The following is a 57671-nucleotide window of genomic DNA, read 5'->3' as shown; positions in this document are numbered from 1 at the left end:
CCGCTGATTAAGGGTTCCGGCGCGACGGTTCAGGAGTCGCAGTCGGTGAAGGTGCAGTATACCGGCTGGCTGCTGGATGGGAAGCAGTTCGATTCGTCGTGGGATAAGGGCACACCGATCGACTTCTCGTTGAGCAGTGTGATTAAGGGATGGACGCAGGGCTTGGCTGGGCAGACGGTTGGCTCGCAAGTGCTGCTCGTCGTGCCGCCGGACCTCGGATACGGTGACAAGGCGACCGGTTCGATCCCGGCAAACTCGACGCTTGTGTTTGTGGTCGATATTCTCGCGGCGTACTGATCACCACGGGGGTTGCCTCTGGGGTGTGTAACGCCTTGAAAACGAGCGTAAGTGCGCGCATTCGGCACAGGTGCGCGCAGTTACGCTCGTTTTTTGTGTAAAAATCAAGCGTAAGTGCGCGCGGGACTCGATATTGCGCGCACTTACGCTTGATTTGTGCAGGATATTGCTGCTGAGACCCGCTTGCTCGACTCCCCCTGACAGGACGTTGCCGTGAAAAAAGACTGCCTCCCCAACTAGAACAGGCGCAGGGAGTCATCTTCGGCGCCGCGCATTTCGTCGTAGTCGAGAATCAGGCAGGTGAAGCCGCGATCTTGCGCAAGGACGCGCGCTTGCGGTGTGATCGTTTGCGCGGCAAAAATCCCACGCACTGGCGCGAGTAACGGATCACGATTGAGCAGCTCACAGTATCGTGTCAACTGTTCGACACCATCGATACCGCCGTGCCGTTTGATCTCGATCGCCACGTGCGTACCGTCCGCGTCGATCGCCATAATATCGACCGGTCCGATCGCAGTCGGATATTCGCGACGCACGAGCTTCGCACCCTCACCGATGCGGGTAATCTGTTGCGCAAGGTAACGCTGCAGATGATCCTCGACGCCATCCTTAATCAGTCCCGGGTCCTCGCCGAGATCGTACGTTTCGTCTGAGTAGATGCGGTACAACGCGACTTCGAGAATATCGCTCGACTTGTCAGCCGCGACGCGCAACAGTTTGATCGGCGTGAGCTCAGACGGGTCCTTGCCGACGACGGATACGTGCACGTCATCGGTTGCATCGACGCTCGATACGGTTGTGTCAGCATGCGACGAATCAGCCGTGTCACCTACCGTATCGTTAGACGTCACCGCTGAACTTTCCGTTGCAGTCAGGGCGGCTGTATCCGGCACGATCTCCTTGATCGTGCACGGTGCCGCCATCCAGTTGAGCGGCTTATATGAGCCGAGTTCAGAAAAAATCAACAGACTATTATCAGCCTTGATGAGCAGAACGCGCCGCGCGGGCGGCAACGAGGCCGTCAGACGGCCGGAATACTCAGCAGAACAGTCAGCAACGATAATGCGCACGGCGCACCACTGTAGCATACGGCGTCACACGCGCCCGCGGGCATCGCGCTCACCCAGCAATCCTGCGTGGCAGAAAACGCTCACTGACACACCCCTCAGCAAGCAAAAACCGCCACGCCAACCCCCGCGTGGCAGAAAACACTCACTGACCACACCCTCAGCAAGCAAAAACCGCCACGCACTAAATGTGAGTGGCAGAAAACGCTCGCTGAGGGGTACCTAAGCGAGCAAAAACCGCCACGCCAACCCCTGAGTGGCGGAAAACGCTCGCTGAGGCGGGTCTCAGCGAGCGTTTTCTGCCACGCGGGTCGAGGCCACCATCGGAATCGGGCCGTCGTTACGCAATACAAAAACAGCCTCCCTCGCATCACGCGAGGAAGGCTGTCAAAGTGCGTGCACACCGAGCGAACGACTACTCGGCGTCTGCATCAGTGTCCACACCGGCGGTGCGAACCACGTTACGGGCACGTTCGACCGCAACCGTGAGCTTGTTCGAGTCGAAGGAGATGAATCCGTCAGCGACCTCGAACACATGGCGTTCCCCAGCCGGGTCAACAACCGTCAGCGAACCGCCTTTAATAACGGTTAGCACCGGCTCGTGATCGGCCAGAATACCCATCTCGCCCTCAGAGGCCGGGATAGTTACGGAACGCGCTTCACCGTGCCACACGGGGTGGTCGGCGGCGACGATATTCACCTGCATCAAGGTCTTTGAGGACTCAGCCATTACTCACCCAGCTCCTTCTGCATATCGTGCCACTTCTTCTCGAGATCGTCGATGCCGCCGATGCCGGAGAACGCCTGCTCCGGAACGTCGTCGTACACGCCATCGCAGATGCGCGTGAAGGCTTCGATGGTCTCGTCGGCCGGCACGTACGAACCCGGGCGACCGGTGAACTTTTCAGCCACATAGAAGTTCTGGCCGAGGAACTGCTCGATACGACGGGCGCGGTTGACGGTGGTCTTATCCTCTTCGGAAAGCTCGTCGATACCGATCAGGGCGATGATGTCCTGCAGTTCCTTGTTACGCTGCAGAATCGCCTTGACACGGTTGGCGCACTCGTAGTGAGCCTGACCGACGTAACGCGGATCGAGGATTCGCGACGTCGAGCTCAGCGGGTCCACAGCCGGGTAAATACCCTTAGACGCAATGTCACGAGACAGCTCGGTGGTTGCATCCAAGTGGGCGAAGGTCGTAGCCGGAGCCGGGTCGGTGTAATCATCGGCCGGCACGTAAATGGCCTGCAGCGAGGTGATCGAGTGACCACGCGTCGAGGTGATACGCTCCTGAAGCGCACCCATCTCGTCGGCGAGGTTCGGCTGGTAACCCACGGCGGAAGGCATACGGCCCAGCAGCGTGGACACCTCAGAACCGGCCTGCGTGAAGCGGAAGATGTTGTCGATGAACAGCAGCACGTCCTGATTCTGCACGTCACGGAAGTACTCAGCCATCGTCAGTGCGGTCAGCGGAACACGCAGACGGGTACCCGGCTGCTCATCCATCTGGCCGAAGACCAGTGCGGTCTTCTCAAGCACGCCAGCCTCGCCCATTTCGCCGATCAGATCGTTACCCTCACGGGTACGCTCGCCAACGCCAGCGAACACGGACACACCACCGTGGTTCTGAGCCACGCGCTGAATCATTTCCTGAATCAACACGGTCTTGCCGACGCCAGCGCCACCAAACAGACCGATCTTGCCGCCCTGCACGTACGGGGTCAACAGATCGATGACCTTAATACCGGTTTCAAACATCTGAGTCTTGGACTCAAGCTGATCGAATGCCGGCGGCTTGCGGTGGATAGGCCAACGCTCGGTGACCTTAATCGTCTCGTCAGCCTTCTTGTTGAGCACGTGACCAGTCACGTCGAAGACATGGCCAAGGGTCACGTCGCCAACCGGCACGGAAATCGGGCCGCCGGTATCGGTGACGACCGCGCCACGAACCAGACCATCGGTCGGCTTGAGCGCGACGCAACGCACGGTAGAATCGCCGAGGTGCTGCTCGACTTCCATCGTGATCGTGTGAGCGGTCTCGCCTTCCTCATGCTCGCCGGTGTTGGTCAGACGCACGGTCAGTGCATTGTAAATGTCAGGCAGGTGGCCCACCGGGAATTCGACGTCGATAACCGAACCCTGGATACGCGTGACGCGACCATTGATCGGCTCTGCGGCCGTCTCGGCAGGTGCTGTGGTCTGAAGATTCTCAGCCATATTCCTACTCTTCCTTGTTGTTCAGCGCGTCGGCGCTGCCGATGATTTCGGTAAGTTCCTGGGTAATCGATGCCTGACGCGAAGCGTTGAGCTTACGAGTCAGATCATCGATCAGGTTACGGGCGTTGTCCGTGGCCGTATGCATGGCGTTCTGTCGGCTTGCAGTCTCGGATGCGGCCGCCTCGAGCAGGCACTCGTGAATACGCGACTGGATGTACTTCGGCAGCACGGCATCCAGCACTTCCTCGAGGCTCGGCTCGAAGGAGTACAGCGGCGTGGCCTTGTTGTCATCACTCGGCGTATCGAAGCCCGGCTTAGCAGCCTCATGTTCCGGCTCGATAACCTCGACCGGCAGCATGCGCAGCACGCGCACTTTCTGCACGACCATGTTGATGAACTCGGTGTAGACGATGTAGAGTTCGGAGACCCCACCTTCAGCAGCCGGCTTCATGTAAGCGTTCATGAGGGCCGAGGAGATCGTCTCAGCGATTTCGACGCCAGGCTTGTCGGTGTCACCCTCCCACGTATCGGCGATGGCGCGATTGCGGTACTTGTAGTACGTCACGCCGCGACGACCGTATACGTATAGTTCCGGCTGCTTGCCGTCCGCTTCGAGACGGTTGAGCAGATCTTCCGTTTCACGGATGATCGACGACGTGTACGCGCCGGCCATACCACGATCCGCCGTGAGGGAGAGGACGGCGACCCTAAGATTGTCGTCCTCGTCCTTCTTCACGATCGGATGCGTGATATGTGAATGGGCCACCACAGCCTGTACGGCATCGAAAATCGCATCGGCATAAGGCTTCGCGTTCAAGGCCACGGTGCGTGCCTTGGCGATGTGCGAAGACGCGATCATCTCCTGGGCGTTGAAGATCTTCTCCAACGACCCAGTGGAGGCGATCCTGCTCTTCAATGCGAGTTGCGATCCCATGCGCTACTTCTTTTCTCCAGCCATCGGGTGCTTGTTCGGATCGTGTTCCGGCTTTTCAGCGTTGGACACGATCTTCTCCTGCTCGATCGGGGTCGGGTTCTTCGGGGCCTTCTTCTTCTCGACCAGAGGCTTACCGGCCTTGGTCACGTAGGTCGAACGGAACTCGTCCACAGCCTTATCGAGGGCAGCCTCAGTATCAGCAGTGAAGTTCTCGGTGTCACGGATGGTGGTGAGGATGTCGGTGTTGTGATCGAGCCAGTCGAGCAGTGCATGCTCGAACGGCAGCACGTCACCCAGCGGCAGATCATCCATCTTGCCGTGAGTGCCGGCCCACACCGAAACGACTTCCTGTTCCATCGAGTACGGCGAGAACTGCGGCTGCTTCAAGAGCTCGGTCAGGTGAGAACCACGGTTGAGCTGAGCCTTGGATGCAGCGTCCAGATCAGACGCGAACATCGCGAAGGATTCCAGCGAACGGTACTGTGCCAGCGAGATCTTCAGCGTACCGGAGACCTTCTTGAGTGCCTTGGTCTGCGCCGCGCCACCGACTCGGGAGACGGAAATACCGACGTCCACAGCCGGACGCTGGTTTGCGTTGAACAGATCGGACTGCAGGAAGATCTGACCGTCGGTGATCGAAATCACGTTGGTCGGAATGTAGGCGGACACATCGTTCGCCTTGGTCTCGACGATCGGCAGACCGGTCATCGAGCCGCCGCCGAGGTCATCGGAAACCTTGGCGCAACGTTCAAGCAGACGAGAGTGCAGGTAGAACACATCGCCCGGGTACGCTTCACGCCCTGGCGGACGACGCAGCAGCAGCGAGATCGAACGGTAGGCTTCAGCCTGCTTCGACAGATCGTCGAAGACGATGAGAACGTGCTTGCCGTGGTACATCCAGTGCTGTCCGATAGCGGAACCGGTGTACGGAGCAATGTACTTGAAACCTGCGGAATCAGATGCCGGGGAGGCGACGATGGTCGTGTACTCCATCGCGCCAGCTTCTTCAAGGCTCTGACGCACGGATGCGATAGTCGAGCCCTTCTGGCCGATAGCGACGTAGATACAGCGCACCTGCTTCTTCGGATCGCCGGATTCCCAGTTCTTCTTTTGGTTGATGATCGTGTCGATCGCGATAGCCGTCTTGCCGGTCTGGCGGTCGCCGATGATGAGCTGACGCTGACCGCGGCCGATCGGCGTCATAGCGTCGATAGCCTTAAGACCAGTAGACATAGGCTCGTCAACCGGGTGACGATGCATCACGTCGGGGGCCTGAGCTTCGAGGATACGACGACCCTCGATGCCCTGAATCTCACCCAGACCGTCGATCGGGTTGCCCAGCGGGTCCACGGTGCGGCCGAGGTAGCCGTCGCCAACAGGCACGGAGAGCACTTCGCCGGTGCGACGGACCTCCTGGCCTTCCTCGATACCTGCGAAGTCGCCGAGGATAACCACGCCGATCTCACGGGCGTCAAGGTTAAACGCCAGGCCGAGCGTGCCATCCTCAAAGGTCAGCAGCTCATTGGCCATGCAACCAGGCAGTCCCGTCACGTGCGCAATGCCGTCGCCGGCCGTGGCCACGTAGCCCACCTCTTGAGTGGGCGTGTCCGACGGCTTGTACGACTCGACGAACTCATCGAGCGCCTTGCGTATCGTGGTGGGATCAATGGTAAGTTCTGCCATGATCACTCCTTGTTGTTATTGGTAAATCTGTAGGATCTCACGCCGTCCGCTCGCGTGTGTTCGTTTCGCTGCGGGCAGCGCGGATGTGTTCGCGTCAGGCGCTAGCCTGCACGGTGCGGTTCAAGTGCTGAAGCTGGGCGACCACCGTGTTATCGGTAACTTCGTCGCCAATCTGAATGCGCATGCCGCCGATCACGGAAGGATCGACAACCGAATTGATGTGCACCGGATGGCCGACGCGCTTGGTGTAGATGTCCTTAAGTTTGCTGACTTGCTCGCTCTTGAGCGGTGTTGCGGTGGTCACAGTGACCATCGATTCGCCCATGTGACGCGAGAACTTGTTGATCAGCCACTGGATCGTCTGCAGATAACGACGGTTGCGCAGGTTGCAGGTCGCGTGTTCAGCGAGGCGCTTGGTGACCTTGTTGAGATCAGAAGTACCGATCAAACTGTTGAGCAGCTTGGTACGAGCCTCAGCTGGCGCACTGTCATCAGACAGTTCGGAGCGCAGGACTGGCATACCGAGCAGTGCAGAATGCAGTTCAGCGAGTTCAATCGAAATCTGCAGCGTCGTGCCAGTAGCGTCCGCGTAGTACATCATGCCGTCAACGCCGAAATCTTCCACGGCGTTAGCGATATCGGACACGCGGCTCCAGCGACGACCAACCAGATCAGTCATGATCTCAAGCGTCATCGGATGCGCCTGATCGCCGATCAGGGTCTTGAGAACGGCGACCTTGTCCGCAACCGGACGCGACGGATCAGTCAGCGCACGTTCCAGCTGAACGTTGCGATCGAGGACGTTGGTGAGCGAAAACAGTTCGTTACCGATACGCCATGCGTCCTGCCCGGCTTCGCGCAGCTTAGGCGCCAGCGAGTCACGGGAGACTCGGTCAGCGATACGCGATGCTTCTCCTCGCATTGGTCACCTCCTTTTCCTTGACTTCCTTGACGTTTGCGTTGTAGTCACTTCTCGACAGTCACTTCTTGTCAGCGTCCATCTGGTCGAGCATGGTGTCGATCATGTTCGACTGCACGTCCGCGTCCTCCAGCTTGGAGCCGAGAATCTTGCCAGCGAGAGCTGCGGCGAGCGTGCCGACTTCGCCCTTAAGGCTGACCATAGCCTGACGATGCTGCGACTCAATAGAGCGCTGCGCGTTAGCCGTGATCTGTGCCGCGTCGGATTCGGCGCGAGAGCGAGCGTCTGCGATGATATGCGAGGCTTCTGCACGAGCGTCGTCGCGGATCTTGGAGGCTTCGATACGAGCGTTGCTCAGCTGGGCTTCATACTTGGCCTTAGCTTCGTCCGCTTCTTTCTTGGCCTGCTGGGCCTTTTCGATATTGCCTTCAATCTTTGCCGCGCGCTCGTCGAAGATCGCATTGAACTTCGGCATGAAGAACTTGTAGAAGAACAGCGCAACGATGACAAGGATGATCAGGGACCACACGATGTCATACACTTCGGGGATAAACAGCTGGATGCCGTCTGCCGCCAATGTCATCATGAAGCCCTCCTTTCACTGTTGTTCATGGGATTGCACGGTATATCGTGATATCGTGCGCGATGTCAATCGTTACTTTGCGTTACTAGAGGATCAGGGCCGCAACGAAGCCGATCAGAGCCAGAACCTCGACCAGAGCCAGACCAATGAACATGATCGTCTGGATCTTGCCGGACATCTCAGGCTGACGAGCGGTGGATTCCATTGCCTTACCGAAGAGGATGCCCAGACCAATGCCAGGGCCCAGAGTACCGATGCCGTAGCCGATCACGGACAGGTTGCCAGCGACCTCAGCGAGGGTGATGATATCCATTGTTTTTCCTTTCTAACGTACGTGGTGACGTTATAAATCTTTAATTTGCGCGGTTTTGCGTGAACGTTATTTACGCTATTTACCGTTATCTACCGTTATCTATGCAATCCGCCGCGCATTTCTCCCGTGATTACTCCTCGGGGAAGCTCAGGTTGATGTACACAGTCGACAGAATCGCAAACACATAGGCTTGCAGGAACGCGACGAACGCCTCGAAGCAAGTCATCGCGAAACCGCCTGCGAACCACAGCGCACCGACCGGGATACCTTGCAGCTTGTTAACTGCGTCAACCATCCAGTACTGTGCGAACGCAAGGCAAGTGGCAACCATAAGGTGGCCGGAAACCATGTTCGCGAAGAGTCGAATGGTCAGCGAAGCCGGACGGATGATGAGCAGCTCAAGCAGGTTGATCGGCGCGAGCAGAATGTACACAGGCCACGGCACGCCCGGCGTAAACAGCTCGTGACGCAGGTAGTGGCCGATGCCCTGCGAGCGAGCAGCTGCGATCCAGTACTGGACCATCGTCCACAATGCGAACACCAGCGGCATGACGACGGTCGCGGTGGCGGCCATGTTCATGCCCGGAATGATGCCGCACAGGTTGAAGACGAAAATCGTGAAGAACAGCGTGGTAATCATTGGGACATACCGCTTGCCGCGGGTTTCACCCATGATGTCGTAGACGATCTTGTCGCGCACGAAATCGAGGCCGTATTCGACCACGCCCTGCCAGCGGCCGGGAATCAGCTTCGCATGGCTTGCAGTGATGCCGAGCACGATCAACAGGACCGCAGTGGCGACAATACGAATAAGAATGATGCGATTAATTGCGAACGGAGTTCCTTGGAACAGGATCTCCTGAGGAAGGAAGTCGTTAACCGACGGAAGGTTTGCGCCCGTCTCGGCGGCCAACAGCAGACCCGTGCCGAATGCACCGACCATAATCACGCCTCCTGCTTCTTGTTTCCGGTGTCAGTTTAGCCCACCGGGTGGGGCGAATGTGACGTGCCGGTTACTTCCGTCTCCCCGGTTCAGGGTCTGCGCGGCGTGGCTAGGAGTCGACGCTGTGCATTCGACTCCGAATGGCTGGAAGTGATTATTAGACCGCGTTCGGACAAATTCGAAAACGCTTGCAAAACCGCCATATTCTCGGCGTTTCTCGGTTTATGGGTATATGGACAATCCGTTAGCAAATGTCATGTTAACGCGATCATTACCATTCACAATGTGATCTTTCGCATATCCACGTCGTGACCGTTATCCTGTCCACTTTGTGGACACGTAGCGATTGGTGATCGGTGGTGGCTCCCTGTCAGGGGAGCCGAGATAAATCACTCCGCGCGGTTTGCTGGCTCGTCAGCCGACGATCACGCCATAACCATCGTGCATAAACGGTACGAAACCGTCCTTGCGCGGCGAACCGGGCTCGTGACGAATCGAACGGTCCGTACCAAGCCGCTTTTCACGACGCAACTGCGGCACTTCAGTCAGATCGTACGGCGTCGTCTGATACACCCAGTTCAACCAGTTTCGCCACAACAGGTTACCGTGTGCACGCCAACTAAACAGCGGCTCGAGATTCGGGTCATCGTGGGGGAAGTAATTCTTCGGGAACGGCACATTCGTCAGTCCCTTCGCCATGTCGCGTTCATACTCTTCCGCAAGCGTGTACTTGCCGTACTCCCAATGACCGAGCGCGAACACTTCCGAAAAATCGCGCGTTGCGATAAGTCCCGGACCAGATTGTGGTCCCCACGTAAGCACTTGCAGATCATGGTTCGCCGCAATATCATCCTCGTTCACGCCGGCAAGTCGCGAGTGCGGCTGCAACGCGATTTCGTCAAATCCGTTCGTCAAGAAACAGTACTCATCCTGCAAATACTGCGGGAATACGCCGAAAATCTTCTCCGGATAGTCAACCTTGCGCACGCCGTAACGGTAGTTGAGCGCACCCATCGCACCCCAGCACAAGTACATCGTTGAAAACACGTGCGTTGACGCCCAGTCAAGAATCTCACGGAACTCGTTCCAATAATCGACTTCCTCAAACGGCAAGTGCTCAACCGGCGCGCCCGTGACCACGAAACCGTCGTAATAGTTGTCCACGAACGCGTCCAACGTCTCGTAAAACTTGAGCAGATGATCGGCAGAAACGTGAGTAGCCTCGTGCGTCGAGGTCTTCATGAAATCAATCTCAACCTGCAACGGCGATTTCGAGATGAGTCGCAGCAGCTGTGTTTCCGTCTCAATCTTCTTTGGCATGAGATTTAAGATCACCAGTTTGAGCGGACGCACGCGTTGACGCTCCGCTTCGGACTTCTCGAGCGCGAAAATGCGCTCTGAATCGAGGATGGCTCGGGCCGGCAGGCCACTGGGGATCTTGATAGGCATGTCTACTATTATGGCAACAAGGCGACGACGGGATGCCTAGTGGGTTATAGCAATCCGTTATGTCGTGCTATTGATGGGTTTTGGAATGCACACATAGGAGCGCGACACGCCGATTTGACATAGCGGCGTTCGACGGTATCTTAGATAGAGCTGTCTTACAGACAAGCCGACGCGGGGTGGAGCAGCTCGGTAGCTCGCTGGGCTCATAACCCAGAGGTCCATGGTTCAAATCCATGCCCCGCTACTGGTCAAAGGCTAGGAATCACAAGGTTCCTAGCCTTTTTCGTTTTCCGGCTGTCCTGTCCTTGTAATGCCACTCAGTTCTCAGCTCCCGCGCGTGCCGCGTGGCGGAAAACGCTCGCTGAGGGCACCGTCAGCGAGCGTTTTCTGCCACTCCAACTAACGCGTGGCGGTTTTTGCTCGCTGACAGCCCCCTCAGCGAGCGTTTTCCGCCACGCACTATACGGAATGGCGGTTTTTACTCACTAGCGAACACTCAGCGAGAGAAAACCGCCACGCACAATTGCGCGATATCATGCCACAACATCCCGAGAGATAAAGATACGCCCATCAAATCCTGAATGTTAACGATGCACACATCCGCCAATCACAATTCGCAAACTGAGAGGCAGATTTCAAAACTTACACGAGTCTATATGCAAAGTGAGAGGCAGCCACACCTGCATACACACGGAAAACACGCCCCCGAAACCCCTCATATTAGGCGTAACAGCAAAGACAACTGCCTCTCACTTTACAAATAGACCCATGCAACCATAAAAAACTGCCTCTCAGTTTGCACTTAGCCTGTACTCAACACCACATTCCCATCTCGCATATGCAGCATTGCCTTTAGCCCTGTTAAACCAACTTTGACATATGCTCGCAGACTATCCCTCAGTCATCTTCGCCGACAGCTGGTTCTGCAATTAAGGACGCACTTCGCGCGCGTATTACTGACTCACCTGTCGGCGAGCGCGTTGCCTACAAACAGCTCTGCTGTTTGCTTAACGGCAACGTCCCGACAAGGGGAACCAAGGAAAGAATCAATATCAATTCTGATTCAACAGCACATTACCCTTCGATGCTGAGGAACGTGGGCATATATAACGGTGATCTCGATAAAGGGAGCCAACAAGCAAGCCAAGAACGACGTCACGAGGATCACATATACTACGGATTGCGTAGCGCTACGCTAACCGTAGCGACACCGGCAACAAACGGCGACTGCCAAGTTACCCGCCGTTGCATAAGCCCCACAGCTATTGCAACAGCAGTTGCACGCACAGCCACGCGCGTTATACAGCGCCAGCAATGAAACCGCTACACGGTCCAGCGCAGCGCAGACACGCACGACCGCACGTGGTCAGCTGCATACCTACCGCATGGCGGGTTGTATAGCCAATACGACTGCCAGCGCAGCCGCGTGACCGCATAACCCGCAGTCATGCAACCACTGCACAACTGCACGCACTCACCTGTAGCCACACGCGCGACCGTACAGCCCAGCCGCACGACTACCGCGCGCACCGCCACAAGCCAACCTACCCAACCACCACCCACCCAACAACCCAAAGGACGCCATGAGCAATGTGCTGAAGATCCTGCGCCGCGACGCACTGCGCCTGCTGCGCGTACCCACCGCATGGGTCATTATCATCGGCATTACCGTGATTCCCGCGCTGTACGCATGGTTCAATATCGTCGGATTCTGGGACCCGTACAGCAACACCAAAGGCGTCCAAGTCGCCATCGCCAACGAAGACACCGGCACCGACGACGCTCTGCTCGGCCACCTTGCCATCGGCGATCAGCTGGTCGATCAGCTCAAGGCGAACCATGATCTCGGCTGGCAGTTCGTCAGCAAGTCCGAAGCCTTGAGTCGCGTGGAATCCGGCGAAAGTTATGCTGCGATCGTTATTCCGAAAACGTTCAGCGAAGATATGGCCGGCGTGATCACCGACGGCAAGAATCGTCCGACGCTGGAGTATTACGTCAACGAAAAAGCGAACGCCGTCGCGCCGAAAATCACTGATACCGGCGCGTCCACCGTTGATACGCAGGTCAATAACGCGTTCGTATCGACCGCCAGCACAGTGATTTCCGACGTGGTCAACAAGGCCGGCGACACGGTGTCGGCACGCGCGGACGAGAAAACTCAAGCCGCGATCAAACAGCTCAATGAGTCGAAGCAAACCATTGCAAAATCACGCAAGTCGATCAGCGATCTGACCGCAGAACTCAACGAAATCCCTAACAAAACCGACAAGGCTCGCGACGCGGTCACCCAAGCCACGTTGGCCGCCGCGAACGCAGGTAGCGCACTCAATTCGGCCGCAACGCTTATCGCCGACACGCAAACCACGGCAAACAATGTCATCGCAAGCTCCGGCACGGCGATCGATCAAGGCTCGAACTTGCTGTCGCAGGCGAGCGCGAAAGCCAATTCCGGCATCGCTACGATCACCGGCGGCATGACGAGCGCAAACGCGGCGGTCGGCGACGCGCTTACCGTCGCCAAGCAGGCTAACGATACGACGGCGGAACTCATCGCCCAGCTCAAGTCGTTGCCGTCCACTGACGTGACCGCAAGCCTGATCAGCAAGTTGGAGGCCCGCAATACCGCGCTCGGTGATTCGATCAATCGATTGACTGCGCTCAATACCGACACCGGTTCACTGATTACCGGCACGCAGCAGTCCGCCGACGCGATGAACACAGCCACGCAGACGACGATCAGCCAGCTCGGAACCGCGCGCACGAATCTTAACGCCACCGCGATTCCGCAGCTCAACAGCGGACTGACTTCGGTATCCGGTACCGCGCGCACGCTGTCGGACTCGCTCAGCGATCAGACCACGCTTGCCACGCAAACGCGCGACGTACTCGATCAGCTCGATCAGGCGGCGAACAGCACGGTGCAAGCACTCAAGCAAACCGACAACGGACTCGCTCGCATCGATGCGAAACTCACCACTACCGCAACCGATCTGACAACGTTAGCATCAACCAATGCACTGAATTCCCTGTTCGGCACCGACGGCAAACTCAACGTGTCCGCGATCTCCGAATTCATGCTCTCCCCCACCGTGCTCGACACGAAAACCGTGTATCCGGTTGCCACGTACGGCTCCGGCATGGCGCCGCTATTCACAAATATGGCGCTGTGGGTGGGCGCGTTCGCGTTGATGGTGATCGTCCGGCTCGAAGTTGACGACGAAGGACTTGACGACGCGCCAACCGCCGCGGAACGCTATGTCGCCCGCTTCCTACTGCTCGCGGTACCGGCCGCCGCGCAGGGAATCGTCACCACGATCGGCGACTTGGTGATCGGCGTACAGACGGTGAACGTGCCGTTGTTTGTCATCACTGGCGTGATCACATCGCTCGCGTACTTAAGCGTGATGTACATGCTATCAACCACGCTCATGCACGTCGGCAAGGGCTTGTGCGTGGCGCTGATTATCGTGCAAATTCCGGGCGCGTCCGGCCTGTATCCGATCGAAATGATGCCCAGTTTTTACCGCGATCTGTACCCGTTCTTCCCGTTCACGTATTCGATCGGCGCGTTCCGCGAGACGATCGGCGGATTCTACAGCAACGTATGGTTACGCAACGTTGCGATGCTGTTCGTGTTCGCATGCGTTTCGTTTGCGATTGGCATCGCGGTGCGGCCCTGGCTGACGAATCTCAACCGACTGTTTGCGCGTCAGCTTGCCGAGGGTGACATGTTCGTCGGCGAGCAAGTGCAGCTGCCGGATCGGCCATTTAGCATGGCTCAAGCGATCCGCATGCTGGCGGACAAGGACGTGTACCGCACAGGCGTCGAACGTCGCGCGGCCGCGTTTATGGCACAATATCCGCGACTCAAGCAGGGCGCGCTTGTGGCCGGACTCGCAGTACCAGCGGTGCTCGCGATAACGTTGTCATTGGTTGCCGGCGCGAATGATGCGATTGGCGTCAAGCTCGCCGCGTTGGCGACGTGGATAATCTGGCTGCTGCTGATTATCGGATTCCTGATGACGATCGAGTTGATGCGCGACAGTTTCGAGCGGCAGACTCGACTCGGTACGCTCGGCGACGATGCGATTCGCGCGGTATTAGTCGCCGGTCGCGGCGGTCGCAGGCGGCGGCGTCACGCGCGTGATGGCAGGACAGCGGCGGCCGCACAATCGGCCATACAATCGGCCGCGACGCCAGCAAATACAGGCATATCGACGGCTGCCGTACAGACAAATCCTGCACAATCACATGCCGATATCACTCCGATCGAGACGGCAACAGCTGCTCAAGCGACGCATGTAATCGCTGCTACACCAGCATCTGCGCCGCAACCTACCACGCAGACAGCCGACGAGGCAGTCACTCAGCAATTGCCCACTGTCGACCTCGCTATTCCGCCCATCACGCCCATCACTATCCCCACCCAGTCACCTCACCAACCACACCAGCCACAACCCACGCAACCCCACCAGCAGGAAGGCAGGCACGCGCAATGAGCACGATCATCCGCCTGTTCATCGGCGATCTCAAACGCATCACCAGCAACATCGTCTCGATTATCCTCGTGATCGGCCTCGTCACGATCCCCGGCCTGTTCTCGTGGTTCAACATCGCCGCGAGCTGGGACCCGTTCGCCAACACCGGCAATCTCAAATTCGCGGTCGCCAGCGTTGACGAGGGTTACAGCAGCGATCTCATCCCCGTGAAGATCAAGGTCGGCGATTCGGTGGTCAACGCTCTGCGCGCGAACAGTCAGCTCGACTGGACGTTTACCAGCGAAGCCGATGCGATCGATGGCACGAAATCCGGCGAGTATTATGCGGCCGTCATTATTCCGAAGGATTTTTCCGAGAAGATGATGACGTTTTTCACGTCCGATACGGTGAATCACGCGACGCTCACGTATTACACGAACGAGAAAGCGAACGCGCTTGCGCCGAAGGTGACTGGACAGGGCGCCGATCAGGTCGCCGCACAAGTCAACCAGATGTTTGCGCAAACACTCACCAGCACTGCATTGTCGATCGCATCCGGACTGATTGATCAGCTGGACGATCCGCAAGCCACGCAGATGCTCGGCTCGTTCAACCAGAAAATCGGCGACGTTGCGACCACGCTCGACGACACGGCCGCAACGTTGCGAACCTACGGCACGCTCACCGATTCGGCGTCCTCGCTGATGTCGAGTTCAGTCAAGTTGATCAAAACCGCATCTGACGAAGCTAAGAACACCAAGCAGCAGGCCGAGTCGGCGAAGTCCGGTGCGAGCGATGTCACAACCGCGCTCAACTCAGCCTCCAGCACACTATCGGACGCGCTCACCGCGAGCGCAACGAGTTTTGACGCAGTGTCAACCAACATCGACGACGTGTACGCCAGCGCCAGCAAGTCGAGCACTGATATGGTCGCATCGTTGCGAGCGCAAGCGTCGAACGTCGACGATCAACGCGCGAAATACCAGTCCATCCGTGACACGGTCGCCGCGCTCGACCCGTCCACTACCATCGGTACGGACGCACAAACCGCGCTGCTGGACGGACTCGATCGCATCATCGCACGGCAAACTGCACTGCGCGACTCACTCAACACTGCGGCCAGCGATCTCGAATCAAAAAACGAGTTAGCGCAGTCGCAACGTCAGCAAATCAAGGATCTCGCCGCGCAAGCGCAGTCCAGCGTCACCTCGGTCAAATCGGAGTTCAACGACTCACTCAAGCCGAAAATTGACGAACTGTCAACATCGCTCACGACCGTCGCCGCCACGATCGACAACAGCTCATCCTCACTGAACAGCACGATCGACGATCTCGACAACACCGCAGCCAACGCGAACACCAAGCTCACGGACGTCAAGTCCACGCTGAACAACACGGCAGACAAACTGACAGCCGCCGCAAACAAACTCAGCGAGTTCAACGAAGCGATGCAAGACGCGCTCAACAGCGGCGACATGTCGAAAGTGCGCGACCTGCTCGGCGGCGACACCGACGCACTAGCTGCAACGTTGGCCGCACCGGTCGCGCTCAAACGTCACGCAATGTTCCCGGTTGCGAACTTCGGCAGTTCGCTCGCGCCGCTGTACACGTTCCTGCCGCTGTGGGTCGGCTCGCTGCTCATGGCGGTCACGCTCAAAACGTCCGTTTCGCGGCGTGTGCGCGACGAACTCGAGCGCGAAACCGGCCGTCCTGCGCGCCCGCATCAGCTGTACCTCGGTCACTACGGCGTGTTCGCAACGATCGCGCTACTGCAAAGTACCGTCTCGTGCGGCGGCACGCTGCTGTTCATGCGCGTGCAAGCCGTACATCCGCTGCTGTTTATGCTCGACGGCTGGGTGAGTTCGCTCGTGTACTCGCTGTTCGCGTATACGATGGTGGTGAGTTTCGGCAACGTGGGCAAGGCGATCGGCGTGCTGTATTTGGTGGTGCAGATTTGTGGATCGGGTGCGGCGTATCCGTTGCAGATTCTGCCTGATTTTGTGTCGGCGCTCAGTCCGTGGCTGCCGGTTACGCATTCGGTGACGATGGTGCGCGCGGCGATCGCTGGCATCTACGCGAACGATTATTGGCTGGCGATGGGCAAGTTGTTGCTGTTTGTTCCGCCGCTGCTGTTGCTCGGACTGCTGCTACGCAAGCCTTTGGTTGGGTTTAACCGATGGTATGTGGCGCAAGTGGAGAGCACGAAGCTGCTGTGAGCGCGCCGGTGCGTGGCAGCACACTGACACGCGTATCAGTGCGTGGCAGAAAACGCTCACTGAACGCCCCTCAGCGAGCAAAAACCGCCACGCGCGCCGGTGCGTGGCAGAAAACACTCGCTAAGCGCCCCTCAGCGAGCAAAAACCGCCACGCGTGCTATGACATGCATATGGAGTGAGGAGGATTGATGACGACGGATATGCTGGCCACCGCAATGCCGACGCCGCGCGCCGCACGTATGCGCGAGGCGACCGACCGCAAGATCATGCAGGCAACGCTGGATATTCTCATGTCGGATGGGATTGGCGCAGCGACGATCGAGGAGGTGTCGCGGCGCTCCGGCGTAGCGAAAACGACGATTTACCGGCGATATCGCAACACTGACGATTTGCTGCATCACTTGCAGATTGAAGCGGCGAGTGTGCCGGATTTCGCTGATCTTACGCCGACGCGCGACGGTGTGCGACTTATGTTGGAGCGGATTGCGGCAAGTTTTAACGGCGAGATTGGTTTGAAAGCCGTGGGCGTGGTGCTCTCGACAAGTAACGAACTGTTGCGCGGGATGGCCCGACAGATGATTGAACCGGCGATGGATCGGTTTGCTGGGTTCGTGGCGCGTGGCGTGACGGCTGGCGCGTTTCGGCGGGATGTTGATGCGCGATTCCTGTTCGGTTCGGTGCTCGGTTCGATGCTTGCGTGTAAAGCACTCGCACCCGATGATGCGGGCGCCGCAGCCAGCGCTTGGGCCGAGCGCATGACCTCGCTCCTATGGCCTGCGTTGGTGGGGTGAAGTGGTTTTCACTCATGACGCCCTCCCATGATGCGGTAAACCTCCCATGATGCGGTAAATTCCCCATGATGCGGTAAATTCCCCATGATGCGGTAAACCAAAAATGACCTTACACACAAAAACGGCGGAATTAAGCCATTTTGCTTAACTGCATCATGGAAGGTTTACCGCATCATGGGTAAATCACCGCATCATGGAAGGACCGGGGGCGGTTTTAAGGGTTATTGGATGGAGGCTTCTTGGCGGGCAACTTCGAGGGCGGCGTTGAACGCGTCGGTGGTCCAGCTGGCACCGGCAACCGTGTCGACCTTGAGGTCCTTAAGCGGTTTACCATCGACCACACCGTTGATCGCTTCGGCAAAATCGGTTTGATGCTGCTTGGAAATACTCGTAAACGGGTGACCGATAATCTCGACTTTTTCCACGTTCTGATCTTTGACCGTAACGTGCACGTCAATCGTGTCTTCACCAATCGGACCATACTGACCGTTGACCGAATACGTGCCATCAGCATAGTTGCCGGTGTCTTTTTTATCGGACTTAGTGCCGGTATCACGACTGCCGACCCCAGCCCCACCGCTGCTTGACGACGAACCGGAGTCACCAGACTGCGACTGCTGCTCCTGCGATTGCTGGGTTTCGCCAGAATTGCCCGAGTATTCGTCGTTCATCGGCGTGGCTTTCGGCTCGCCGCATCCGGCAAGCACCGCGCCTGCGACAACCAGTCCAGCCGCCGCAACCACCACCGATTTCGTCATTACATTCGCGTCACTCATCATGCCTCCATTATGCCCTGCTAAGGGAGCGCGCATTCACTCCTCACCGCCGGTTTTGGCGGCTTTGGTGGGGTCAGCGAACCCGATCGCGGTTTCACCGGTTTGCGCGCCCTCAACAGCCGCACCCGTAGACGCCGGTCGCCCGCCAGCCGCCTCATATGCTGCCCGCGCGCTCTCATCATTCCACTTCTCCCCCACGAGCACACCGTGGTTGAGCATAATCTCACGCTCGGCGCAACTCGCCACGAGCGCATCATGCGTCACGACAATAATCGTCGTCCCCTGCTCGTGCAGTTGACGGAACAAATCGAGCACGATCTTCTCGTTCTTCTCGTCCAGGTTACCGGTCGGCTCGTCGGCGAGAATCAGTTTCGGATCGTTGATCAACGCACGCGCAATACATACGCGCTGTTGTTCGCCGCCGGACAGCTGGCTCGGCAAGTGATGCGCGCGATCCTTCAAACCAACCCGATCCAAAGCCTCCAACGCCTGCTTTTCGTCAACGACCGAGTGGTAATACTGCGCAACCATCACGTTTTCCACAGCCGTCAGATGCGGTACGAGATAAAACTTCTGGAACACGAGTCCAATGAGATTCTTGCGCACGTCGGCGAGCTGCCCGGCGTTCAAATCCTCCAGTTTGTGCCCTTCCAACTTCACGGACCCGCGCGACGGCGTATCCATGCAGCCGATCATGTTCATCAGCGTGGTTTTACCGGAACCGGACGAGCCGACGATCGCCAGCCACTGCCCTGCCGGCACGGTCAAACTCAGGTCGTCAACGGCATGCAGATCGCCGTAAATTTTCGAGATATGGTCGAGTTCAAGCAGCATATCCATGATGTTTCTCCTGTGATTCACTCAAGTCTCCAGCAGCAAGCAAGCTAACTATTCTTCGCGCAGCACGACAGCCGGGTCAATGCGCGTGGCACGGTGGACGGGCGGAATGGACGCGATGACCGCAACGAGAGTCGCGAGCAGCACAGACGCGACGCCGAGCGCCCAGTTGAAACTGATCGAACGCTCGAAGACGGTCACGCACAGCCATTGCGCAAGTCCGTAGCCGATTGCGGTGCCGAGTAGGCCGCCGAGCAGTCCGTACATGGCTGATTCGACGTAGAATTCGACGCCGATCGCGGACGAACTTGCGCCGAGAGCCTTACGTAGGCCGATTTCGTTGCGTCGCTGCGAGACGATCGAGCTGATCGTGGTGCCGACGCCGACGAGCGTGAGCACGAGTACGACGAGCGAGACGATCCAGAACAACGTTTGCAGCATGGTGATGATACGCGTGTCGGATGCAGTGATTTTGGTGACCTGCTGCGCTTTGACGTGCATGGACGTCATGTCGTTGATGCTGGCGACCAGCGCATCGAGATCGCTCGCGCCGGCGGAGTATTCGATGACGTCGACGCCGCGCGTGACGCCGGTGAGCTTGTTGACGTCGGCGTTGGTTGCGTAGATGATCGAGTCTTCGCTGCCGCCGGTGTCGACGATGCCGGCGACGCGGAATTCGGTACCGGACGTGTCCATGATGTCGCTGGACGCGCGGCCGTCTTGCGTGGGTTGGCCGGAGGACTGCGTGCTAGTTGTTCCGTTAGAAGTCGAGGCGGAACTTCCTGACGCTCCCCCAGTCTCGGCGTTCGCCGAGCCAGCCCCCTCAGCCGAGGGGGCCGAGGAAGTAGCGGAGTTATCAGACGCGCGATAGCCGATCGTGATGCCGGAACCGACTTTCAGCCCGATCGCGTCAGCCACGTCTCGGCCGACGAGCACCTTGCCATCGGACGGCCACGAGCCGTCAATCACCCAGTGATGGTTGAGATTTTCCACTTCGCTCGCGTTCACTCCGGCCATCACATACGGAGCAGCGTTCACGCGAACGTTCTCATAGCGGTAAGTCGCGTGCTTTTCGGAGCCTTTCGCGGAGACCATCTCACTCGTATGCTCGACCATTGCTGCATCAATGCCAGCTTTGGCAGCAGCGCTGTCGTCAGACGAGCCGCCAGTCGTCGTAGACGAGGTCGGAGTGACGATCAGATTCGCACCGTACGCGCGCATTTCCTCGTTCATCTGCTGCGGCACAGCGATGCAGATCATCGCCAGACAGAACAGCGTAGCCGCGCCGACGAGCGACGCAACAACCGCCATCGCCGCACGCGAGCGCCGCCGGAACACCGCGCTGAACAGCATGCGGAAAAACATCCCCGTATTCGTCATCTCACCACTCCTTTCGCCGCGAATCCACGAACCATAGCATCACCGACCATGCAGCACCTCCGCCGGACGCAGGCTCAAAATCGAGCGAATCGACGACGCAGACGCAACCAAAACCGTCAACGCGAGCAGCACGAATACGAGCACGAACACCATCGGCCGCATCGTAATGCCCGAACCGAACACCACTTGCCCGATAATCTGCGCCACGCCCGAACCGAGCACCGCGCCGACAATCGCGCCGAGCAGCGCAATCGCCGCCGTCTCAGCCATCATCAAACGCGACACCGCACCATCCGTCGCACCGATCGCCTTGAGCAACGCCAGTTCGGCCGACCGCTCGCCGATCGAGGCGACCATCAGATTCGCCACGGCCACGGCCGCCGCGATCAAACTCAGCACGGTCATCACAATCATCACGGCCTGCGTTTTCTGCAGCACGTTACCCTGCAACGCGGCGACCTGACGCACCTGCTTGGCCACCGCGCCCGGAATGACTTCCTCGATCTGGTACGCGATCGAACTCGGATACGCGGTGCAATACCACGTTTCCCAGTCGTCTTGGCTCAGCGCTGCCGGATTCTGCGCGGCCTTACGGGCGAGATCATTTTCCGGCGTGGTCAGCGCCTTGACCTCGATTTTGTCGACCGAATCAGGCAGATCGGCGAGCACCTGCGCAACCGAACTTGACAGGTACAGCGAACCGTTTTCGTCGTCGCCGGAATCGTAGATGCCTGTGATCTTGATAGCTTGCGTTGTCTTGCGACCAGACGCCGTGGTTTTGTTCAGCGTAACCGTGTCGCCGACTGTGACGCCGAGCTGTTGCGCAAGTGTGGTGCCGACGATGCCTTGATCGGTGTCGTCTTTCGGCCACGCGCCTTCAAGCTTCCACCACGAGCGCATGCCGTCGACGCCGACCACAGTCGTTTCGCCGGACGGCAGTTTCAATTCCTTGTTGAACCATGTGCCGACGAGCGGCGCGTTCGTACCGTTGACTTCGGCATGAATGTTCAATTGCGGCGCGAAGTTGGTGATGTTGAACGCCCAGAAAATCGTTTTGATTTTGACCGCGTCCGACTCGTGCAGGAACGACGTCGGGTCGGATTGTGCGGCGGCTGAACTCGCAGTACCAGTGGTGTTGTAGAGGTCGGAGACGACTGCGTCGGCCTTCGGCTGTACGACGATGTTCGAGCCGTAGGTGGACAGTTCGGCGTTGAGTTTGTCGCCGACATCGAACACGACGCCGAGCATGGACACGCTGACCGTGGCCGACAGGCACACGGTGAGCGCGATCAGCAGACGACGCCGCAACTGGCGCGTAAATGACCGCGCGATCATACGCAGAAAGAACATGACAGTACCTCCCGCTCTCTCGTCTTACTGGAAGTGGGCGCTGAGGGCGTCCAGATCGGCGGTTTGGATAGTGATCTGGCCGTTGCCGGTCTTGTACGGGAACGGGACCGGGTTACAACCACCCTTGAAGCCGATGGTCGCCAAGTTGATCGCAACCTCGCACTTCTTGCAGATGATCTTGCCGTCCTTTTCGTAGTAGCCGGCGTCGCCGCAGTTATCGCACGCATCCAAGCCGATACCATACGCGCCGCCGTTCTTCTTGATGATGATGAACCGCATCACCGTGCCGTCTTTCGCCTTGTATTCAAAGCGATGCAGGTGACCATCCTCAACTTGAGTGAACGGAATCGTCGCAACGCCGTCCTTAAGTGAGTACTCTTCCGGCGGCGACAACGTAATCGTTCGTTCAGTCGCAGCCACGCCGACCGTAAGCGTTACGGTTACGCCGATCATCGCGACGAGACTCCACGCAGCCGATGCGATCGCGCGACGACGGAACGCCTTATGCTTGCGCCCGATCGCCTCGTTCGTACCGGTCATCGGCATGCGGAATCCTGCTACGACCGACGCGACGGCCGGAATCAGGAACGCGAGCGACTGCGCGATGATCATCGGCCGATTATGATTAATCGACCACGCGAGCAGTACGAACTCGGTGTGATTCATCGGAAATCCGCGCGCCTGCAGAATCTGCATGAGACCGGTCAGATGCTGCACGAACAGGATCGCCATCATTACGACGACCGCGATCGTAAACGATACTCGCACCGCAGTCGATCGCATCGTGCGGAAAATCGCGGCGACGATAATCGACATCGCCAGTCCCAGCGCAAAACCGAGCGCGCGCAGCAACATGTCAGATGTGAACACCGGCGCGTCCGGTTCGACCCAGATCGTCAGCTGCAAAATCACGTCAGGCAGTGCGTAGAACAGCGTGAGCGCAATGTCGAGCGCGGCGATCGCGTTCGCAACGTGCATCCAGATTGCGTGACGTTGCCAGTTCGCGGTGATGTATCGCGCGGCGATGACGGCCGCAATGGCGAGTACGTCGACGACAACCGCGACGCACAGGACTGGATAGTTGATAAATGTGCGCTGATTGATGACGGCGGCGGCGCGTAGGGTCGCGAACACGAGCGCTGCGACGATGCCGACGATGAGGCCGATCAGTCGCCAATGCGCGCTGATTGGCTTGTCACGGCCTTCGCCGACCGTAAGCATTACGCTCAGGCCCATCACGAGTAACGCCGGGGCAAGCGTGCCCGGCATCACCGCCACGAATTGTTCAAGCATTCGCGTCCTTTCATTGCGCCTTGCAGGTCCTTAATTGCTGAACTGAGCCGACTCTCTTCGCATAAAACAGCAAAAGCTCCCCTCTGAGGGAAGGGAGCGATTTGCTGCTTATAGCATAATGGGATCAACGATTTCGTCGCCAGTATTCGGACATTCGCTATCGCGAACGCGTTGTTGCTGGCTCGCTATCGCTCGCCCTCGCCTAAAAACAGTCCACTGGACTGTTTTCTTCACGGCTCGGCCATTCCGTCGTGGTAACGAAAACCTTCGGTTTTCATTACCACTGGCGAGGCGTGTAATCCCAGTTGTCGAAGGTGACTTCGATCGGCTCGGTCCAGAAGTGGCCCTTGACGCCGGTCTCCGGGTCGACGTGCAGCATCCAGCCCTTCTTGGCCGGGGATTCGATCGACAGCTTCAGCTGGTAGGTGCCGGCCTTGTCGAGCTTGACGTTTGCACCGTAGTGCGGGCCGTCGGACGCGTTCATCTGCATGAACGTACCGGAAGTGGCGGTGCCGCCCTCGACTTCCTTGCCGGTGGACTTGTCGATAATCGTGTAGTTCACGGTCAGGTCCGGGATGAAGTCGCCCTTACCGTAGCCGAGTTCGGTGCCCTTCTCGTTGGCGTGGATATCAGCTTCGAGGTGGAAGCTCGCGTCCGCAGCCTTGAGGCCCATCGAAGCCGGCTCCATATCGATCGGCTGGAAGTACACAGCGCCAACAGTCAGCGGGCCGGCTTCCTGATCCTGCTCTTCAGCGGTGCCGGACGGGCCGACCGGGACTTCCTCAAAGCCAGCGCCAGCGTCGGACGAGCTGGAGTTATCGGACGAGCTGGAGTCGTCAGTCTGCGAGGAGGTGTCCGACTTGGTGTCGCTTGAACCGTTGTTCGACGCGGTGGTCGAGCCGCAAGCGGCCAGCGAGAAGGCCATCGAGCCAGCGAGCAGCACGCCGAGCACAGCGGCGAGTTTCTTGTTCTTCATCATTTTCTCTTCCTTTGACTTATGGGGTTGAAAATATAGGGGAAAATCTGTAATGACTTGGATTGACTTGGGTTACTTAGTCGCGGCGGACTGTGCGTCAGCCGTCGTACCAGCGGTCGCTGCGGGCTGTGTACCGCCCGCAGCCAGCGCAGCCTTAGCCTTGCGCTGCTTGGCGAAACCAACTACGAACAGCACGATCACTGCGATGGCCGCGATCACCTGCGCCACGATGCACTCCACGTACGGGTAGAAACCGAGCCAATCGTTCGTCGGCACACCTTGCAGATAGATGGCCGGCAGTGCGTCGCCTTCGATCAGCGCATGCACGCCGCCGCCTGCAAAGACGACCACGAGCACCGACATCAGAATCGACGTGACGAGGAAGAACGGTCCAATCGGAATCTTCACCGACGTGAAACGAATAATCAGGAACACGATCACAAGCACCACCGCAGCCGCAAGACCACCGATCCACATGCCGCGCGAATCCTGACTCATCGAATAAATCGACTCGTAGAAGATCACCGTTTCGGCGCCCTCACGGAACACCGCGAGGAAACTCAGCATCGCAAGCGAAATCACGGTACTGAACGCAACGCGATCGCCGGACTCAACCTGCGACGACACAGACGCAACCGCAGCCTCGGTCTTCGTGCGAATGTAACGATTCCACGCTTCAACCGAGCTCTTGTTGAGCATCCAGTTACTCGTCCACAGCAGCATGCCCATGGCGATGAGCGCGCACACGCCCTCCATGATCTCTTGCTGCGGGCCGGAACCGCCGAACATCAGGCCGAAAATCACCGCGATAATGCCCGAGCCAGCCAGACCGGCGAGCACGCCCACGTAAATCCACTTGGTGAACCGCTTGTTGCCGGACTTCACGAGGTACGCGATCACAGCGGCGACCACGAGCAGCGCCTCAAGGCCCTCACGAATCAAAATCAGAAACGCCTGACCGACCGAACTCGTGATGAACTTAGTGAAGCCGCCTTCCTTATCGGCCGCGCCGCCGTCGAGGATGCCTGCATCCTTGACCAGCATGGCCTTAAGATCGTCGACGAGCTTCTTCGTATCCTTGAGCGACGCGCCAGTGTTCATCGACTTACGGCACATCTTGAACTGATACTCGACTTCAGAGACGCGGCTACCGCTGATCGCGTTCATCACGTTCTTCTCAAAACCGAGCTTTTCGTAGTACTGGTAGTACGCGTTGTTGACGAGCGTCGCGCCTTTCGCGCCGTCGCCCGCAGCGTACGCCTTGTACGCGTTGTCGAGAATCGGGGTCATTTCGTTGGCCACGTCGGTCCACGAACGATTGCCTTTGCCCGGATTCTTCTTTTTCTTGGCGTCGAGTTCTTTGCGTTCCTTGGCGATCTGCGCTTGCAGGTCGGCCGCGTACTGCTTCGGGTTCGCGACTTGCGTATTCGCGTCGAGCTGTTGCGCGGTGGCGTTGAGATCGTTGACGAGATCCGTGACTTTTTGTTTGAGCTGATCGTCGTTACCAGCCGTGTACGACAGGTTCTGAATATCCTGAAAAGCCTGCTGTTGTGCGGTTTGCTTGTCTGCGTTTACCGAGTCGCGCACGACTGCAGTGAGATTGGACGCGACGTAAATCGAGTTGTACGCGGCCATGAACGCGGACGTTGAGCCTGCGGTATTGCCGGACGTGTATTCCTTGAGACCGTCCTGCAGTTGGCTGTCGATGGCTTTGGCGACGGCGGTCCACGTATCGTAATCGGTTGCGGACGAAGTGGTGTCGTCGGCGCGCGCGATGTGCGAGGTGAGGATGATGGTGTCGCTTGTCGTGGCATTCGTGCCGCTCGTGATCGGGGCGATCGCAAGGGACAGCATGGTCACCGACGCAGCGATAAGTGCCGTCGCCGCAACCATCATCTTGACGATGATCGTTCTCGCCGACGAACGACTCACGCCGCGCACGTCCGCACCCACTTCACCGGCAAACGTCCGCATGACGGCGCAACGCATCATGGCACGATTCGACATCCCAACGCTTCCTCTCGATTGCGATATGGGCACTTGGCCCTACCGCGACATAACGCTACGAGGAAACCTCAGGAAAATACAGTCTTGATTTTTTGTAACATTTGCGGTAGTGCTGCTGTGGTGGCGTAGAATTGCGCAGAAAATCGCCATTTATAGCCGGTGATCGACGCGCCGTATATCTCACTATGCGATACACATCGTGATCATGCGTTGCGGCGGACCGCCGCGACACGCCGATCGCATGCCGCAGCCGAGCGTCCGTCATACTGCATCGCCGCCACGCGCCACGTACATCCATCCGGCCACTCGCCAGTCATACGCCAACCGCAGGGCGGCCGCGTTCCGGACATATGCCAACCACATACCAGAGTCCTGCATCAATCGCACATCGGCTGCATGTTGGCCATATGCCAGTCATACGCCAATCGCACGCCGACCGCACTTCGGCACGGTCACGACAGCCTTCCATGCTCACTCGGCAAGCGCCAACAGTCCCAGCCAGCCCAATTTTCAAGCGTAAGTGCGCGCAATAACGGGACCTGCGCGCAGTTACGCTTGATTTAGGGCGAAAAAACGAGCGTAAGTGCGCGCACCCTTGGTAATTGCGCGCAGTTACGCTCGTTTCTGGACAGCATCAGCCCAACAAGGGGGTATCACGAGTCGAATCAGACACAGCGAACGACCGTACAAAGCCACACCCCACGCGCGCGATCAGCCTTCCAGCACGGACAGTACTTTGCGCTCGTCGTAGAACGCGAAAATCACGCCGCCGATACCACACAACATCGCCGCGCACACCGCCGCCGCACGGTATCCGGCGCCGGAACCCGCGCCAATCGTGCTCAACCCAGTGAACAGCAGCATCGACAAGCTCTGCCCCATTTTCATTGCAAACGTGCGTGCCGCATAGAACATGCCTTGCCGGTCCTCGCCAGTCGACTTTGAACTCGCGCCCGCAATATTCGCCACCACAGCCTGCGGCAGAATACCGAAAATCGCCATCGGAACCGCGCACGCAACCGACAAGATCACGCCTTGCGCCATCGCCGGAATCGCGCCGAGTACGCCCGAACCGAGCAGCGACGCGAACGCATACGCACAGGTGAAAATCACGAATCCAATCAACATCAGCCGTTTCTTACCAACGCGACCCGCGAAAATATTCACCGGCAGATAGCACAGCACCGACACGCCCGTCATGAGCACGAAGTAGATCGTCGTGCTCGTTTCGGGCAGTTTCAGCAGGCTCGTTACGAAGAACGGCAAGCCGGTTTGGAACATGGTGATCGCCACCCAGTACACGATGTCGGAGCTGACGAACTTCACGAACTCGCGGTCGCGGAACGTCTCCTTGAGCGAGGTGAGCGTGTCTTCGCCAGTCGGTTTCGAGTCGACATACTCGCGTTCGTTGATCGCGAGCGCAGGTACGAGCATGCACACGAGCGCGACGGCCGCAAGGATCGTGAACGTGAGGCGGATTGCGTTGACTCGGCCGAAGGCGGGCACGAAACCGCCCCAGATCACCGGCGCGACGTAGGCGACTGCAGTGCCGGCGATGAACGTGAACGAGATAGTGGTGGAGATGGTGAGCTGCTGTTTTGAATCGTGGCCGAGTTCGGCGATGAGCGCGTTGTATGGCGTGCAGTAGAACGTGAGGGCAATGTAATAGCCGATCACGGTGACGAAGAGGAACGCGGCGTTCATCCAGCTGGTGGTGTTGACCGGACTCCAGAATACGAGGACTGTGACGGCGGCGAGTGGGAGGGCTGCGAGCTGGAGGAAGGGGATGCGGCGGCCGCGCGGGGATTGGCTGCGATCTGACAGGCTTGCGACAGCTGGGTCGACGAACGCGTCGAAGAAGCGAGCGAATGCGGTGATGCCGCCGACGACAGTGACGATTCCTAGGATGGCGAGACCTTGCGGAATGAAGACGGTTTGGCCTTGCGCGATGGTTTCGGCGTCGGGTTGGTAGAAGTAGACGAGCCAGTTGGAGATGATACCGCTTAAGAGAGCCCAGCCGAATTGGCCGGTTGCGAAGGCCCAGATTTTGGCGGTGGGGAGGTCTTTGACGTGGGTTGGTTTGGTGGCGGGTGCGGTTTGGAGTGTGGGTGCGATCGACGGCGTTGCGGGCGTCACGAGCGTTTCGTGCGTCGCAGGGTTTTGTGATTGCGCTGTATTGTTCATCGTCGAACCTCCCGATCATCATCTATCAGCGTTGACACTATGTCAACCACTATAGCACCGCCGTCTTATGGGCAATACATCCTCAAACGGAGCATTCACGAGGAAACTCAATCATCCTTTTTCATAAACACCCGTGTTTTCGGCGCTTTTCTGTCTCCAAATTAAAAATGGACCTCGTCACCAATTTGGAGACAAAATTTTTGTCTCCAAATCCCCAAAAGACCTTTTCCCGCAAGTAAAGACAACCTCACTTCTGCGCAAATCATTGGAATTCCGCCATTTTGCATTTTTAAGCGGACTCCGTCACTTGTCGCCATCAGTCTCCAAATCCGAAATATCCCGCATATGCCATTTCGAGACAAAATCCCCCTCATAATCAGCCCAATCCCATACCCCCTACCAACACTCAGAGCCAACCACATCGTGATGTGACACTTCTTCATATACAACGGATGGACAGACTGCCATATGGCTGGATGACAGCATTGATATTGCCCCCGAAACCGTCTACGAACACACGACATTCGAGAACTGGCCACAACATCAGCTTCGCGATTACTGAGCAACAATAACCTCACGCGATATCGCAACGACAAAAGGTGGTTACTCACCCGGAAAGGATGAGTAACCACCTTACGTTTATTGCCGTTCGCAGCTCCCCTTGGCAAGGGAAGCCATTAGGGCAGCCCCGTTAGAGGGGCTGCCGAGCGGGACTCAGCGCTGGTGACGGCCGCGGGAGTTGCCGCGGCGAGTACGGGTAACGCCGAACTGCATGATCAGGCCGGCGCCGGCGAGCATCAGCGCGACTAGAGCAGCCACGCTGGAGACAGCACCAGTGTTCGGCACGTTAGTCGGCTTGGTGACGAGCTGCTCAGTACCCGGCTTGCCAGACTGACCACCCTGACCAGAGCCACCGTTCGTACCACCGTTGCCGCCGTTACCCGGCTCACCCGGCACCGGCTTCGCCGACACGGTGATCGTACGCACCGCCGTCGTCACGTTGCCGTACGAATCCGACACCGTGTAGGTCAGCGCGTAGCTGCCAGCCTTAGCCGTGTCAACCGTACCTTCAACCGTGATGTTCGCGGTCACGTCGCCGTCCGCATTATCAGATGCGGAAACGCCAGCCAGCGGATCGAACGCAGTGCCAACCGTGATGGTCTTGTCGTCCACGCCAGCGAACACCGGAGCCTCGCTATCGTTGACCACAGTGACCTTCACCGTAATCGGCAGACCCTCGACCGTACCGTTGAGCACAGTGGAGAAGCCGATCTGCGCCTTCGGCCAGTCAACAAACTGCTCAGCATCCCACGCGATCGCCTTGCCGGACTCCTTCGAGCCGTCGTCGTAAACCACAGTAGCGGTCTTCGGCAGTTCAGGCGCGCGTCCAGCGAACACGGTCACGTCAGCGAGCGGTTCAACCGAGGTAGCAGTCTTCGGCACGTTGATCTCGACGGTCTTGGTCGCAACCAGCTTCTTCTCGCCGGGCTTCAAGCCAACGGGGTTGATCTGGTAGACCTTGAGCGTCACGGTCGCCTTGCCGCCGCGCAGAGCCTTGACAACAGCGCCGCGCGAGCCGTCAGACGCAGCCGCAACGGATGCAACGGCAGCATCGGACACGCTCCACTCAACGGTGACGTTGGTCGCGTCGGCCGGTGCCACGGAAGCGGTAAGAGCAAGCGTCTTGCCCTTGGCAACCGTAGCCTTGCCGTCCTTGACACCCTCGCCCGTGATCGCGGTCTTGGCTTCGTCCACATCCACCGTCTTTTCGACGATGGTCACCTTACGCGTCGCGGTGGCCTTGTTGCCGGCCTTGTCGGTCGCAGTGTAGGTGAGCGTGGTCACGGTGCCAACTGCAGCGGAAGTGTCAACCGAGCTGGGCTCCACCGTAACCTCGACCTTGCCGTCGACGTTATCGGTTGCGCTCACACCAGCCAGCGGGTCGAACGTGCTCTTCTGGACCACATAGACGTCTGCCACACCGGAGATGACCGGAGCCGCAGCATCCTTCCACTGTGCGTACAGGGTCAGGTCGCCGGTCACAGCCACGTCGAATCCGTACGGCTGCTTACCGTCGCGATCGGTGGTCCAACCTGCGAACGCGAAGCCTTCGCGGGTCGGATCGGCCGGCTTGGTGACGTGCGACGTACCGTCGTCAGCCACGCTGGTCGGCGCGACGGCAGAGCCGCCGTTGGAGTCGAACGTGACCTTCCAGTAACGCTGTGCGACGGTCAACGTGAACGTGGTCTTGATGGCCGTGTTCGCACCGTACGTGACGGTGACGGACTTGGAGCCGACCTCGTTGAGCGTCGTGTCAGACAGCGTGTACTCGCTTGACTTGAGCGTACGGCTGGTGCCGTCGTCAAGCTTGGCCGTGACGGTGAGGGTGGACGCGTCGAACGTGTCACCCTTGGTGTACGCACTCTTGCTGACCTTGGCTGCGATCTCGGTGACCGTTGCCGGCACCGTGATCTCAACGCTCGCGGTCTTGGCCTTGTCGCCGGGCACACTGCTCAGCGGCTTGGTTGCGGCCGTGATGGTTGCCTTACCGCCGCGCACTGCCTTGATGGTCGCGGTGCCGTTGTCGTTGGCCGTGACGGTTGCGATCTTCGGATCGGATGACGTCCAGACCACGGAAGAATCGGTCGCGTTGGCCGGCTTGACACTAGCCGTGACGTCAAGCGTTGCACCCTTGGCGACGGTTGCCTTGCCGTCCTTGACGCCGTTGCCGGTGATCGTGACGGATTCGGCCGGGATCGGCTTCTCGGACCAGTGTGCGTAGAGGGTCTTTGCATACTCGTCACCGGTCGGGGTGAACGGGAGCGTGACCTTCTTGCCGCCCTTGGCCGCGTCGTACCAGCCGGCGAACACGAAGCCCGCGCGGGTCGGGTCGGCCGGGGCAGCGAGATCGTTGCCTTCGCGCACGACGACCGTGGCGTCCGTACCGTCGGCCAGCTTGCCACCGTTCGCGTCGAACGTGAACGTGTACTTCTTGACCTTGTTGACGGTGACGACAGCCTTGACGGTGAACGCGCCGACTTCGGTGATACCGGTGACGGTGAACGTGGTGCCGGCCTTGCCGTCTGCCCACAGGTTGTCGCCGAACTCAGACCATGTGACCTTGGAGTCCACGCTCGCGGCGCCGGAGGCGTACTTAAGCGTGATGGTCGCCGGCAGGGTCGGCTTGACGCCTTCCGGAGTGCTCAGCTTGATGTCGGCTGGCTGCTGCGGCAGCTCGGCTGGCTTGACGACCTCGATGGTTGCCTTTGCCTGAACCGTAGTGCCGTCGACGTTACCGTTGATTTCGATCTTGTTGCCGACCTTGGTCAGCGACTCGTCGGTCAGCGGGGTGAGATCCCATGCGACAGTCGCGAGACGCGACGTACCGTCGGAGTACTTCGCAGTGACCTGCTGCGGCAGGATTGCAGCGACATCCTTGGCCTTGGCACCAGCGGCGACTTGCTTGGTGATCGGCTCGAAGCCAGTGAGCGTACCAGCCGCGACGTCAGCCACGGTCAGGTAGTAGTGCGCCTTCTTGTCGAGGGTCTTGCCGTCGAGCGTCACAGTACCGATGATGTCGTAGTTGCCAGGCTTGGTGAAGTCAACCTTGGAAGTATCCCACTTGACTGGCAAGCCATCATTCGAGCCATCGATCGGGCTATATCCACGAGTGCTTCCGTCCGACATGTACGCGGTCACAGTCTTAGGCAGGGTGAAGTCCTCGCCCGGCGTGATCGTGTTCGTCGTGTAGTCGATAAGGCTGACTTGCGCAGTCTTCTGCTGGGCAACAACCTTGACCTTGACGGTAACGGTGCCATTCTGGGTGGTCGCACGCGCGTCGAGCGAGCGTGCGGTCATGAGGCTGGCTTCGGAGACAGTACCGCTGACGGATGCCAGATGACCGGTAACGTCGAACTCACCAGTCTCGGCGTACTTGGACGGCGCAATCTTGTCCCAGTCGACCGGAGCGTTGATGACCTGACCGGACGTGGTTTCGACAGGCAGGTTAGCGAACAGGATCGGCGCCGTGCCAGCTTCAGTCACCAGACCGTCCATCGAAGAAGTGACGACCTTGGTGACTTGACGCACGTACACGGTGGTGCTCACCGGTATGGAATCGGAACTTCCTAGGTAAGCCTGACCGCTGACAGTGAACAGCGAGCCAGGTTCCTGATAGGAGCTGGCTGGAATGCTATCCCAGTTGACGTTCATCTGACGGGTAGCGCCGTCATTGGTGATGACATCGATCGGGTTTGGCAGAGACGGGGAACGTTGCGCAACCGTGGTGACCGGTGCGATCTTGACGGTCTTGACTGCGGAGACCTTGACAGTCGCCTTAGCCTTGACCTTGCTGCCTTCGATCGTGCCTTCAACGGTGAACGAGGAACCATCCTTCGCGTACTGGTCCGGATTGATATCGTTCCACTTCACATACAGCGACGGCTTGTTCTCGGTATCGGCTTTGCCAGATGCGGCGCGTCCGATTGCCTTGAAGAAGTCGCTGATGCGAGCCGGAACGGACTTCGGGAAGTCGACGGTCACCGAGCTCGGCAGCGACGGCTTGACACCGGGGACGGTCCACGCGTCTACCGGATCGGCGGACGTGATATCGTTCACGACGTTGACCTTCACTGACACCGGGATGGTCTTATCGCCGTCATAGCTGGTACCAGCCTTGCCGTTAACGGTAAAGGAGCCGGCCTTTGCATACTGTTCAGGCTTGATGGAATCCCACGTGACGTCCAGGTATGCATCGTCACCGTTTGACAACGTGCCAGTTACGCTATACGGCAACTGCGGCATGGTGCCGGCGATTACGGTTACAGGATCAGACGGTTTAACGGACTTGACACCTACCACGGAGATGATTGCCTTCGTAGTCAGCGCTTTAGCACCAGTAGCCTTGCCGTTGACCGTGATCGTCGCGCCGTCCTTCTTGAGCAGGTTCTTATCGAACGAGTCCCAAGTCACAGGCAGCGTGGTGTAATCACCGTCGGAGGTGATGGCCTGCAGAGTCGTCGGCAGTGCGAAGTCGCCGGAACCAATCACATACTGGGTCTTGTACGGGTTGGACCAACGAGTCCATCCGTAGACCTCACCGACGATCACACGCGTGTAGACCTTGATGCTCTTGGCGAAGAAGGTGCCTTCGACGTCAAACGAACCGGCCTTCGCGTAGCTCGACGGGTCGATCTTGGCCCATGTGACCGGGTAATCGTACGGCGTCTGGAACACGTCACCATTCGCGAGCTTCACGCTCAGGTACGTGGTCTGTAAATCCTGCGGAGCGACGCCGACGGTCGTGTTGATGGTCTGCACGACTGGGTCGGCGGGATCATAGACGTTCACATGCGCGACGATCGGGATTTCCGAACCGAGCAGGTAACCCTTGACGTCGAACGAACCAGTGGTCTTGTACGACTCCGGGTCCGGGTTCTCCCACTGTGCCGTCACATCACGCGAGGTACCATCCCACAACGTGGTCTTCACGGTGTACGGCAGACTCGGCCCGAATTCACGCAACGTGGAAATCGTGACTTCTTGGGTCTTCTGGCTGTCGAGCACGGTGACGGTAACCTTCACGCCCTTGCCGATACTGCTAATCGTGCCATCCACGGAGAACGTGCCGGCCTTGGCGTATTGGCTCGGATCGATAGGCTTCCAGTTCACAGACAATAATCTTGTCGTTCCATCCGTGAGGGTGATGACAACATCATCTGGTAGCGACGGCGCGACACCAGTTACTGTGGTCACCGGCTCCAGCTGCTCGATGCTCTTGACGGCGAGCACCGACACATGCATGGTGAAGGTGAGTTCAGTGCCCTTGATCGTACCGGTGAAATCGTATTCACCAGGCTTCGTATACAACGCGGAATCATATGGGTCCTTGGACCATGTGATATCCGACGTGAAGTACGAGTCACCATTAGTCAATTCCAGATTGGGCATGCTGAAGTATCCGCCGACATACGTCTTATAGGAATACTGAGTAGTCTTCAAGCCAGCAACGGTTACATGCGCCACGGTCTTGAGATCAGTGTTATTGAGCGTACCGGTAACGTCGAACGTGCCGACGGTGTTCCACTTGGCATCGTCGATTGATTCCCACGTCACAGGCCAATAATCAGTATTACCGTCAGCGAACGTGACATAAACAGACGAAGGCAAGCTCTCTTTAATACCGACAAGCGTCGATATGGTCGATTCGCTATTCACCTTCGTAATCGGCACCACACGAATCGTATACACTGCGAAGATGTCGGTGTATTGGACTGTGCCCTTGACCGAGAACTCGCCTTCCTTGTCGTACTGAGAAGGATCAACCTTCTCCCATGTCACCGGACGATAGGAAGTAGAGCCGTCGCTGAACGTGACAGTAACACTGCTCGGCAGCGTCGCTGGAACACCGGGAATCGTGTAGATAGTATCCGTGTCGACCTCACGAATCGGCAGTATCTGCACGCTGGCCTTGACTTCGATGCTCGTATCGTTTCCATTACCGTCACGCAGATGGCCGGTCACTTCGAACGTGCCAGGCTTAGCGTACTTGCTGGCGTCAATACTCGGCCAATTGACTTCGTACTGCACAAGAGTGCCGTCATCCAGAGTGACGTTCACCTGATATGGCAAATACGGTGTATCACCGACGCCAGCGGAAACATACACGCTTTCGAGCGGCTTGTACCCCTGCACAGAGACAGTGGCGGTGACCTTCTCATCGGTGCCTTCCGCAGTGCCTTCAACCGTGAACGTACCAGCCTTGGCATACTTGCTGGCATCAATCTCCGGCCACGTCACGTTGACATCAACAGACTTGCCATCGTTCACCTTCGCAGTGACCTGATACGGCAAGGACGGCTTGACACCCTCAAGGGTTTTCACCTCAACCTTGTCGAACGAGACAATGGCATACACATGCACGGTGGCCTTAATCTCGATGCTTGTATCGTTGCCATTGTTGTCACGCACATGACCAGTCACTTCGAACGTACCGGCCTTGGCATACTTGCTCGCGTCAATCTCCGGCCACGTCACGTAGACATAAGTAGACGAGCCATCACTCAGCTTCGCGTTAACAGAATATGGCAGAGAGGGAACCACGTTTTCAAAAGTGGTCACCTCAACCTTATCGAACGAGACAATGCCACGCACAGTCACCGTAGCAGTAACCTTCTTGTCGGTACCTTCTACAGTGCCTTCAACCGTGAACGTACCAGCCTTGGCATACTTGCTCGCATCAATCTCCGGCCACGTCACATCGACATCCTTAGACGAGCCATCACTCAGCTTCGCGGTGACCTGATACGGCAAGTCCGGTTTCACACCAGCAACAGTGGTCACCTCGACCTTATCGAACGAAGCGACAGTACGCACATGCACGGTGACAGTGGTCGTCAACTTGTTATCGGAGTCTCTCAACGCAGTGGTACCAGTGATGTCTTGACCATCTTTGGTATCGTTCCAGTTGAGATCATCAGGCCATGTCCATGTACCCGTAGTATAGCGATTCAGATCAGTTCCATCGGTCAGCGTGATCTTCGCTTGGTATGGAAGATCCGGCTGCTGCCCCGGCAAAGCGTACGATTCCAGCTTTTCGATGCTCTTGATGGCAACGAACTCGACCGTGGCCGTGGCCTTAAGGTCGGTTCCTTCAATGGTGCCTTCGACAGTCACCTTGCCCGGCTTCGATGAATCAACCGTGTCCCATGTCGGGTATACGTAGCCGGTAGTTCCATCGGTATAGGTGGCATCCAATGAATAAGGCAGGTCCGGCGTAATGCCAACCGCTTCCTTGCCGTAATCGTACGGTTCGATCGACTTAATGGTCTTACCGGACTCGTCGGCTTGCGCTGCGGGCTGATCATCGGCCTTGGCTTGCGGTGCAGCAGGAGCGTTCTGCGGCGCAGCTTGATCGGCCTTCGTATCAGACTGCTCAGTCTTCTGCTGATCCGATTGTGCAAGTTCCAACGTCACGGTTGGCTGCTGATCGGTGCCCTTGACCGTTCCCTTGAACGTGTGGATACCAGCGGGCAGCTTGGCGAGATCAGCGTCAGACTGGTAGCCGTCACCGGACCACGTCACTGCAACATCGTCGCTCGTACCGTCACTGTAGTGCGCGGTCACGGTCTTCGGCAGTGCGATGTTGGTATCGCCCTGCTTGCCACGAATCAGTGCTGCGTTATCGACCGAGGTGATCGTCTTCGCAGCGCTCGACGTACCGGTACCGGTAGTGTTCTTCGTATCAGACTGAGCGTCCGACTTGCCAGGCGCGGCCGGCTGCGAAGTGGCAGTCGACGGCGAGGTCGGGTCCTCAGCGAGGGCAGCAGGGGCGACGATACCGCCGCCGAGCAGCGTCGCAACCGCAGCCAATGTGGCCACAACGTTGCGAACGCCCCCTACGCCCTTCTTTGGGTTCTCTTGTGATCCCATATTGTTCCTTCCCCCAAACGGGTATATCCAAACCATTACATGCGCAATCCACTCCGATCACGGCTCACAAAGCCTCCGCCCATCGCGATGGACCCGCCTATACTGATCCACCATCAGAAATACCCCCACCCCGAGACGAAACTCGTCAAATCTTCCCCATTTGCTCAATCCCCGGGCAATCCCCGCAAGAATTCACCCCCCGTTCATCTTCGCCCACCCAATCCCCGCTCTTCGCCGCCCCCATCGGCGCATCGCGGCGAGCCGACAACCTCTCGCGGCTCCCCTAACAAGGGGAGCCGCGTTTTGTTTGCTTCACGGCAACGTCCAAACAAGGGGAGCCGCGATAAAAAACCCAGTTTCACCGACAGCATCCCACCAATGCGTGCCACTTTTTTATATAAAAAAGTGGCATAGTGATACACTTTTTTATATAAAAAAATGGCACATCTACTCTCACAGTTAAGGACAGTCCTCATGAAACGCATCATCGACGCAGCCCTTACCGCATGGGCAAACAACCAATCCGCGCCCCCGCTTCTCTTACGGGGTGCACGACGAGTAGGCAAAACATACAGCATTACACAACTCGGGAAAACCACGTTTGGCGATGGAAACTTCGTCTATTTCGATTTCCAAACTGATCTCGCCCATCTATCCAGTATCTTCACGAACACAGCAAATATCGAGCAAATCATCGCCGATCTGTCCGCATACGCTGGAACTGAAATTCATCGCAATACCACTCTTATTGCTTTCGATGAAATACAGCTGTGCGAGTCAGCACTCAACTCTCTACGCTTTTTCGCTGGCAGTGGATACCGAATCATCGCATCTGGCTCGCAACTCGGCGTCACCTTACGCAATCGAACACTCCCCTTCCCTAGCGATATTCGACAGGTCCATCTTCATCCACTCAATTTTGAAGAATGGCTATGGGCTACCAGCAATAGTCAACTCGCGCAAGCAATACGCGAGCATTTCGAGTCGCGTCAACCATTCAGCTTGCACGATATAGCAATGGAGCAATACCGCCGCTACGTGGTCACGGGAGGTCTGCCGGCTGCGGTCAACGCGTATTGTTCTACAGGCGATCTCACACAAGTACGCGCAGTGCAAACAGATATTGACGATACATACACCGCCGATATTGCTCTATACGCTCCAGAAGAAACTGTCGTCGCCACGCAAGCAGTCTGGCAAAGCATCCCCAAACAGCTCGCGCGAGAAACTACACGCAAGTTCAAGTATGCAGACGTACGTAAAGGTGGCCGCGAGCGACAGTATCGACTACCACTCGCATGGCTGGAAGCCGCCGGTCTGATCACGCTGAATGAGCAGACTAACGACACGAACGCACCACTCGAAGCACGCGGTGGCGGTTCGTTTTTCAAAGTATATATGGCCGATACAGGACTGCTGTTCAACCGTTATCATCTCAACGCGCAAGCCTGGCTATCTGATGCGATGCGCGTACAGCTATCTCCCCGTTTCCGCGGTGCGCTCACCGAAAATTATGTGATGCAAACACTAGCAGCGAACGGACTACCAACCTATTACTGGACGGCTACCGATAGCGCACAATATGAGGTTGAATTTGTGGCACAAACCGATATGGGTCGAGTGGTACCGATCGAAGTCAAATCTGGTGAAAACGTACGCGCAACAAGTCTCGGACGGTTTATGCAGAAAGCCGATGCGCCGTATGCCATACGTATATCCGGAAAAAACTTTGGCTTTGAGAATGGAATCATGAGCGTGCCATTGTATGCCACGTTCTGCATTACGCCAACGACACTATAAGCAGCCTACTGCAGGCAACGTGCAAGTTGACAAAGGGAACCGTGTTCTACAGGTATCGTTAACTGTTACATACTTAACTGTGTCGTACTTACCTTAATCGTGATACAGCTAATTTTTCCTTCGCTTTGGTTTTTCTGCGCTGTTTCCGATGCCTTTCGTTGCTTTTCTGTCTCTAAATTAAAAATGGGCCACATATCCAATTTGGAGACAAAATTTTTGTCTCCAAATCCTCAAAAAGAACTTTTCCTGCAAGTAAAGACAACCCCACTTCCACGCAAATCATTGAAATTCCGCCATTTTGCATTTTTTAGCGCACTTTGTTGCACGGCGTCATTTGTCTCTAAATCCGCAATAGCCCGCATACGCCATTTCAAGACAGAACTCCCTTGATAATCAAGCTAGTCTCATACCCCCCTACTAGCACTCATATCAAACCGAACCTTGCTGTGCCATTTTTTAATATGAAAAAATGTATTGGTACGCCACTTTTTCATACTAACAATGGCACGCTCAGTGGGTACGATGACGGCATGAGTGGATTAAGTGAGCGAATGCCGCATGTGCTGCAGTTTCCGGGCGCGCTTGGCACTGGGATGATCGTGCGGTTAGGCCGCAACGCAACTTCCACCGCACCGCAATTGTCCGGTCTGCACGCGGATATCGCCGTGCTCATCAACGAGTACGAATCCGTACTGTCTCGATTCCGCGACGACTCGCTACTCACCGCAATGGGACGCGCGCCGCACGGTGGCACGTTTGATTTTCCAGACTGGACAGCCGGTCTGTTCGACTTGTACGACGCGCTGTGTGACGCGACCGATGGCGCGATCGACCCGTGCATCGGCGAGGACTTAATTCGACTCGGCTACGATGCGCAATACTCGTTCACACTCGAGGCCGACGCAACCGCGCGACTTGGCGCCGTTCACGGACGACCAACGTGGCGTGACGATGTGAAGCGAGTCGGACAGCACGGCACGACGTTGATCACTCGCCGCGCGGTGCATCTCGACGTTGGCGCGTGCGGCAAGGGATATCTCGTCGATCTCATCGCTGAGTTGATTAGCACTCCCGAATTACTTATCGACGCAGGCGGCGATCTACGTATCCGCTCTGTGCAGCCGGTCACGATCGCGCTCGAAGATCCCGACAACACTGCCAACGCAATCGGCACAGCGAGCTTGACCACAGGATCGTTCTGCGCGAGCGCGCCCAGCCGACGTCACTGGCAAGCGTCCGGGCAGCTTGCGTTGCATCATCTACTCAATGCGATCGACGGTCAACCTGTATGCGACGTAGCCGCCACGTGGGTCGCACTCGACCGAGCATCCGCCAACTACCCCACCGCACTGGCCGACGGACTTGCCACCGCACTGTTCGTCGCCGAGCCGGATGCGCTCGCCGCGCGCTTTCCGTTCGCGTGCGCGCTACTGCGTCCCGACCGCACCGCAGTCGTCAGCCGTAATTTCCCCGGTCAACTCTTCATTCGCCGCTAAATCATCGCTCACCGCGGGCGAGCAGCTGCAACGCGCCGCGCCTGCGTCGCCGCTTCATCCAGCTCAGCAAGCGCCGCACGCTGATCGTCGTTCTGATACCGCTCCGGAGCGAACGCTCCATACCGCCGCTCAACCGCCGTGCGAATCAGAAAATCAGCGATCGCCGGATTTTTCGGCAGCAGCGAGCCGTGCATGTACGTGCCGATCACATTGTGCACGCGCGCGCCTTCCGTATGATCCTCGCCGTTGTTGCCGCGCCCGTCAGCATTCACGCGCCCCAACGGCCGCACGCCGTCGCGCAGGAACGTCTGTCCGGAATGATTTTCGTACCCGATTACGTCACCAAAATCGTCACTGTGCTCAACGAGATTGCCGATCATGCGCACGTCACGGCCGACCGTGTACGCACCGATCACGCCGATACCGTCAAGCCGCGTGCCGTCGATCGTCTCGAAATACTCACCAAACAGTTGGTACAGGCCGCAGATCATGAGCATCGGCACACCGTCAGCCGCGAGCGCACGCAGTTGATCGGCGCGACGGAACAGATCGTCGATGATTTTTTTCTGCCCGGTGTCTTGACCGCCGCCACCGAGAATCATGTCAACGTGGTCCGGCCAGTCGTCGCCTTGATCGTACGCGGTGACACGCGGCTCATATCCGTACAGCGCGAGCCGTCGCGCGATGGTGAGCACGTTGCCGGAGTCTCCGTAAATGTTCATGTCTTTCGAGTAGAGCGACATGATATCGATGGTGGTCATGTTGGGTCCTTTGCCTGTTGCTCGCTGACTCGACAGCTCGTTTACTTGCCGACGCCGGCGTCCGGAACGTCGGCGATGCGCGCGAGTGCGGCACGTACAGCAAGCATCGCGGTGTACGTACAGTAAATATGGTTGCGTTTGCCGGGGCGTGCCGAATCGGGGCGTACGAATGCGGCGAGCGCAGCGTCAATGTCGGTATTGACCGAGTCGACTGGCACTTGATCGTAGCCGAGTCGCAACGCCATGTCCCACGCACGCACGCCGGAGACTTGTTTCACGCCTGTTTCACGCAGACTGGTGAAGTCGACGTCCCACAGCCAACTCATGTCGCGGCCGTCGGCGTACTCGTCGTTGATGACGATCATCGTGTCCGTATCGGCGGACGGCGGGAAACTAGCGAGCGAGAGGCGGAATCCCATCGGATTCTTGACCAGCAGCAGTTCGGTTGGCTGACCGTTGACGTCGATGATTTCGCCGCGGCCGAACGCCGGGGTGACGTGAGCGACGGCGGCGAGGAGGTCGTCGAGTTCGGCTGTGCGAACCTTGTACACTCGTTTGAACAGGTCATCGTTGTATCTGATCGCTGATTGCAGACTGGCAAACGTCCGTTCGCGCGGGGTTTGCTCGTGTGGACCGTCGCTGCCTGCGCATATCTCTAGGAAACCGAACCGTCGAGCGTCATCCTGCACCGCGCGCACGACCGCGAGTGCGGCGGCCGCGTTGTACAGGTTGTATACGCCTTCGAGTTTCACGGTGGTGGTGCGCGGTTTGGTTTCGCCGGCGATGAGGAAGTCGGCTTCGTGATCGCCTACGCGGGTGAGGGTTACGTCGGCAGGAAGCGCAGGGGTTGGAGCGGGTGTGTTGGATGCGCGAGTCGGTGCAACGTTCGCATCGCCAGCCGCGCTCTCAACCGCCACGGTCGTCGCCATATCGTCGTCGGACGGGAAAAACGATCGTAAATCGTCACTCAATCCGAAATACCGCACGTCTGCACCAGGCTCGCGCACGAGCTCAGCAAGCCGCGCGATACGCGGGTCCTCACGATTCAATACCACGGTACCGGTTGTCGCAGCCGCCACGTGACCGAGCAGTCGCGCAGTGTTATCGATCTCACCGAACCGGTCGAGCTGATCGCGCATCACGTTGAGCAGCAGCGCGTATCGCGGGCGCACTTGCCGCACAAAATGCACGGCGTACGCTTCATCCAATTCAAGTACCGCAATATCCGCGTCCAATCGGCCGCCGAGCGTCACGCGTTCCAGCAGTGCGGAAGCTACACCGCGCGTGAAATTCGAGCCGGTCGGGTTCGTAAACACGCGCAAGCCAAGATCGGACAGCATAGACGCGACCATGCGCGTGGTCGTCGTCTTGCCGTTCGTGCCGGACACGAGTACCACGCCGAGCGGCAGTTGCGCGAGCGTACGCGCGAGGAATCCCGGGTCGATCTGTTCGATCACGCGGCCGGGCAGCGCGGAACCGCCGTGGTGAGTCACGCGCGCGGCCAGACGGACGAGCTTGCCGATCGCCGGCGTTGCGATAGAACACGCGGGTTGCGTTGCGGCAGGTTGGCTTGCAGCCTGACTCGCGTTCTGTCTCGTATCACTCATGTCTCACACCCCCTGATTGACGGCGTAATCCTGCGGCATGTCGTGGAAGCGCGATCGCTCGCCTTGGAACAGCAGATGGAACGTTTCCGTCGGACCGTTACGATGCTTCGCCATGATAATATCCGCCTCGCCGGGCCGATCTTCCTTGTCGTAGAAATCCGGACGATGCACGAGGAACACCACGTCGGCGTCCTGTTCGATCGAGCCAGATTCACGCAAATCAGACAGCTGCGGCTTCTTATCGTTACGCATTTCCGGTCCACGGTTCAACTGCGACAGCGCGACCACCGGCACTTCAAGTTCCTTCGCAAGCAGCTTCAGCGCGCGCGAAAACTCGGACACTTCCTGCTGGCGGCTTTCGACCTGCTTTCCAGAGGTCATGAGCTGCAGGTAGTCGATCACCACGAGTTTGAGATCGTTCGTTTGCTTGAGCCGACGGCATTTTGCACGGATTTCCATCAGCGACATGTTCGGACTGTCGTCGATAAACAGCGGCGCGTTCTGCATTTTCGCCCAGAAATTATTGAGTTGCGTCCAGCGATCGGGGGTAAGACTGTCGGCGTCTGCGCGGCGCATGACCACGAGCGGAATGCCAGTTTCGGCGGAAATAATACGCTGTGCAAGCTCCACTTTGCTCATCTCAAGGCTGAACACGATCGTCGTCATGCCGTGTTTGAGCGCGGCAGCGCGTGCGAAATCGATGCCGAGCGTCGACTTACCCATCGCCGGGCGACCTGCAACAACGACCATCTGACCGGGCTGTAAGCCTTGCGTCACGTCGTCAATATCGCGAAATCCCGTCGGCACGCCGCGTTCCATCTGCCCGTTTTGCAGTTTGTCGAGCTGCTCAAGCGTATCGTGCACAACCGGACCGATCGCCGAGTAATCCTGTCGTACTTTGCCGACGCTCATCTCGTAGACTTCGGCTTGCGCGAGATTGACGACGTCCTCGGCCTGCGATCCTTCCGCAGAATAGCCGAGCTGCGCGATTTTCGTACCGGCTGCGATCACGTTGCGCAACACCGCGCGCTGGTGCACGATATCGGCGTAATACGTAGCGTTTGCGGCAGTTGGGACGGATGCGACGAGGCTGTGCAGATAGTCTGCGCCGCCGACTTTCTCAAGATCGCCGTCCGCGAGGAGCTTGTTCGCAACGAGGACCACGTCGACCGGCTGGGATGCGGAAAACAGGCCGATGATCGCTTCGTAAATCGTTTGATGTTTCGGCTGGTAGAAGTCAGTGACGTCGATCATCTGCGAAACTTCGCCGATGGCGTCCTTGCTCATCAGCATGCCGCCAAGGACGGCCATTTCTGCGTCGTCGTCGTGTGGCGGTACGCGGTCGAACAGTGCGTCGCGGATCGGCGCTCCGCTGGCGTTGTTGCGGCTGTCGCGATCCCGGTTTGCCTCATCCCAAGTGATTCCTTCTGCCATAGACACCGAGTATAGGGCGTCCCCGTCATCGCTGGGTGAACGGGGCTGAGGCGGTGATTGATGGCAAACATCACACGAGTAGACCCGTCAGTGTGACATTCCGGCGGAGAACTCACCAACCTCCGCCGCAAAATCACAAAAAACGGGTGCTAAACGTGACATTCCGGCGGAAGTTCATGGGCACTCCGCCGCAATATCACATTTTCGGGCCACTTTCTGTGATATTCCGGCGGAACTCAAGGTAAGGTCCGCCGCAATATCACATTTCAGGCCCTACTTCTGCGGCAATCACACGAAACCACTCTAAATGTGACATTCCGGCGGAAGTTCTCAACATGTCCGCCGCAAAATCACACTTAGACCCTCATTTTTGTGACATTCCGGCGGAGGTTCGTGGGCACTCCGCCGGAAAATCACATTTTCGGGCCATGTTCTGTGATATTCCGGCGGAACCTAGAATAGGGTCCGCCGCAAAATCACAAAAACATGCAGCAGGCATGATTGACGCCTAATGATAATTAGTCAATAACAGTGTGTGCGATGCAAACCGCAACGTAGTCGTCACCGCGCGTTTACGATCGATTCCACAGCACGACACGCTCGGATTATTGCGCTGTGGATAACTAAAATCCAGTTATCCACATTTCGGGGATAACTCGGTGCATAATCCACACAGTTATCCACATATTGGGGATAACCATGTGGATAACATGGGGATAACCCGTGGATAATCCACCGCCCATGAGACTGCGATTTGGCATTCGCTGCGAAACTGTGCTATCGCAACCAGCCACTCATCTCAAATCACAAACGAACATCATTTTTGTGCGATTCTGCGCAATGCTCCCCGCTTCATTAATCCATTAATGAATTCGCTACCTCTTAGCTAGAATGGCTCTCCTTATCAGAGTAGCCGATAACATCGTTCACAAACTTCTGACGCAGGGTTCTAGTCAACAGCAATCACTCAATAAGTCGCCGATCACCCTGCGCATCCGCCACCTCAGCACTCCGACCGTCCCCATGAGTACGGTGAACTGTATGAGCATGAGCACGAATCCCTCCGATCACGCAGCACCAAGCGCACCATCCGCATACCGCCGCATCCTCACGCTCGCCGTCCCCACGTTCGGTCAGCTTATCGCCGAACCGACGTTCATCCTCATCGACACCGCCATCGTCGGCCACATCGGCGACGCAGCGCTGGCCGGCCTGTCAATCGGCTCAACCATCATTCTCACCGCCGTCGGCCTGTGCATTTTCCTCGCTTACTCAACCACCGCACAAGTCGCGCATTTACTGGGCGCTGGCCGCCGTCGCGCAGGACTCCAAGCTGGCATCGACGGACTGTGGCTGGCACTCACCATCGGCATCATACTTGGCATCGCACTGTTCATCGGCGCCGAACCGCTGTGCCGCGCAATCGGCGGTACAGCAAGCAGCGAAGTCCTCGATCAGGCCGTCACCTACACGCGCGCGATTGTGCTCGGCGCGCCCGGCATGCTGCTGGTGTACGCGGCGAACGGTATTTTCCGCGGGCTACAGAAGGTGCGCATCACACTGATCGCGGCGGTGAGCGGCGCAATACTGAACACCGTGCTCGACGTGCTGTTCGTGATCGTGCTGCGCTGGGGTATCGCGGGATCGGGCGCAGCAACGCTGATCGCGCAATGGTATATGGGACTGTTTCTTGCAATTCCGGCGATTTTGTGGGCGCGCGCGGACGGTGCGACGCTGCGACCGCAGCTGTCAGGCATGGCCGCGGCGGGCGGCGACGGACTGCCGTTATTTATCCGCACGCTGGCGATTCGCGCGGCAATGGTGGTCACGGTTGCGAGCGCCGCACGCATGGGAACGTCGGTGCTGGCTGGTTTTCAAGCGGTGAATTCGTCGTGGAATTTCGCGATGAACATGCTCGACTCGGTTGGTATTGCCGGTCAGACGTTGGTAGCGACAGCGCTCGGCGCTCAACGCGTCACTCAAGCGCGCCGTCTGACTGACGTGACGGGCCGCGCGGGATTAGCTACGGGCGTGATTCTTGGCTTAGGATTCGCGATGGTTGGACTATTCGCGGGGCGCATGTTTTCGCCGACGCCGCACGTTCAGCTGCTGGTGGCGGTTGGCATGGTCACGATGGGCGTGTTTTTCCCGTTGCAAGGTTGGATGATGGCATTGGACGGTATTTTGATCGGCGCGCGCGATTATCGATATCTTGCGTTGACGTGTACGTTGACTGCGGCGGTGTACATTGTGCTGATTATGAGCGTGGATGATCTACTGATTAGCGCGATACCGGCTGGCGGCAGCAACGGCGATACGTTGCGCACCGTCGCGCTCTGGCTGATGTTCAATATTGTGCTTATGGGCGGCCGCGGCTTATGCAACGGCCTGCGCATTCGCACCGACAAATGGATGAAGTAAGTAAAAAGGTAGCGCGGCTCTATGTTGCGGGATGAGTTGACCCATAGCGGAACTGAGAACACACACAGATCAGATGGATAAAACGCGCTGATGGGGAATTATTGCGGCAACAGGACGAGCTGGCCGCGAAGTGCACCCTATCGTGGCTCCCCTTGTCAGGGGAGCCGAAAAACCATAGGCCCGCCTGCCTTCACAGGTGATAGCGGGTGGCGTTGTAGATGGCTTGGACGAGCGACTCGCGCCATGTGGACCACCCGTATTGTTTGGTGATCTGCTCGCTGGCGGTCGCACCCAGTGACGACCCATCTGCACGCGTCAAGTCGTACAGCATATCAAGCAACACAGGGTCATGATCGAGCCGCCCAGCCAGCTCATCGCCTACTGCAGGATCATTCGGATTACGCCCGGTCGCAAATTCAGACAGTGTCAAATGCTCCCGCACCAGCAGTGTGGCCCACCGCACCACACGCGCATCAAAGCCCATACGCCGCAAAATCACCGGCACATGCTTCGCCCCCTCAGCTGCGTGATCGGTCACAAACGGTCGCTTGCCAATGTCGTGCAGTAACCCAGCCAGCAACAGTGCCGTGTAATGCGCGTCATCATAGCGCTCGCCGCCACCGGTCCCAGCCCCGGCACCACCCCCCGGAGCCGCCGACTCGCGCCCAAGCCGAGTCACCACCTCGATACTGTGTCGGTCAATCGTATACCGATGCGCCGCCGACGCGCTCGGCCGATTGCGAATACCCAACCATTCAGGAATCCACCGCCCCGGAATATCAACGAAATCAAGCTCATCCCACACGTCCATCAACGCCGACCCCGAAGCGAGCAACCGCACAAACAACTCCCGCGCCTCGGCACTCCACACGGAATCGCGAATCGGACACCGCCGCAAATTCATCAGCGTTCCCGGGTTAATCGGTAGCTCAAATTCAGCGGCGGCAGTCGCAGCTCGCAGCGCCAGCACAGCGTCACGCGACGGGTCAACACCGGGCGCCAAGACCACTTCGCGCTCGTGCGCAACAATCCCCGGAGCAAGCACCTCGAACGTCGGCGCCTCGCGTTTGCCGCCCGCGCGCGGACTCATCATTTGGAAGAACGAGAATCGCGGCCGCTCATGCGTGAGCGAATGCTCGGCGCGCGACGCAGTCGAATCGAGCGAAAACGCGATCGTGCGACCAAGCCGAGCCAGTCGCGTCTGCAAATCGTCAATCGAACGAGCCGCCCGCTCATCCTCAGGCAGCGTCGGGTCCGCCAGGCCCAGCATGGCCGCAACTTTGGCTTGATACGGCGGCAACAGCAGGTTCGTATCCTTGTTCGCAACCAAGTGGATGCAATCGCGCACGTCGAGCAGCGCGTCGACCGCCGCGTCGTACGAGCCGTGCGGACGGTCCGCAAGCCACGATGCGGCGAGCGCAGAAACGAGTACCGAGTCACGCAATCCGCCGCGCGCTTCCTTAATATTTGGCTGATTGAGGTACGGCAGACGACCAAACTCGTCCAATCGTTTGTCGGCGGAAGCGAGCAGTTCGGGCAGTCGTTTGCGCGCGGCTTTGCGCCAGCGTTCGAGAATGGATGCGGCAGTGTCCGCGATCAGCTGCGTGTCACCGGCGATCGGCCGCACGTCGAGCCAGCCCATCGCAGCCGGCAAGTCTTTATCGGTGACTGCTTCACATTGTTGCCGCGTGCGTACAGAATGGTCGAGGTCAAGTCCGGAATCCCACATTGGATACCAGATACTGTTGGCGAGTTCGTTGAGTTGGTGATCGTCGAGCGTGTGCGATTCGTAGATGATCACGAGATCGATATCTGAGCTGGGACCGATCTGTCCGCGCGCGAGCGAGCCGACTGCAGCGAGTCCGACGCCAGTTGACGGCATGTCAAACGAGACGTTGGCTGTTGCTTCCGTCCACAGTCGAGTTAGGCAGTCGACGGCGAGATCAGTGCGCGCCTTACGTTTGGCCGCACCGTTGCGGTAAATGCCGTCCGCGTCGGGCTGACTCATCGCCATGAATCGTGATTTCAGTTGATCGACTGCCGAAGTCATGCGTATTCCTCTCGGCTTCCTATTTCGGCTTCTCGTTCTCCAAGCCGGACGTGTGAAAATGTATATAAAAATCCCCGCACGGCGTAACGCAGCGTGCGGGGATCTGTCTTACCGATACCCGAACCGTAAGCGACAGCACAGTCCGGGAGTCTTAACAGCCGCGATCAGATCGCAGCAGAACCGGTTTCGCCGGTACGCACGCGAGTCACGGAATCAAGCGGCGCAACCCAAACCTTACCGTCGCCGATCGTGCCGGAACCAGCCGACTTGACAATCACGTCAACCAGCGTATCGGCATCTGCATCGTCAGACAGCACTTCGATACGAATCTTCGGAATCAAGTCAACCGTGTATTCAGCACCACGATAAACCTCAGTGTGGCCGCGCTGGCGACCGTAACCGTTGGCTTCCGAAACAGTCAGGCCGTGCACGCCGGCTGCGGCGAGCGCTTCCTTGACATCGTCGAGCTTGTGCGGCTGGATGATAGCAGTGATGAGCTTCATCTCACTTCACCTCCTTGAGAACGGAGCTGGCAGTACCAGCGAAATCGTATCCACGTTCACCCTGATCGGCCAAATCGATACCGCCGATTTCCTGAGCTTCAGTGACGCGCCAACCAACGGTCTTCTCAAGCGCGAACGCGATAATCGCAGTGATTACGCCGGAGTAGAGGATGGCGACGAGCGCGATGATAATCTGCACGACGAGCTGCTTCCAGTCGCCGCCAGCCAGCAAGCCAGTGCCTTCACCGAAGAAGCCGATGAGAACGGTACCAGTCAAACCACCGACGCCATGCACGCCGACCACGTCGAGCGAATCATCGTAGCCGAACTTGAACTTCAAGCCGCAAGCGAGGCAAGTGAGCACGCCGACGATCGCGCCGAGCACGATAGCCCACAGCGGGGAAACCACATCAGCGGCCGGGGTGATGCCGACGAGGCCGGCGACCATACCCGAAGCAGCGCCGATCGCGGTGTAGTGGCCGGTGCGAATCTTCTCAGTGAAGCCCCACGAGAGCATAGCAGCGGCGGCGGCAGCAGTAGTAGACACCCACGCGTAACCGGCAGTGCCGTTCGCACCGAACGCGGAACCAGCGTTGAAACCGAACCAGCCGAACCACAGCAGGAACGCGCCGAGCATCACGAACGGGACGTTATGCGGACGAATCGGTTGCGTGCCGAAGCCCTTGCGCTTACCGATAATGAGAACGATAATTAGTGCAGCAACTGCGGCGTTAATGTGCACGACCGTACCACCTGCGAAATCGTGCGCAGCCGCGCCGATCGCCTGAGAAATCGCGCCCTTGCCGGACAATAGACCGCCGTTCCAAACCATGTGAGCCATCGGAGCATAGTCGAACGTAATCCACAGCGCGACGAAAATCATCCATGTGCTGTACTTCACACGCTCAGCAATCGCGCCGCAAATCAGACCCACGGTAATCATAGCGAACGTCGTCTGGAACGCGACGTCGATGCTACCCGGGTAGTCGCCGCTCGCGCTCGCCTTCGCCGCAGTGAACACGCCGTCCTGCGCAACCATCGAATCCTTGAGCAGGAAACCGGTCGCCGGATCGCCAAAAATACCGCCGATCGACGTGCCAGCGTACGCGATCGACCAACCCCACAGGGTCCAAATAATCGCGGTAACCGACAGTGCGGCCGCCTCCAACATGAGCATGTTCAGCACGGCCTTGGCACGAACCATACCGCCATAGAAGAACGCCACACCCGGCGTCATGAGGAAAACTAGGGACGCAGATGTCAACATCCATGCAGCATTTCCAGTGTCCATGTCAACCTCCCTCTCTTTGTCTTGCTTGATCTTGACAGCGCGGATCAGTTGCGTAAGGCTCACGAACCACTCGGTCAAGTAACTTCTTGGCACGTCCCTTTGTGGGGGACTCACACGACTGTATGAAACGCCGAGCGTGTTGTGAATACGTTACGAGAAGTTACGCGAATGTAAAACGCGGGGGCAGCGAAAGTGACGTTTGAGCGGCGGGTACGCGACTGCGATCGGTCGGCAAATCGGCGGAATAGTGCGGTATTGCTGGGCTGGCGGTGACAGATTGTACGGATTGTTACGAACTGATGATGGTGCATAAATATGACAACGTCTGCACCCGTGTTGCGAGTGCGGACGTTTCATGATGTGGTCGGATTGGCGGGTTGCGTGCCGCGCACGGTGCGGCGCGGCGCGATACGTGTCGCGGCACGCGGTGTGGTTTGCGGTTACGCCGTTACGCGACGTGCCGTTACGCGAGAATCCCGTCGACGAATCCTTCCGGGTCAAACGGGGCGAGATCATCCGGGCCTTCGCCAAGGCCAACGAGCTTCACCGGCACGCCGAGCTCCTTCTGCACGGAAATCACAATGCCACCCTTAGCCGAGCCATCGAGCTTGGACAGCACTACGCCGGTAATGCCGATCGCTTCAGCGAACACTTTGGCCTGTGTCATACCGTTTTGACCAGTGGTCGCGTCGAGGACGAGCAGGACCTCGTCAACTGGCAGATTTTTCTCGGTAACGCGGCGAATTTTGCCGAGCTCATCCATCAGATTCGCCTTGTTTTGCAAGCGACCGGCCGTGTCAATAATCAGCACATCTGCGTTGTCTTCCTTAGCTTTCGCACTGGCCTCGAACGCAACCGACGCCGGGTCGGCACCGTCCTTATCAGAGCGCACGACCGGCACATTGACTTTCGCACCCCACGTTTCAAGCTGGTCGGCGGCCGCCGCGCGGAATGTGTCGGCAGCACCCATCACAACCTGCTTGTGCTCAGAAACGAACAGTCGCGCGAGCTTGCCGGCCGTGGTCGTTTTGCCCGTGCCGTTCACGCCGACCATGATGATAGCGGACGGCTTGTTTGCGTTCTCTTTATTCGCGTTGAGTCGACGATCCGTATCGCGCCCCACGAGGTCGAGCAGCTTCTCGCGCAAGCTGGCGCGGACTTCGGCAGCATCGGCCTTGCCGGTAATACGAGCGTCTTTGCGTAGTTCATCGACGAGCTGCTCGCTCGCCTCAGCGCCGACATCGGCAAGCAGGAGCGTGTCTTCAACGTCCTCCCAGTCGGATTCGGAAAGGTTGTCTTTCGTGAGGATTGCGAACAGGGCTTTGCCGAACGGATTCGCACTGTTGGCGAGTTTGGCTTTAAGCCGCTGGATGCGCGAGCCGGCAGATTCGGGTTGTTCTACTGACTTGGGTTTTGGCGTGGGTGCGGCGGGCGTCGCGGGTTCAGGTGTGGCAGATGTTGCGGGCGTCGGCGCTACTTCCGTATCCTCATGCCGCACGGTCGGCGCCGGTTTCGGCGTAGCGCCAGCCTGCGCGTGCTCGGCTTCGGCCGCCTGAGATTTTCGTTCAGCAGCTTCTTCAGCCGCAATCCGTGCATCAGCCTTAGCTTTGGCTTCTTCCTCAGCCTTGGCGAGCGCTTTTTTGCGCGAGCGATCGTTCCACACGCCCCACGCGATGAGCAATACGGCAATAGCCACCACGGCCACAATGCCGATAATCGTATTGGTATCCATACTCCCAGCCTAAAAACCGCAAGGGACAGGCATCCCGCAAGACGCGATTAAACGCAACTAGGCGCAATTAGGTGCAATGTGCAAACTGAGAGGCAGATTTCGCCGCCTGTACGGGTCGATTTGCAAACTGAGAGGCAGTCACTTTGATCATTCACCGCTATGCAATGAGTTTCGGGGGTATATATTGCATATTGTCTCGTAAGTGGCTGCCTCTCACTTTGCAAATTGACCCATGCACAACCGAAAATCTGCCTCTCACTTTGCAAATTGCCGCCACATCACCATGCCGCTTTCAAGAAAAAATCCTTCGCGCGAACTATCTGAATCCCATCATCGGTACCAGCTGGATCACCCTGGCGCACCACCACAATCTTCTCGAAATTGTCTCCAATATCACGCAGCGGTCTCAGTTCGCGCAGTCGCGTCTGTTCATCGAACATCTCATCAGTCACTTGAATATACACAGTACGTCCATCTTTGACCGCAACAAAGTCAACCTCACTGCGATATAACTTGCCAACGTGGACCGCCCATCCCTCATATAGCAGCTGCAAATATACGGCATTCTCAAACACGAAACCCACATCGCTACTTCGATATCCAGACAAATACTGCCGCATCCCAGTGTCTACAAGATAATACTTGGGCATGGTTTTCAGCAGAGCACGACCATGAATGTCATACCGGCGGCAAGAGTATACGATAAATGCATCTTCTAATGCCTGAATATAAGCAGAAACCGCTGTAGCTGTGGTTTTGCGACCACCAGCAATCAGTGCTCCTGCCATTTTCGTGACCGACGATTGCCGACCAACTGTATCCGCGAGATATTCGCATGTTAGGCGCAGTAAATCTGCATCAGCAACCTTCCATCGCCCATTTCGTTCTCGATTAAGAACATCCCGAACCACCACTGTGCTGTAGACGCCCTCCATATATTGCGCATGCATCGCCTGATTAACATTCAGCGAAGCAATCGCGGGCATGCCACCGAATTCCATATATTTGCGGAATATATCGTCAAACGTCACCACTGAACCATCTCCAAGCAATGCCGCCGACCCGTTCGCTCCGAAATCCAAACCGCAGAACAACGCATATTCAGCAAAAGATAGTGGCAGCATAGCGATTTCTACATATCGACCAGATAGATACGTAGCGATTTGCCCGGATAATAAATATGCATTAGAGCCAGTCACGTAAATATCGCAATCATATTCAACGCGAATGGAATTAACAACATCATGCCAGCCACTAATTCGCTGTACTTCATCTAAAAAAACATACGTTCGGCCAGAATCACTCATATGCGCAACGAGATAAGCATAGAGGTCATCATCCGTACGTATGCCTAGGCCACGTCGTTCTAGATTCACATCAATAAAACCTCGGCCTGAAACACCTTCAGCCTCAATCTGCTTTCGTACAAGTTGTAACAACGATGACTTGCCGCAACGACGCACTCCTGTGACAACTTTTACCATGTCAGTGTCTCGGAATCGCAACGCATCATTGAGGTATTTCTTGCGCGCTATCAGGGTAGGTTCCACATTCGCTCCTCATTCTGCTTGTTTGCATTTTATTTTAGTTTAGTCTGGTAAATTAATTTTAATAGTAATTCATTTAGTATACTGTACTAAATTAATTTAACGCATAATGTAACACACCTGAAGTTTGTTGCACTGCCACCGCATCACCCTCAATCACCCTCGATAAAGCAGGGCCTTCTCCTCAAATGTCATAACATGCCATAACATGTCATATTAGACGCATCTCGAATTGCGCTATTGCGAACGATACGCTCATACGCTCGGCGTACTCGCTACACTGATAAGCATGGCCAATACTTCACGCATGACATCGCTTCAACGCCGCGAACAACTCATTCAAGTTGGGCGCGCATTGTTCGCAGCTAAAGGATTCGAGGCGGTGAGCGTGGAGGAAATCGCGGCGAGCGCAAAAGTGAGCAAGCCGATCGTATACGAGCACTTCGGCGGCAAAGAAGGACTGTACGCGGTGATCGTCGACCGCGAAATGCAGGCGCTCACCAGCGCGCTTACAGCCACACTGTCCGACCCAGATATGCATCCGCGGCAGATCGTTGAACGCGCGGCGCTCGCACTGCTCACCTATATCGAGGAAAACGCGGACGGATTCCAAGTGCTCGTGCGCGATTCGCCGAGTACCGATCCGGCTGGCTCGTTCAGCTCGCTACTCGGTGATATTTCGCTGCGCGTCGAAGATTTGCTCACAGCAGCGTTTCGACGGCAGAAGTTATCGGCAAAAGGCGTGCCGTATTACGCGCAAATGCTCGTCGGCATGACCGTGTTCACCGGTCAGTATTGGGCTGATCGGCCGAAGGTAAGCAAGGAGCAGCTCGCCGCGTACATCGTTGATTTGGCGTGGCACGGCCTGTCGCGACTCGATTCCAAGCCGACTTTGCGATTCGAGGGGCGACACGCGAAGGGTCGCGCGGCACGCGGCGATAATGGTAGCAACGATACGACTGTTACGCCGGTCGCGCGCGAGGGACTGCTAGTTAGCAGAGATGACGGTGGCACCCCAGTTGACAGCGACAGTAGCAATGGCAGCGGCGCAAGCAATCAGCCCACGCAAACCGACACCGAGAACCCGCCAATCACCCCAAAACCTAGTCTCACATAAGACGCTAGTGGTAGGTTGTAGAGAAACATAAGCGACATAAGCGCGTACCCGCCGCACGGTGGCCGCGCGCAGCCCACGCAGTCATGCCCGCAACACATGGCAGCACGCAGCGAGGAGACCATGACCCAAACCACGACGGCGAATCCAACGTCAACCGCAGCGACCAACATCGCACGGAACATCGCGCAGAATATCGCGCAGCCCGTCACGCTCACATTCATCGTGCCCGCGTACAACATGGAGGAATATCTCGAACGCTGTGTCACGTCGCTGCTGCAAGCGTCCGACATCCGCGATATCGAGGTCCTTATCGTCGACGACGGTTCGCACGATGCAACCTCGCAGCTCGCCGACACGTACGCCGCCCGCTGGCCGCGCAACGTCCGCGCGATTCATCAGCCGAACAAGGGTCACGGCGGCGCGGTCAACACAGGTATCGCAAACGCGCGCGGCACGTACGTTAAGGTTGTTGACGCCGACGACTGGATCGACTCGCAGTCCATCGACCGCATGATGGACACGTTGCGCGAGCAGCGCGCGTCGAATACGCCGGTCGACATGGTCGTGACGAATTACGTGTACGACAAGGTCGGCAAGCGCCGCCTGCACACGGTGAATTTCCGCCACGCGATGCGCGCGGGCGAGGTACTTACGTGGGACGAACTCGGTCATTTTGGGCTCGCGGAGTACATTCTCATGCACGCGCTCACGTTCCGTACTGCGGTGGTGCGCGAGTCCGGTATGCAGCTACCTGAGCACACGTTTTACGTTGATTTTATTTACGCGTATCAGCCGTTTACGAAAGTGCGCACGATGCTGTACCTTGATATGCCGTTTTACCATTATTTTATTGGGCGCGAGGGTCAGTCTGTGCAGACGGATGTGATGATTCGTCGCGTTGACCAACTGCTGCTTGTCAATCAGCGGATGCTTGAGGCGACGCCGGAGCCGGGGAGTGTGCCGGACGGTCTGTATCGGTACATGATTCATTTTCTTGCGATTGAAAGTTGCGTGGCGTCCGTATTTTTGATTTTGTCGCGCGATCCTGAAAATTACGAGAAGAAGCGGCGGATGTGGGCTGCGATCGCTGAGTATTCGCCGGCGATTTATCGTGACGTGCGACGCAAAGTGATGTCGCGCGCGATTAATCTGCCGGGATCTGGTGGCCGATGGGTGGTCCGGCACGGATATCTCGTAGCCGAGCGAGTAGTCGGTTTCAACTGATCGCAGCTCCCCATAACGGACTTTGCCGTTAAGCAAGCTAATAAACTGCGCTACTGTTTGCTTAACAGTGCTGTCCTGACAAGGAGAGCCGAGATAACAACATATCTGACACCCGCCTGTTACTCAGCCGAGCGATCGCAAACTAGTCGCGATCGGCGATCGGCCCGGCCCACTCCTCCGCGCGCTCAGGCTCGCGAGCGGAAGCAATGGGCTCTTCTGGCAGATGCTTGGCGGGAATGGTCTTGGGCTTGAACGGGAATCGTTCGGCACGCATTTTCTCGTAGGCAGCGATGTCATCCTCATGCTGGAGCGTGAGATCAATATCGTCGTACCCGTTCATCAAACGCCAACGCACGTAATCATTCACCTCGAACGGCAGCGTCACATCGCCGCACGTCACGGTACGATCCTCAAGCGAAACCGTCATCGTGCGCCCAGGTTCCTCTTCGAGCAGCTTCCACAGCAGCTCGACAGACTCTTGCGGCATAATCGCAGCCAGAACACCGTTTTTCGCAGTGTTGCCGTAGAAAATATCAGCAAATCGCGGCGCAATAACCACACGGAATCCGTAATCATGCAATGCCCACACCGCGTGCTCACGCGACGAACCAATACCAAAATCCGGTCCAGCAACCAGAATCTGGCCCTTCGCATACTCAGGCTTGTTGAGCACGAACTGTGGGTCGCGACGCCACGCATAAAACAGCGCGTCGTCGAAGCCAGTCTTGGTGACGCGCTTCAAAAACACGGCAGGAATAATCTGATCAGTATCGACGTTAGAACGGCGCAGCGGCACGCCCACGCCGGTCAACGTGGTGAGTTTTTCCATCTATAACAGTCCTTTACACAAACAGCAGACGAGTACCAATCACAGATCAGCCGGCGACGAAATCGTACCGCGGATAGCAGTGGCAGCAGCAACCTGCGGCGACGCCAAGTGCGTGCGCGATCCTTTGCCCTGACGACCCTCGAAATTACGGTTCGATGTCGAAATCGAACGCTCGTCAGGCACGAGCTTGTCCGGGTTCATGCCGAGGCACATCGAGCAGCCAGCGTTACGCCATTCCGCACCAAAGTCCTTGAAAATCTTGTCAAGTCCTTCACGCTCGGCTTGCAAACGCACACGAGACGACGCCGGAACCACAAGCACGCGGTGAATCGACTTAGCCTTGTGATGGCCCTTCATAATCGCAGCCGCCGCACGCAGATCGTCAATACGACCGTTCGTGCACGAGCCAATGAACACGGTGTCAACCGGAATGCTCTTAATCGGCATGCCAGGCTTCAAATCCATATACGTCAGTGCACGTTCGGCAGCCGCGCGCTTGGTTGCATCCGCGATCTCGCTCGGAACTGGCACGTTAGCGGTAATCGGCAAGCCCTGACCGGGGTTCGTGCCCCAAGTGACGAACGGGCCGAGCTTGGTCGCGTCGATATCCACAACCTTGTCGAACACCGCGTCATCATCGGTTTTCAGCGTCTTCCAGTACTCAACCGCTTTATCCCACATCTCGCCCTCGGGCGCATGCGGACGGCCCTTCAAGTACTCGAATGTCGTCTCGTCG

The 57671-nt window shown here is 57.7% G+C and carries 38 protein-coding genes and 1 tRNA gene (2 of these 39 cut by a window edge); 10 read left to right on the top strand and 29 right to left on the bottom strand.

Features of this window, described 5'->3' with window-relative positions:
* A protein-coding gene (locus tag BHAP_RS07395; RefSeq protein ID WP_094730091.1) for an FKBP-type peptidyl-prolyl cis-trans isomerase crosses the window boundary here: on the top strand, positions 1-297 show its final stretch. It extends 717 nt beyond the left edge of the window; the window shows 297 of its 1014 coding nt (coding positions 718-1014); its start codon lies beyond the left edge, outside the window; the stop codon is at positions 295-297.
* A gap of 236 nt (positions 298-533) precedes the next feature.
* Here the strand turns inward: BHAP_RS07395 and nucS are convergent, their stop codons facing one another.
* The 10 genes from nucS to BHAP_RS07345 all read right to left on the bottom strand — a co-directional run bounded on the left by nucS (position 534) and on the right by BHAP_RS07345 (position 10405).
* Positions 534-1367, bottom strand: a complete 834-nt coding sequence (gene nucS / locus BHAP_RS07390) for an endonuclease NucS (protein ID WP_169713185.1) — start codon at positions 1365-1367, stop codon at positions 534-536.
* A 412-nt stretch (positions 1368-1779) separates the two neighbouring features.
* Positions 1780-2094, bottom strand: a complete 315-nt coding sequence (locus BHAP_RS07385) for a F0F1 ATP synthase subunit epsilon (RefSeq protein ID WP_094730089.1) — start codon at positions 2092-2094, stop codon at positions 1780-1782.
* Positions 2094-3581, bottom strand: a complete 1488-nt coding sequence (atpD, locus tag BHAP_RS07380) for a F0F1 ATP synthase subunit beta (RefSeq protein WP_094730088.1) — start codon at positions 3579-3581, stop codon at positions 2094-2096. Before atpD ends, BHAP_RS07385 begins: the two co-directional genes overlap by 1 nt.
* A gap of 4 nt (positions 3582-3585) precedes the next feature.
* Positions 3586-4515, bottom strand: a complete 930-nt coding sequence (locus BHAP_RS07375) for a F0F1 ATP synthase subunit gamma (protein WP_094730087.1) — start codon at positions 4513-4515, stop codon at positions 3586-3588.
* A 3-nt stretch (positions 4516-4518) separates the two neighbouring features.
* Positions 4519-6198 carry a F0F1 ATP synthase subunit alpha gene (gene atpA, locus BHAP_RS07370; protein ID WP_094730086.1) on the bottom strand — a complete coding sequence of 560 codons (1680 nt, stop codon included), beginning with the start codon at positions 6196-6198 and terminating at the stop codon, positions 4519-4521.
* 94 nt (positions 6199-6292) lie between these two features.
* The gene (locus BHAP_RS07365) at positions 6293-7120 is read right to left on the bottom strand and encodes a F0F1 ATP synthase subunit delta (protein ID WP_094730085.1); all 828 of its coding nucleotides are present in this window, start codon (positions 7118-7120) and stop codon (positions 6293-6295) included.
* 58 nt (positions 7121-7178) lie between these two features.
* The gene (locus tag BHAP_RS07360; RefSeq protein WP_094730110.1) at positions 7179-7700 is read right to left on the bottom strand and encodes a F0F1 ATP synthase subunit B; all 522 of its coding nucleotides are present in this window, start codon (positions 7698-7700) and stop codon (positions 7179-7181) included.
* An 85-nt stretch (positions 7701-7785) separates the two neighbouring features.
* A complete protein-coding gene (gene atpE / locus BHAP_RS07355; protein ID WP_094730084.1) occupies positions 7786-8013 on the bottom strand; it encodes an ATP synthase F0 subunit C in 228 nt (75 codons plus the stop codon).
* A gap of 130 nt (positions 8014-8143) precedes the next feature.
* The gene (gene atpB / locus BHAP_RS07350; RefSeq protein ID WP_094730083.1) at positions 8144-8956 is read right to left on the bottom strand and encodes a F0F1 ATP synthase subunit A; all 813 of its coding nucleotides are present in this window, start codon (positions 8954-8956) and stop codon (positions 8144-8146) included.
* 414 nt (positions 8957-9370) lie between these two features.
* A complete protein-coding gene (locus tag BHAP_RS07345; protein WP_094730082.1) occupies positions 9371-10405 on the bottom strand; it encodes a homoserine O-succinyltransferase in 1035 nt (344 codons plus the stop codon).
* A gap of 170 nt (positions 10406-10575) precedes the next feature.
* Between BHAP_RS07345 and BHAP_RS07340 the strand changes: the two genes are divergently transcribed.
* The 4 genes from BHAP_RS07340 to BHAP_RS07325 all read left to right on the top strand — a co-directional run bounded on the left by BHAP_RS07340 (position 10576) and on the right by BHAP_RS07325 (position 17890).
* Positions 10576-10649 (top strand) — tRNA-Met (locus BHAP_RS07340).
* 1339 nt (positions 10650-11988) lie between these two features.
* The gene (locus BHAP_RS07335; protein WP_094730081.1) at positions 11989-14904 is read left to right on the top strand and encodes a YhgE/Pip domain-containing protein; all 2916 of its coding nucleotides are present in this window, start codon (positions 11989-11991) and stop codon (positions 14902-14904) included.
* A complete protein-coding gene (locus BHAP_RS07330; protein WP_094730080.1) occupies positions 14901-17099 on the top strand; it encodes a YhgE/Pip domain-containing protein in 2199 nt (732 codons plus the stop codon). Before BHAP_RS07335 ends, BHAP_RS07330 begins: the two co-directional genes overlap by 4 nt.
* A gap of 188 nt (positions 17100-17287) precedes the next feature.
* Positions 17288-17890 carry a TetR/AcrR family transcriptional regulator gene (locus BHAP_RS07325; protein ID WP_094730079.1) on the top strand — a complete coding sequence of 201 codons (603 nt, stop codon included), beginning with the start codon at positions 17288-17290 and terminating at the stop codon, positions 17888-17890.
* A gap of 221 nt (positions 17891-18111) precedes the next feature.
* On the opposite strand, the gene BHAP_RS07320 is transcribed toward BHAP_RS07325, so the two are convergent.
* From BHAP_RS07320 to BHAP_RS07275, 9 genes are all read right to left on the bottom strand, one after another.
* Positions 18112-18666, bottom strand: a complete 555-nt coding sequence (locus BHAP_RS07320; protein ID WP_094730078.1) for an FMN-binding protein — start codon at positions 18664-18666, stop codon at positions 18112-18114.
* 36 nt (positions 18667-18702) lie between these two features.
* Positions 18703-19500 carry an ABC transporter ATP-binding protein gene (locus BHAP_RS07315; protein WP_094730109.1) on the bottom strand — a complete coding sequence of 266 codons (798 nt, stop codon included), beginning with the start codon at positions 19498-19500 and terminating at the stop codon, positions 18703-18705.
* Positions 19501-19554: 54 nt separating this feature from the next.
* Positions 19555-20883 (bottom strand): ABC transporter permease, encoded by a 1329-nt coding sequence (locus BHAP_RS07310; protein ID WP_094730077.1) that lies wholly within the window; start codon positions 20881-20883, stop codon positions 19555-19557.
* 39 nt (positions 20884-20922) lie between these two features.
* The gene (locus tag BHAP_RS07305; protein ID WP_094730076.1) at positions 20923-22233 is read right to left on the bottom strand and encodes an ABC transporter permease; all 1311 of its coding nucleotides are present in this window, start codon (positions 22231-22233) and stop codon (positions 20923-20925) included.
* 24 nt (positions 22234-22257) lie between these two features.
* On the bottom strand, positions 22258-23526 hold the full coding sequence (locus BHAP_RS07300) for a Fe-S-containing protein (RefSeq protein ID WP_094730075.1): 1269 nt from the start codon (positions 23524-23526) through the stop codon (positions 22258-22260).
* Positions 23527-23803: 277 nt separating this feature from the next.
* Positions 23804-24505, bottom strand: coding sequence for an iron transporter (locus tag BHAP_RS07295; protein WP_094730074.1), 702 nt, complete (start codon positions 24503-24505; stop codon positions 23804-23806).
* A 69-nt stretch (positions 24506-24574) separates the two neighbouring features.
* Positions 24575-26398 (bottom strand): FTR1 family iron permease, encoded by a 1824-nt coding sequence (locus BHAP_RS07290; protein WP_211279707.1) that lies wholly within the window; start codon positions 26396-26398, stop codon positions 24575-24577.
* An 822-nt stretch (positions 26399-27220) separates the two neighbouring features.
* Positions 27221-28693 carry an MFS transporter gene (locus BHAP_RS07285; RefSeq protein WP_094730073.1) on the bottom strand — a complete coding sequence of 491 codons (1473 nt, stop codon included), beginning with the start codon at positions 28691-28693 and terminating at the stop codon, positions 27221-27223.
* A 714-nt stretch (positions 28694-29407) separates the two neighbouring features.
* Positions 29408-37123, bottom strand: coding sequence for an Ig-like domain-containing protein (locus BHAP_RS07275; RefSeq protein WP_158216452.1), 7716 nt, complete (start codon positions 37121-37123; stop codon positions 29408-29410).
* Between the two features lie 474 nt (positions 37124-37597).
* Between BHAP_RS07275 and BHAP_RS07270 the strand changes: the two genes are divergently transcribed.
* Both BHAP_RS07270 and BHAP_RS07265 read left to right on the top strand, forming a co-directional pair.
* Positions 37598-38923: an ATP-binding protein gene (locus BHAP_RS07270; protein ID WP_158216451.1), complete on the top strand. Its 1326-nt coding sequence runs from the start codon at positions 37598-37600 to the stop codon at positions 38921-38923.
* 530 nt (positions 38924-39453) lie between these two features.
* On the top strand, positions 39454-40419 hold the full coding sequence (locus BHAP_RS07265; protein WP_094730107.1) for an FAD:protein FMN transferase: 966 nt from the start codon (positions 39454-39456) through the stop codon (positions 40417-40419).
* Between the two features lie 8 nt (positions 40420-40427).
* On the opposite strand, the gene BHAP_RS07260 is transcribed toward BHAP_RS07265, so the two are convergent.
* From BHAP_RS07260 to dnaB, 3 genes are read right to left on the bottom strand one after another with little or no spacing between them, the layout of a single operon-like run.
* Positions 40428-41180: a type 1 glutamine amidotransferase gene (locus BHAP_RS07260; RefSeq protein WP_094730069.1), complete on the bottom strand. Its 753-nt coding sequence runs from the start codon at positions 41178-41180 to the stop codon at positions 40428-40430.
* Between the two features lie 41 nt (positions 41181-41221).
* Positions 41222-42787, bottom strand: coding sequence for a Mur ligase family protein (locus tag BHAP_RS07255; RefSeq protein WP_094730068.1), 1566 nt, complete (start codon positions 42785-42787; stop codon positions 41222-41224).
* A 3-nt stretch (positions 42788-42790) separates the two neighbouring features.
* Positions 42791-44221 (bottom strand): replicative DNA helicase, encoded by a 1431-nt coding sequence (gene dnaB, locus BHAP_RS07250; RefSeq protein WP_094730067.1) that lies wholly within the window; start codon positions 44219-44221, stop codon positions 42791-42793.
* Between the two features lie 1041 nt (positions 44222-45262).
* On the opposite strand from dnaB, the gene BHAP_RS07245 reads away from it, so the two are divergent.
* Entirely contained in the window at positions 45263-46642 is a 1380-nt protein-coding gene (locus BHAP_RS07245) for an MATE family efflux transporter (RefSeq protein WP_244569342.1), read from the top strand.
* A 190-nt stretch (positions 46643-46832) separates the two neighbouring features.
* On the opposite strand, the gene BHAP_RS07240 is transcribed toward BHAP_RS07245, so the two are convergent.
* From BHAP_RS07240 to BHAP_RS07220, 5 genes are all read right to left on the bottom strand, one after another.
* On the bottom strand, positions 46833-48692 hold the full coding sequence (locus BHAP_RS07240; RefSeq protein ID WP_094730066.1) for a [protein-PII] uridylyltransferase family protein: 1860 nt from the start codon (positions 48690-48692) through the stop codon (positions 46833-46835).
* 164 nt (positions 48693-48856) lie between these two features.
* Entirely contained in the window at positions 48857-49195 is a 339-nt protein-coding gene (locus tag BHAP_RS07235) for a P-II family nitrogen regulator (RefSeq protein WP_094730065.1), read from the bottom strand.
* Position 49196: 1 nt separating this feature from the next.
* A complete protein-coding gene (locus BHAP_RS07230; protein WP_094730105.1) occupies positions 49197-50486 on the bottom strand; it encodes an ammonium transporter in 1290 nt (429 codons plus the stop codon).
* Between the two features lie 463 nt (positions 50487-50949).
* Entirely contained in the window at positions 50950-52218 is a 1269-nt protein-coding gene (gene ftsY / locus BHAP_RS07225; RefSeq protein WP_094730064.1) for a signal recognition particle-docking protein FtsY, read from the bottom strand.
* 278 nt (positions 52219-52496) lie between these two features.
* The gene (locus BHAP_RS07220; protein ID WP_094730063.1) at positions 52497-53768 is read right to left on the bottom strand and encodes an ATP-binding protein; all 1272 of its coding nucleotides are present in this window, start codon (positions 53766-53768) and stop codon (positions 52497-52499) included.
* A 304-nt stretch (positions 53769-54072) separates the two neighbouring features.
* On the opposite strand from BHAP_RS07220, the gene BHAP_RS07215 reads away from it, so the two are divergent.
* Both BHAP_RS07215 and BHAP_RS07210 read left to right on the top strand, forming a co-directional pair.
* On the top strand, positions 54073-54882 hold the full coding sequence (locus BHAP_RS07215; RefSeq protein ID WP_169713184.1) for a TetR/AcrR family transcriptional regulator: 810 nt from the start codon (positions 54073-54075) through the stop codon (positions 54880-54882).
* A gap of 192 nt (positions 54883-55074) precedes the next feature.
* The gene (locus tag BHAP_RS07210) at positions 55075-56106 is read left to right on the top strand and encodes a glycosyltransferase family 2 protein (protein WP_169713187.1); all 1032 of its coding nucleotides are present in this window, start codon (positions 55075-55077) and stop codon (positions 56104-56106) included.
* A gap of 142 nt (positions 56107-56248) precedes the next feature.
* Here BHAP_RS07210 and leuD read toward each other — a convergent pair whose 3' ends face one another.
* A complete protein-coding gene (gene leuD, locus BHAP_RS07205; protein WP_094730060.1) occupies positions 56249-56935 on the bottom strand; it encodes a 3-isopropylmalate dehydratase small subunit in 687 nt (228 codons plus the stop codon).
* A gap of 39 nt (positions 56936-56974) precedes the next feature.
* On the bottom strand, positions 56975-57671 hold the end of the coding sequence (leuC, locus tag BHAP_RS07200; protein ID WP_094730059.1) for a 3-isopropylmalate dehydratase large subunit. It continues 707 nt past the right edge of the window; only the last 697 of its 1404 coding nucleotides appear in the window; the start codon falls outside the window, past its right edge — the gene reads right to left on this strand; its stop codon occupies positions 56975-56977.

Source organism: Bifidobacterium hapali, assembly GCF_002259755.1.
Classification (GTDB): domain Bacteria; phylum Actinomycetota; class Actinomycetes; order Actinomycetales; family Bifidobacteriaceae; genus Bifidobacterium; species Bifidobacterium hapali.
This window is presented reverse-complemented; position numbering and strand designations above follow the sequence as displayed.

Coding starts and splice junctions, on each gene's coding strand:
- dnaB (WP_094730067.1), bottom strand. CDS start 44,221: ATGGCAGAAGGAATCACTTGGGATGAGGCAAACCGGGATCGCGACAGC.
- BHAP_RS07300 (WP_094730075.1), bottom strand. CDS start 23,526: ATGCTTGAACAATTCGTGGCGGTGATGCCGGGCACGCTTGCCCCGGCG.
- BHAP_RS07330 (WP_094730080.1), top strand. CDS start 14,901: ATGAGCACGATCATCCGCCTGTTCATCGGCGATCTCAAACGCATCACC.
- BHAP_RS07365 (WP_094730085.1), bottom strand. CDS start 7,120: ATGCGAGGAGAAGCATCGCGTATCGCTGACCGAGTCTCCCGTGACTCG.
- BHAP_RS07265 (WP_094730107.1), top strand. CDS start 39,454: ATGAGTGGATTAAGTGAGCGAATGCCGCATGTGCTGCAGTTTCCGGGC.
- BHAP_RS07215 (WP_169713184.1), top strand. CDS start 54,073: ATGACATCGCTTCAACGCCGCGAACAACTCATTCAAGTTGGGCGCGCA.
- atpD (WP_094730088.1), bottom strand. CDS start 3,581: ATGGCTGAGAATCTTCAGACCACAGCACCTGCCGAGACGGCCGCAGAG.
- BHAP_RS07375 (WP_094730087.1), bottom strand. CDS start 4,515: ATGGGATCGCAACTCGCATTGAAGAGCAGGATCGCCTCCACTGGGTCG.
- BHAP_RS07360 (WP_094730110.1), bottom strand. CDS start 7,700: ATGACATTGGCGGCAGACGGCATCCAGCTGTTTATCCCCGAAGTGTAT.
- BHAP_RS07245 (WP_244569342.1), top strand. CDS start 45,263: ATGAGCATGAGCACGAATCCCTCCGATCACGCAGCACCAAGCGCACCA.
- atpB (WP_094730083.1), bottom strand. CDS start 8,956: ATGGTCGGTGCATTCGGCACGGGTCTGCTGTTGGCCGCCGAGACGGGC.
- BHAP_RS07275 (WP_158216452.1), bottom strand. CDS start 37,123: ATGGGATCACAAGAGAACCCAAAGAAGGGCGTAGGGGGCGTTCGCAAC.
- ftsY (WP_094730064.1), bottom strand. CDS start 52,218: ATGGATACCAATACGATTATCGGCATTGTGGCCGTGGTGGCTATTGCC.
- BHAP_RS07325 (WP_094730079.1), top strand. CDS start 17,288: ATGACGACGGATATGCTGGCCACCGCAATGCCGACGCCGCGCGCCGCA.
- BHAP_RS07335 (WP_094730081.1), top strand. CDS start 11,989: ATGAGCAATGTGCTGAAGATCCTGCGCCGCGACGCACTGCGCCTGCTG.
- BHAP_RS07290 (WP_211279707.1), bottom strand. CDS start 26,398: ATGATGGTTGCGGCGACGGCACTTATCGCTGCGTCGGTGACCATGCTG.
- BHAP_RS07285 (WP_094730073.1), bottom strand. CDS start 28,693: ATGAACAATACAGCGCAATCACAAAACCCTGCGACGCACGAAACGCTC.
- BHAP_RS07320 (WP_094730078.1), bottom strand. CDS start 18,666: ATGAGTGACGCGAATGTAATGACGAAATCGGTGGTGGTTGCGGCGGCT.
- BHAP_RS07310 (WP_094730077.1), bottom strand. CDS start 20,883: ATGACGAATACGGGGATGTTTTTCCGCATGCTGTTCAGCGCGGTGTTC.
- BHAP_RS07345 (WP_094730082.1), bottom strand. CDS start 10,405: ATGCCTATCAAGATCCCCAGTGGCCTGCCGGCCCGAGCCATCCTCGAT.
- atpE (WP_094730084.1), bottom strand. CDS start 8,013: ATGGATATCATCACCCTCGCTGAGGTCGCTGGCAACCTGTCCGTGATC.
- BHAP_RS07295 (WP_094730074.1), bottom strand. CDS start 24,505: ATGATGAAGAACAAGAAACTCGCCGCTGTGCTCGGCGTGCTGCTCGCT.
- BHAP_RS07270 (WP_158216451.1), top strand. CDS start 37,598: ATGAAACGCATCATCGACGCAGCCCTTACCGCATGGGCAAACAACCAA.
- BHAP_RS07255 (WP_094730068.1), bottom strand. CDS start 42,787: ATGAGTGATACGAGACAGAACGCGAGTCAGGCTGCAAGCCAACCTGCC.
- BHAP_RS07385 (WP_094730089.1), bottom strand. CDS start 2,094: ATGGCTGAGTCCTCAAAGACCTTGATGCAGGTGAATATCGTCGCCGCC.
- BHAP_RS07230 (WP_094730105.1), bottom strand. CDS start 50,486: ATGGACACTGGAAATGCTGCATGGATGTTGACATCTGCGTCCCTAGTT.
- BHAP_RS07305 (WP_094730076.1), bottom strand. CDS start 22,233: ATGTTCTTTCTGCGTATGATCGCGCGGTCATTTACGCGCCAGTTGCGG.
- BHAP_RS07315 (WP_094730109.1), bottom strand. CDS start 19,500: ATGCTGCTTGAACTCGACCATATCTCGAAAATTTACGGCGATCTGCAT.
- leuD (WP_094730060.1), bottom strand. CDS start 56,935: ATGGAAAAACTCACCACGTTGACCGGCGTGGGCGTGCCGCTGCGCCGT.
- atpA (WP_094730086.1), bottom strand. CDS start 6,198: ATGGCAGAACTTACCATTGATCCCACCACGATACGCAAGGCGCTCGAT.
- BHAP_RS07240 (WP_094730066.1), bottom strand. CDS start 48,692: ATGACTTCGGCAGTCGATCAACTGAAATCACGATTCATGGCGATGAGT.
- BHAP_RS07260 (WP_094730069.1), bottom strand. CDS start 41,180: ATGACCACCATCGATATCATGTCGCTCTACTCGAAAGACATGAACATT.
- BHAP_RS07235 (WP_094730065.1), bottom strand. CDS start 49,195: ATGAAGCTCATCACTGCTATCATCCAGCCGCACAAGCTCGACGATGTC.